Annotated in this window: 53 protein-coding genes and 1 tRNA gene (2 of these 54 running past the window's edge); 27 read left to right on the top strand and 27 right to left on the bottom strand. The window is 69.4% G+C overall.

Annotated elements, in window-relative coordinates; translation table 11 throughout:
• From OHT76_RS21550 to OHT76_RS21575, 6 genes are all read left to right on the top strand, one after another.
• Positions 1-113, top strand: partial view of a copper chaperone PCu(A)C gene (locus OHT76_RS21550; protein WP_328872481.1) — the end only. 343 nt of this gene lie to the left of the window's left edge; 113 of the gene's 456 nt are visible here — the last part of the coding sequence; its start codon lies off the left edge, out of view; it ends in the stop codon at positions 111-113.
• Between the two features lie 14 nt (positions 114-127).
• Positions 128-1,987, top strand: coding sequence for a copper resistance CopC/CopD family protein (locus OHT76_RS21555; protein ID WP_328872482.1), 1,860 nt, complete (start codon positions 128-130; stop codon positions 1,985-1,987).
• 5 nt (positions 1,988-1,992) lie between these two features.
• A complete protein-coding gene (efeB, locus tag OHT76_RS21560) occupies positions 1,993-3,276 on the top strand; it encodes an iron uptake transporter deferrochelatase/peroxidase subunit (protein ID WP_328872483.1) in 1,284 nt (427 codons plus the stop codon).
• Positions 3,277-3,345: 69 nt separating this feature from the next.
• The gene (gene pheA, locus OHT76_RS21565; protein WP_328872484.1) at positions 3,346-4,278 is read left to right on the top strand and encodes a prephenate dehydratase; all 933 of its coding nucleotides are present in this window, start codon (positions 3,346-3,348) and stop codon (positions 4,276-4,278) included.
• A gap of 532 nt (positions 4,279-4,810) precedes the next feature.
• Entirely contained in the window at positions 4,811-6,088 is a 1,278-nt protein-coding gene (gene serS / locus OHT76_RS21570) for a serine--tRNA ligase (RefSeq protein WP_328872485.1), read from the top strand.
• Complete coding sequence (locus OHT76_RS21575) at positions 6,085-6,882, top strand: HAD family hydrolase (RefSeq protein ID WP_328872486.1); 798 nt, start codon at positions 6,085-6,087, stop codon at positions 6,880-6,882. The genes serS and OHT76_RS21575 overlap by 4 nt, the downstream gene beginning before the upstream one ends.
• Positions 6,883-6,885: 3 nt before the next feature.
• On the opposite strand, the gene OHT76_RS21580 is transcribed toward OHT76_RS21575, so the two are convergent.
• The 5 genes from OHT76_RS21580 to OHT76_RS21600 all read right to left on the bottom strand — a co-directional run bounded on the left by OHT76_RS21580 (position 6,886) and on the right by OHT76_RS21600 (position 10,859).
• A tRNA-Ser gene (locus OHT76_RS21580) sits at positions 6,886-6,972 on the bottom strand.
• A gap of 397 nt (positions 6,973-7,369) precedes the next feature.
• Positions 7,370-8,089: an ABC transporter permease gene (locus OHT76_RS21585; RefSeq protein WP_328872487.1), complete on the bottom strand. Its 720-nt coding sequence runs from the start codon at positions 8,087-8,089 to the stop codon at positions 7,370-7,372.
• 10 nt (positions 8,090-8,099) lie between these two features.
• Entirely contained in the window at positions 8,100-9,011 is a 912-nt protein-coding gene (locus OHT76_RS21590; protein WP_328872488.1) for an ABC transporter ATP-binding protein, read from the bottom strand.
• A complete protein-coding gene (locus OHT76_RS21595; RefSeq protein ID WP_328872489.1) occupies positions 9,008-9,907 on the bottom strand; it encodes an ABC transporter permease in 900 nt (299 codons plus the stop codon). Before OHT76_RS21595 ends, OHT76_RS21590 begins: the two co-directional genes overlap by 4 nt.
• Complete coding sequence (locus OHT76_RS21600) at positions 9,897-10,859, bottom strand: ABC transporter ATP-binding protein (protein WP_328876590.1); 963 nt, start codon at positions 10,857-10,859, stop codon at positions 9,897-9,899. Before OHT76_RS21600 ends, OHT76_RS21595 begins: the two co-directional genes overlap by 11 nt.
• A 227-nt stretch (positions 10,860-11,086) precedes the next feature.
• Here OHT76_RS21600 and OHT76_RS21605 point away from each other — a divergent pair, with 227 nt between their 5' ends.
• The 5 genes from OHT76_RS21605 (at position 11,087) to OHT76_RS21625 (ending at position 16,332) form a co-directional block, all read left to right on the top strand.
• Positions 11,087-11,929 carry a M24 family metallopeptidase gene (locus OHT76_RS21605; protein WP_328872490.1) on the top strand — a complete coding sequence of 281 codons (843 nt, stop codon included), beginning with the start codon at positions 11,087-11,089 and terminating at the stop codon, positions 11,927-11,929.
• On the top strand, positions 11,926-13,683 hold the full coding sequence (locus OHT76_RS21610) for an SDR family oxidoreductase (RefSeq protein ID WP_328872491.1): 1,758 nt from the start codon (positions 11,926-11,928) through the stop codon (positions 13,681-13,683). Before OHT76_RS21605 ends, OHT76_RS21610 begins: the two co-directional genes overlap by 4 nt.
• Positions 13,684-13,859: 176 nt before the next feature.
• Positions 13,860-14,435, top strand: a complete 576-nt coding sequence (locus OHT76_RS21615) for an RNA 2'-phosphotransferase (protein WP_328872492.1) — start codon at positions 13,860-13,862, stop codon at positions 14,433-14,435.
• Between the two features lie 41 nt (positions 14,436-14,476).
• Positions 14,477-15,379 carry an LLM class flavin-dependent oxidoreductase gene (locus OHT76_RS21620; protein WP_328872493.1) on the top strand — a complete coding sequence of 301 codons (903 nt, stop codon included), beginning with the start codon at positions 14,477-14,479 and terminating at the stop codon, positions 15,377-15,379.
• 65 nt (positions 15,380-15,444) lie between these two features.
• Complete coding sequence (locus OHT76_RS21625) at positions 15,445-16,332, top strand: Cof-type HAD-IIB family hydrolase (RefSeq protein ID WP_328872494.1); 888 nt, start codon at positions 15,445-15,447, stop codon at positions 16,330-16,332.
• On the opposite strand, the gene OHT76_RS21630 is transcribed toward OHT76_RS21625, so the two are convergent.
• The 4 genes from OHT76_RS21630 to OHT76_RS21645 all read right to left on the bottom strand — a co-directional run bounded on the left by OHT76_RS21630 (position 16,333) and on the right by OHT76_RS21645 (position 23,574).
• Positions 16,333-17,370, bottom strand: coding sequence for a M23 family metallopeptidase (locus OHT76_RS21630; RefSeq protein WP_328872495.1), 1,038 nt, complete (start codon positions 17,368-17,370; stop codon positions 16,333-16,335). It abuts the gene before it with no gap.
• Between the two features lie 163 nt (positions 17,371-17,533).
• Entirely contained in the window at positions 17,534-21,022 is a 3,489-nt protein-coding gene (gene cydD, locus OHT76_RS21635) for a thiol reductant ABC exporter subunit CydD (RefSeq protein WP_328872496.1), read from the bottom strand.
• A 12-nt stretch (positions 21,023-21,034) separates the two neighbouring features.
• Entirely contained in the window at positions 21,035-22,045 is a 1,011-nt protein-coding gene (cydB, locus tag OHT76_RS21640) for a cytochrome d ubiquinol oxidase subunit II (protein ID WP_328872497.1), read from the bottom strand.
• A 20-nt stretch (positions 22,046-22,065) separates the two neighbouring features.
• On the bottom strand, positions 22,066-23,574 hold the full coding sequence (locus tag OHT76_RS21645; RefSeq protein WP_328872498.1) for a cytochrome ubiquinol oxidase subunit I: 1,509 nt from the start codon (positions 23,572-23,574) through the stop codon (positions 22,066-22,068).
• Between the two features lie 209 nt (positions 23,575-23,783).
• On the opposite strand from OHT76_RS21645, the gene OHT76_RS21650 reads away from it, so the two are divergent.
• On the top strand, positions 23,784-24,167 hold the full coding sequence (locus OHT76_RS21650) for a cyclophilin-like fold protein (protein ID WP_328872499.1): 384 nt from the start codon (positions 23,784-23,786) through the stop codon (positions 24,165-24,167).
• Here OHT76_RS21650 and hisC read toward each other — a convergent pair.
• Positions 24,164-25,243 (bottom strand): histidinol-phosphate transaminase, encoded by a 1,080-nt coding sequence (gene hisC / locus OHT76_RS21655; RefSeq protein ID WP_328872500.1) that lies wholly within the window; start codon positions 25,241-25,243, stop codon positions 24,164-24,166. The genes OHT76_RS21650 and hisC overlap by 4 nt on opposite strands.
• Positions 25,244-25,661: 418 nt before the next feature.
• Between hisC and OHT76_RS21660 the strand changes: the two genes are divergently transcribed.
• From OHT76_RS21660 to OHT76_RS21670, 3 genes are all read left to right on the top strand, one after another.
• Positions 25,662-26,774, top strand: a complete 1,113-nt coding sequence (locus OHT76_RS21660; RefSeq protein ID WP_328872501.1) for a LacI family DNA-binding transcriptional regulator — start codon at positions 25,662-25,664, stop codon at positions 26,772-26,774.
• Between the two features lie 201 nt (positions 26,775-26,975).
• Complete coding sequence (locus tag OHT76_RS21665; RefSeq protein WP_328872502.1) at positions 26,976-28,052, top strand: metallophosphoesterase; 1,077 nt, start codon at positions 26,976-26,978, stop codon at positions 28,050-28,052.
• A 193-nt stretch (positions 28,053-28,245) separates the two neighbouring features.
• On the top strand, positions 28,246-29,115 hold the full coding sequence (locus OHT76_RS21670) for a hypothetical protein (protein WP_328872503.1): 870 nt from the start codon (positions 28,246-28,248) through the stop codon (positions 29,113-29,115).
• Between the two features lie 68 nt (positions 29,116-29,183).
• Here OHT76_RS21670 and OHT76_RS21675 read toward each other — a convergent pair whose 3' ends face one another.
• Together OHT76_RS21675 and OHT76_RS21680 are read right to left on the bottom strand one after the other, a co-directional pair.
• The gene (locus OHT76_RS21675) at positions 29,184-30,590 is read right to left on the bottom strand and encodes a VWA domain-containing protein (RefSeq protein WP_328872504.1); all 1,407 of its coding nucleotides are present in this window, start codon (positions 30,588-30,590) and stop codon (positions 29,184-29,186) included.
• 50 nt (positions 30,591-30,640) lie between these two features.
• Positions 30,641-31,102, bottom strand: coding sequence for a winged helix-turn-helix transcriptional regulator (locus OHT76_RS21680; RefSeq protein ID WP_328872505.1), 462 nt, complete (start codon positions 31,100-31,102; stop codon positions 30,641-30,643).
• Between the two features lie 94 nt (positions 31,103-31,196).
• On the opposite strand from OHT76_RS21680, the gene OHT76_RS21685 reads away from it, so the two are divergent.
• A complete protein-coding gene (locus tag OHT76_RS21685; RefSeq protein ID WP_328872506.1) occupies positions 31,197-32,135 on the top strand; it encodes an NADP-dependent oxidoreductase in 939 nt (312 codons plus the stop codon).
• 81 nt (positions 32,136-32,216) lie between these two features.
• On the opposite strand, the gene thiC is transcribed toward OHT76_RS21685, so the two are convergent.
• Entirely contained in the window at positions 32,217-34,004 is a 1,788-nt protein-coding gene (thiC, locus tag OHT76_RS21690) for a phosphomethylpyrimidine synthase ThiC (RefSeq protein ID WP_328872507.1), read from the bottom strand.
• A 253-nt stretch (positions 34,005-34,257) separates the two neighbouring features.
• On the opposite strand from thiC, the gene OHT76_RS21695 reads away from it, so the two are divergent.
• Positions 34,258-35,652 (top strand): YibE/F family protein, encoded by a 1,395-nt coding sequence (locus OHT76_RS21695; RefSeq protein ID WP_328872508.1) that lies wholly within the window; start codon positions 34,258-34,260, stop codon positions 35,650-35,652.
• Between the two features lie 155 nt (positions 35,653-35,807).
• On the opposite strand, the gene OHT76_RS21700 is transcribed toward OHT76_RS21695, so the two are convergent.
• From OHT76_RS21700 to OHT76_RS21715, 4 genes are all read right to left on the bottom strand, one after another.
• Positions 35,808-36,245, bottom strand: coding sequence for an SsgA family sporulation/cell division regulator (locus OHT76_RS21700; protein ID WP_328872509.1), 438 nt, complete (start codon positions 36,243-36,245; stop codon positions 35,808-35,810).
• A 100-nt stretch (positions 36,246-36,345) separates the two neighbouring features.
• The gene (locus OHT76_RS21705) at positions 36,346-37,059 is read right to left on the bottom strand and encodes an IclR family transcriptional regulator (protein ID WP_328872510.1); all 714 of its coding nucleotides are present in this window, start codon (positions 37,057-37,059) and stop codon (positions 36,346-36,348) included.
• Between the two features lie 573 nt (positions 37,060-37,632).
• The gene (locus OHT76_RS21710) at positions 37,633-37,845 is read right to left on the bottom strand and encodes a DUF5326 family protein (RefSeq protein ID WP_328872511.1); all 213 of its coding nucleotides are present in this window, start codon (positions 37,843-37,845) and stop codon (positions 37,633-37,635) included.
• A 182-nt stretch (positions 37,846-38,027) separates the two neighbouring features.
• Positions 38,028-38,345, bottom strand: a complete 318-nt coding sequence (locus OHT76_RS21715; protein WP_067018163.1) for a cupin domain-containing protein — start codon at positions 38,343-38,345, stop codon at positions 38,028-38,030.
• Positions 38,346-38,405: 60 nt separating this feature from the next.
• On the opposite strand from OHT76_RS21715, the gene OHT76_RS21720 reads away from it, so the two are divergent.
• The 5 genes from OHT76_RS21720 (at position 38,406) to OHT76_RS21740 (ending at position 42,122) form a co-directional block, all read left to right on the top strand.
• Positions 38,406-38,783 (top strand): phage holin family protein, encoded by a 378-nt coding sequence (locus OHT76_RS21720; RefSeq protein WP_328872512.1) that lies wholly within the window; start codon positions 38,406-38,408, stop codon positions 38,781-38,783.
• A 6-nt stretch (positions 38,784-38,789) separates the two neighbouring features.
• Complete coding sequence (locus OHT76_RS21725; RefSeq protein WP_328872513.1) at positions 38,790-39,281, top strand: low molecular weight protein-tyrosine-phosphatase; 492 nt, start codon at positions 38,790-38,792, stop codon at positions 39,279-39,281.
• A complete protein-coding gene (locus tag OHT76_RS21730) occupies positions 39,278-40,417 on the top strand; it encodes a cystathionine gamma-lyase (protein WP_328872514.1) in 1,140 nt (379 codons plus the stop codon). The genes OHT76_RS21725 and OHT76_RS21730 overlap by 4 nt, the downstream gene beginning before the upstream one ends.
• 217 nt (positions 40,418-40,634) lie before the next feature.
• Positions 40,635-41,540, top strand: a complete 906-nt coding sequence (locus OHT76_RS21735) for a LysR family transcriptional regulator (RefSeq protein ID WP_328872515.1) — start codon at positions 40,635-40,637, stop codon at positions 41,538-41,540.
• A 99-nt stretch (positions 41,541-41,639) separates the two neighbouring features.
• On the top strand, positions 41,640-42,122 hold the full coding sequence (locus tag OHT76_RS21740; protein ID WP_328872516.1) for an NUDIX hydrolase: 483 nt from the start codon (positions 41,640-41,642) through the stop codon (positions 42,120-42,122).
• 2 nt (positions 42,123-42,124) lie between these two features.
• On the opposite strand, the gene OHT76_RS21745 is transcribed toward OHT76_RS21740, so the two are convergent.
• Together OHT76_RS21745 and OHT76_RS21750 are read right to left on the bottom strand one after the other, a co-directional pair.
• Complete coding sequence (locus tag OHT76_RS21745) at positions 42,125-43,594, bottom strand: globin domain-containing protein (RefSeq protein ID WP_328872517.1); 1,470 nt, start codon at positions 43,592-43,594, stop codon at positions 42,125-42,127.
• Positions 43,595-44,022: 428 nt separating this feature from the next.
• On the bottom strand, positions 44,023-44,655 hold the full coding sequence (locus OHT76_RS21750) for an HAD family hydrolase (protein WP_328872518.1): 633 nt from the start codon (positions 44,653-44,655) through the stop codon (positions 44,023-44,025).
• Positions 44,656-44,852: 197 nt separating this feature from the next.
• Between OHT76_RS21750 and OHT76_RS21755 the strand changes: the two genes are divergently transcribed.
• Positions 44,853-45,719: a GNAT family N-acetyltransferase gene (locus OHT76_RS21755; protein WP_328872519.1), complete on the top strand. Its 867-nt coding sequence runs from the start codon at positions 44,853-44,855 to the stop codon at positions 45,717-45,719.
• 134 nt (positions 45,720-45,853) lie between these two features.
• Here OHT76_RS21755 and OHT76_RS21760 read toward each other — a convergent pair whose 3' ends face one another.
• Positions 45,854-47,056 (bottom strand): MFS transporter, encoded by a 1,203-nt coding sequence (locus tag OHT76_RS21760; protein ID WP_328872520.1) that lies wholly within the window; start codon positions 47,054-47,056, stop codon positions 45,854-45,856.
• Positions 47,057-47,197: 141 nt separating this feature from the next.
• On the opposite strand from OHT76_RS21760, the gene OHT76_RS21765 reads away from it, so the two are divergent.
• Entirely contained in the window at positions 47,198-47,662 is a 465-nt protein-coding gene (locus OHT76_RS21765) for a MarR family winged helix-turn-helix transcriptional regulator (protein ID WP_328872521.1), read from the top strand.
• A gap of 39 nt (positions 47,663-47,701) precedes the next feature.
• Positions 47,702-48,154 carry a GNAT family N-acetyltransferase gene (locus OHT76_RS21770; protein WP_328872522.1) on the top strand — a complete coding sequence of 151 codons (453 nt, stop codon included), beginning with the start codon at positions 47,702-47,704 and terminating at the stop codon, positions 48,152-48,154.
• 53 nt (positions 48,155-48,207) lie between these two features.
• Here the strand turns inward: OHT76_RS21770 and OHT76_RS21775 are convergent, their stop codons facing one another.
• The 3 genes from OHT76_RS21775 to OHT76_RS21785 all read right to left on the bottom strand — a co-directional run bounded on the left by OHT76_RS21775 (position 48,208) and on the right by OHT76_RS21785 (position 50,804).
• On the bottom strand, positions 48,208-49,593 hold the full coding sequence (locus OHT76_RS21775) for a serine hydrolase domain-containing protein (RefSeq protein ID WP_328872523.1): 1,386 nt from the start codon (positions 49,591-49,593) through the stop codon (positions 48,208-48,210).
• A 156-nt stretch (positions 49,594-49,749) separates the two neighbouring features.
• Positions 49,750-50,196 (bottom strand): YdeI/OmpD-associated family protein, encoded by a 447-nt coding sequence (locus OHT76_RS21780; protein WP_328872524.1) that lies wholly within the window; start codon positions 50,194-50,196, stop codon positions 49,750-49,752.
• Complete coding sequence (locus tag OHT76_RS21785; protein WP_328872525.1) at positions 50,193-50,804, bottom strand: glyoxalase; 612 nt, start codon at positions 50,802-50,804, stop codon at positions 50,193-50,195. The genes OHT76_RS21780 and OHT76_RS21785 overlap by 4 nt, the downstream gene beginning before the upstream one ends.
• 205 nt (positions 50,805-51,009) lie before the next feature.
• Between OHT76_RS21785 and OHT76_RS21790 the strand changes: the two genes are divergently transcribed.
• Positions 51,010-51,573, top strand: a complete 564-nt coding sequence (locus tag OHT76_RS21790; RefSeq protein ID WP_328872526.1) for a dihydrofolate reductase family protein — start codon at positions 51,010-51,012, stop codon at positions 51,571-51,573.
• A 56-nt stretch (positions 51,574-51,629) separates the two neighbouring features.
• Here OHT76_RS21790 and dnaB read toward each other — a convergent pair whose 3' ends face one another.
• Entirely contained in the window at positions 51,630-53,108 is a 1,479-nt protein-coding gene (dnaB, locus tag OHT76_RS21795; protein ID WP_328872527.1) for a replicative DNA helicase, read from the bottom strand.
• A gap of 458 nt (positions 53,109-53,566) precedes the next feature.
• Between dnaB and OHT76_RS21800 the strand changes: the two genes are divergently transcribed.
• Positions 53,567-54,904, top strand: a complete 1,338-nt coding sequence (locus tag OHT76_RS21800) for an MATE family efflux transporter (RefSeq protein ID WP_328872528.1) — start codon at positions 53,567-53,569, stop codon at positions 54,902-54,904.
• Between the two features lie 160 nt (positions 54,905-55,064).
• Here the strand turns inward: OHT76_RS21800 and rplI are convergent, their stop codons facing one another.
• From rplI to OHT76_RS21815, 3 genes are all read right to left on the bottom strand, one after another.
• A complete protein-coding gene (gene rplI, locus OHT76_RS21805) occupies positions 55,065-55,511 on the bottom strand; it encodes a 50S ribosomal protein L9 (RefSeq protein WP_328872529.1) in 447 nt (148 codons plus the stop codon).
• An 18-nt stretch (positions 55,512-55,529) separates the two neighbouring features.
• A complete protein-coding gene (rpsR, locus tag OHT76_RS21810) occupies positions 55,530-55,766 on the bottom strand; it encodes a 30S ribosomal protein S18 (RefSeq protein ID WP_003949403.1) in 237 nt (78 codons plus the stop codon).
• Positions 55,767-55,847: 81 nt separating this feature from the next.
• Positions 55,848-56,422: the 3' portion of a single-stranded DNA-binding protein gene (locus OHT76_RS21815; RefSeq protein ID WP_328872530.1), read on the bottom strand. Its footprint extends 25 nt past the window's final position; the window shows 575 of its 600 coding nt (coding positions 26-600); its start codon lies off the right edge, out of view; it ends in the stop codon at positions 55,848-55,850.

The raw sequence follows: 56,422 nt of genomic DNA on the forward strand, positions 1-56,422 counted from the left end.
AGCCGAAGCAGGGCGACACGGTGTCCGTGGTGCTGCACTTCGCCGAGGCCGACCCCGTCACGGTCGAGATGCCGGTGAAGCCGGCCACGTACACCCCCGCGACCGGACACTGAGGGAGGGACCCCTTTTGACCCCGACCATCGCCCCTCGCCTGAGGAGCCTGGTACTGCTGCTGGTGGCAGCGGCCGGGCTGCTCCTCGCCGGTGCCGGACCGGTCTCCGCGCATGCCGCGCTGACCGGCAGCGACCCCCAGCAGGGGGCGGTGGTCGAACAGGCCCCGGACCGGGTCTCGCTCACCTTCTCCGAACAGGTCGCCATGTCCGGCGACTCCCTGCGCGTCCTCGCCCCCGACGGCAAGCGCGTCGACACCGGCAAACCGGCGGGCGTCAGCGGCACGACGTACGCCGTGCCGCTCAACAGCGGCCTGGCGGACGGCACCTACACCGTCTCCTACCAGGTCGTCTCGGCCGACAGCCATCCGGTCGCCGGTGCCTTCACCTTCTCCATCGGCGCCCCCTCGGCGACCTCCGTGTCCGTCTCCGACCAGACGGCGGGCGGCGGGGTCGTCGGCGTGCTCTACGGCTTCGGGCGCTATGTCTCCTACGCGGGCTTCGTCGTCATGGTCGGCGGCGCCGCCTTCGTGCTCGCCTGCTGGCAGCGCGGCTCCGGGGTGCGGGCCGTGCAGCGGCTCGTCGTCTCCGGCTGGCTCGCGCTCACCGCGGCGACCCTCGCGCTGCTCCTCATGCGCGGCTCCTACACCGGCTCCGGCAAGGTCGGCGACATCTTCGACCTGAACCTCCTCGGCGACGTCCTGCAGACCAAGACCGGCGCGGCCCTGGTCTCCCGGCTCCTGCTGCTCGCCGCGGCGGCCCTGTTCATCGCCGTTCTCTTCGGGGCCTACGACAAGCGCGAGGACCAGGAGAAGCGGGACCTGACCTTCGGGCTCGCGATCGGCGGGACCGTCGTCGCGGCCGGGCTCGCGGCGAGCTGGGCCATGTCCGAGCACGCCTCCACCGGCCTGCAGCCCGGCATCGCGATGCCGGTCGACGTGGTCCACCTGCTCGCCGTCGCCGCCTGGCTCGGCGGACTCACCGCCCTGCTCGTCGCCCTGTACCGCTCGCCCGAGACCCCGGTGGACGGCACGGCCGTACGCCGGTTCTCGGCGCTCGCGTTCGGCAGCGTGGTCGCGCTCGTGGTGACCGGGATCTACCAGTCCTGGCGTCAGGTCGGCTCCTGGTCGGCGTTCACCGAGACCCGCTACGGGCAGCTGCTGCTCATCAAGATCGGCCTGGTGGCGCTGCTCGTCGGCGTCGCCTGGATCTCGCGGCGGTGGACGGCACGGCTGGCGGAGACGGTGGCGGTCAAGCCCCGGAAGCAGACCGTCGCGGCGACCGCGTCCGGTGACCCCAAGCGGGCCGCCCAACTCGCCCGGCAGCAGGCCGCCATGGACACGGCCCGGCAGAAGCGGCTGCGGGACGCCGACCCGAACCGCTTCGGACTGCGCCGCTCGGTGCTCGCCGAGGCCGGGGTCGCCCTCGTACTGCTGGCGGTCACCACCGCCCTGACGTCCACCGAACCGGGCCGTACGGAACAGGACGCCGCCAAGGCCACCGCGTCCTCCTCCACGCCGTCCACCGACGCCTCCGGGGCGCTGACCCTGGACATGTCCTTCGACACCGGCGGCGAGGACGGCAAGGGCGTCGTACGGCTCGAACTCGACCCCGCGCGCGTGGGCGGCAACGAGATGCACGTCTACGCCACCCGGCCCAACGGGCGGGCCTTCGACGTCCCCGAGGTGAAGGTCGCCTTCACCCTCGAAACCCAGGACATCGGGCCGCTGCCCGTCGTCCCGGACCACATCACCACCGGACACTGGTCGGCCAACGGAGTGCAGATCCCCATGGCCGGCGACTGGAAGATCGCCGTGACCGTACGGACCTCCGACATCGACCAGACGACCGTCTCCAAGAACGCGCAGATCGGCTGAACACCATGGCTGACCAGTCCATCCCGGAGGCCCGCACTCCGCTCGCCGACGAGCCGGCCTCCTCCCCGGCGTCCCCGCAGGGCCTTTCGCGACGGAAGCTCCTCGGCACCGCCGGTGCCACCGGGCTCGTGCTCGGCGCGGCGGGCGGGGCCGTGGGTTATGCCGCCGCGCCCTCGCAGGCGACTCCGCTCACCTCGCTGGGCGCGGACGAGGTGATGTTTCACGGGAAACATCAGCCCGGCATCCTCCAGGGCCTCCAGGCCCGCGGCCATGTCCTCGCCTTCGACCTGGCGGCGGGCGCGGGCCGCAAGGAGGCCGCGGCTCTGCTGCGCCGCTGGTCGGAGACGGCACGGCGGCTGATGGCGGGCGAGGCCGCTTCTTCGGAGGACACCGATGTGGCCCGCGACGCCGGGCCCTCCTCGCTGACGATCACCTTCGGCTTCGGGCACAGCTTCTTCGCCCGTACCGGCCTGGAGAAGCAGCGCCCGGTCGCGCTGGACCCGCTGCCCGACTTCTCCTCCGACCACCTCGACAAGGCCCGCAGCAACGGCGACCTGTGGGTGCAGATCGGCGCCAATGACGCGCTGGTCGCCTTCCACGCCCTGCGCGCGATCCAGAAGGACGCCGGCAGCGCGGCCCGCGTCCGGTGGCAGATGAACGGCTTCAACCGCTCGCCGGGCGCCACCGCCCACCCCATGACGGCCCGCAATCTGATGGGCCAGCTCGACGGCACCCGCAATCCGAAGCCGGCCGAGTCCGACTTCGACCAGCGGATCTTCGTGCCGTCCTCCGGAGAGCCCGCGTGGATGGCGAACGGCTCCTACGCCGTCGTACGCCGGATCCGGATGCTTCTCGACGACTGGGAGCGGCTCTCGGGCAGGGAGCAGGAGGACGTCATCGGCCGCCGCAAGTCCGACGGGGCGCCGCTCTCCGGGGGCACCGAGACCACCGAGATGGACCTGGAGAAGACGGACGCACAGGGAAACCTGGTCGTCCCGATCGACGCCCACGCCCGGATCACCCGGCCCGACCAGAACGGCGGGGCGGCGATGCTGCGGCGGCCGTTCTCCTACCACGACGGCATCGACGCTGACGGGACTCCGGACGCGGGACTGCTGTTCATCTGCTGGCAGGCCGATCCGCTGCGCGGCTTCGTGACCGTGCAGCGCAAGCTCGACCGGGGCGATGCACTCTCGAAGTTCATCCGCCACGAGGCGAGCGGCCTGTTCGCGGTGCCGGGCGGGGCGGCCGAGGGAGAGTACGTCGGACAGGCGCTGCTGGAGGGGTGAGGCCTGGCATGTTCACCCGGTCGTGAGACACGTACGCCGGGCTTCCTCCGAGGCCATTAGGGTGAGGTCATGCCAGCGAGCTATGCGTATCTCGGTCCCGAAGGCACCTTCACCGAAGCCGCCCTGCGCACGCTTCCCGAGGCGGCCACGCGGGAGCTGGTCCCGTATGTGTCCGTGCAGTCCGCGCTCGACGCGGTACGTACCGGTGAGGCCGAGGCCGCTTTCGTGCCGATCGAGAACTCCGTCGAGGGCGGGATCACCACCACCCTCGACGAGCTGGTCGCGGGCGCCCCGCTGATGATCTACCGCGAGGTGCTGCTGTCGATCACCTTCGCGCTGCTGGTCCGGCCGGGCACCAAGCTCTCCGACATCAAGACGGTCTCCGCACACCCGGCCGCCCAGCCGCAGGTCCGCAACTGGCTGAAGAACAACCTCCCGGACGCGCACTGGGAATCGGCCGCCTCGAACGCGGACGCCGCCCGCCTGGTCCAGGAGGGGCAGTACGACGCGGCCTTCGCGGGCGAGTTCGCCGCCGCCCTGTACGGCCTCGAGGTCCTGGAGAGCGGGATCCACGACGCGGAGAACGCCCAGACCCGGTTTGTGCTGGTGGGCCGCCCGGCCCGGCCCGCGGCGCCGACCGGAGCGGACAAGACCTCCGTCGTGCTGTGGCAGCGCGACGACCACCCCGGCGGGCTGCGCGATCTGCTGGGCGAGTTCGCGACCCGGGGCATCAACCTGATGCTGCTCCAGTCCCGGCCCACCGGCGCGGGCATCGGCAACTACTGCTTCTGCATCGACGCGGAGGGTCATATCTCCGACCGGCGAGTGGCGGAGGCCCTGATGGGGCTGAAGCGGATCTGCCTGGAGGTGCGGTACCTCGGCTCGTATCCGCGCGCGGATGTGGACGCGGACGGCGTCAGCGCGCCGCGGCCCGGGACCTCCGACGAGGCGTTCATGTCGGCCTCGGACTGGGTGGCGCGGTGCCAGGACGGGCGGTTCTGAGCGCTGGTCGTACCAGCCGTTCATCGTTATCCACAGGAGTTATCCACAGGTCGGCCTCTCGACCTGGGGACAAGTCGACACCACAGCACGACTCAGTCGACAAATCGCCCTACAGCACCCTCCCTCGTCCACCGGCGCGCAGTTCACCCTTCGTCCACTCGTTTCCTGCGAGCAATCCTTTGGAGCGACGCATTTCCACTCGAACGTGGGCGTAAAGGAGGTTTGCCCTGGGAATCACGAGGGTCGGCCGAGCTATTCGGAGTGATCAATTCCGGTGTCCACAGATCTTCCACACAGCCTGTGGATAACTCTTGGAGGGGTGTGGACGGCTGTGGATGACGCGGCCCCAAGTCCCGTTCTCCACAAGGAAATCCGGTCAACACCGCGCCCGTCGCATGCCCCGTCCCAGGGAGTGAGACACCTTTTATTGACACGGGGCGCAATTCCGTCATAACGGTATGTAAGCCGCAGCTCGGGGCGCCCCGGAAAAGCGAGTCGTGAGTTGTGACTCGGCCCCGGTAGCCTTGAGCGCGTGATTGACCTTCGCCTGCTCCGTGAGGACCCCGACCGTGTGCGCGCGTCCCAGCGCGCCCGTGGAGAGGACGTCGCGCTCGTCGACGCTCTCCTGTCTGCCGACGAGCGGCGCAGGTCGTCCGGCGTCCGCTTCGACGAGCTGCGCTCCGAGCAGAAGTCGCTCGGCAAGCTGATCCCCAAGGCCACTCCGGAGGAGCGGGCCGAGCTTCTGCAGAAGGCGGAGCAGCTCAAGACGGACGTCAAGGCCGCGGAGGCCGCGCAGAACGAGGCGGACGACGAGACCAAGCGCCTCGCCCTCCAGCTCGGCAACCTCGTCCACCCGGACGTGCCGGTCGGCGGCGAGGAGGACTTCGTCGTCCTGGAGACGCACGGCACCATCCGCGACTTCGGCGCCGAGGGCTTCGAGCCCAAGGACCACCTGGAGCTCGGCGAGGCGCTGGGCGCCATCGACGTCGAGCGCGGCGCCAAGGTCTCCGGCTCGCGCTTCTACTACCTCACCGGTGTCGGCGCCCTGCTGGAGCTGGCCCTCGTCAACGCGGCGATCGCCCAGGCCACCGAGGCCGGCTTCACCCCGATGCTGACCCCGGCGCTGGTCCGCCCGCGCGCCATGGAGGGCACCGGCTTCCTCGGCCAGGCCTCGGAGAACGTGTACCACCTGGAGAAGGACGACTACTACCTGGTCGGCACCTCCGAGGTCCCGCTCGCCGCGTACCACATGGACGAGATCCTCGACGCGGACAAGCTGCCGCTGCGGTACGCCGGCTTCTCGCCGTGCTTCCGCCGCGAGGCCGGCACCTACGGCAAGGACACCCGGGGCATCTTCCGCGTGCACCAGTTCGACAAGGTCGAGATGTTCTCCTACGTCGTCCCCGAGGACGCGGAGAACGAGCACAAGCGGCTCCTGGACTGGGAGAAGCAGTGGCTCACCGGCCTGGAGCTGCCCTTCCAGGTCATCGACGTCGCCTCGGGCGACCTGGGCGCCTCCGCCTCCCGTAAGTACGACTGCGAGGCGTGGATCCCGACCCAGGGCAAGTACCGCGAGCTGACCTCGGCCTCCAACTGCGACGGCTTCCAGGCGCGCCGCCTGTCCGTCCGTATGCGCGACGGCAAGAAGGTGCAGCCGCTGGCGACCCTCAACGGCACGCTGTGCGCGGTGCCGCGCACGATCGTGGCGATCCTGGAGAACCACCAGCTGGCCGACGGTTCGGTGCGGGTGCCCGAGGTGCTGCGTCCGTACCTGGGCGGCCGGGAGCTGTTGGAGCCGGTCGCCAAGTGAGTTTCGCCTATCGGCTGATCGCGACCGATCTCGACGGGACGCTGCTGCGCTCCGACGACTCGATCTCGCAGCGCACCCGTGACGCGCTCGCCGCGGCCACCGCGGCGGGCGCCGCGCACATCGTCGTGACCGGACGTGCGGCGCCCTGGACCCGGCACATCCTCGACGACCTGGGGTACCAGGGGCTCGCGGTGTGCGCGCAGGGTGCACAGGTGTACGACGCCGGTGAGCACCGTCTGCTGACTTCGGTGACGCTCGACCGGCAACTGGCCGGGGTGGCGCTCGCGAAGATCGAGGCGGAGGTCGGTCCCCTGTTCCTGGCGGCGAGCCGGGACGGGCTGGAAGGCGAGGTGCTGGTCGGGCCGGGGTACGCGCTCACGGGCTCGCTGCCGTCGACGTCGTTCACGGATGCGTCGGATCTGTGGTCGGCCCCGCTGAACAAGATCTACATACAGCACCCTTCGCTGACGGACGACGAACTGGCGGACGCCGCGAGGCGCGCCGCGGGTGGGTTCGTGACGGTGGCGATGGCGGGCGCGGGGATTGTGGAGCTGCTTCCGCTGGGGCTGTCGAAGGCGACGGGGCTGTCCATCGCGGCCCGCCGCCTGGGCCTGAAGGCCGCCGACACGATCGCCTTCGGCGACATGCCGAACGACCTGCCGATGTTCGCCTGGTCGTCGTACGGCGTGGCGATGGCGGGGGCACACGAGGAACTCAAGGCGGTGGCGGACGAGGTCACGTCCTCCAATGACGAGGACGGGATCGCGGTCGTGCTCGAACGACTGCTGTCGTAACTGCGGAGGATGCACGGATCGAACGTGCGCGGGCTTTTCAGCCCGACCTTGGCTTAGCAAGCCAGTGCCTTACCACTCGGCCAATCCTCCGGGTGGGCGGCCTCACGCGAAGTGGGATTCGCGTGCTCGAAGCGGCCGCCCCGGGCAGCTCCCCGATGCGGTGCGGGCTCGACGGTGGGTAACTACACCGGAGCCCGCCGCGGGCTGCCCTGTGGGGAGCTCGACGGACTGTCGTGCATGGACATCGTCGCGCTCCTCCCCAGCTGGTGGCGCCGACCGGATCCGGCGTCCTGGACATCAACCATCCTGCCCGCCCCCCGAGTTGACCGCCACCGAATAAACCGCCTCAGCGCCGCCGCCACTTGCGACGGCGCCCCTTGCTGAAGAACCAGCCCGCCGGGGGCTCGTCGGAGCGCCAGCCGTACATGCCCCGTTGTGCCCCAGTCTGACCGGACAGGGATGAAGTCCCTGTCAGTAAACGGCGCGGCTACTCCTCGCCCGCCAGTGTCAGCGAGCGCAGCTTCTGGCCCGCGTACCAGGTGGCGAGGACCGTCACCGCGACCAGGAGCACCGTCGCCGTGGTGATGCCCACGTCCGAGGTGACGAGGTCCCCGCCGGTCACCTCATGAGCGACGGCCAGCGACCACTGCTGGACGCTCAGCGTGCGCGCGCCCGCCACCAGGGAGCCGAACAGGGCCTCCCAGACCAGGGCGTAGACCAGACCGAAGACCACCGCGTGCCGGGACACCGTGCCGAGGAGCAGGAAGAGTGCCGCGTAGGCGATGGAGGCGACCAGTGCCGCCACCGTGTAGGCCACGGCGATCTGCTGGCCGTTGCCGTTGAGGATGAAGCCGGAGATCAGGGTCGGTACCGCGGAGAACACCATCGTCACCGCGATGGCCACGATCAGCTTGGTGAAGATGATCGTCGGGCGCTTGATCGGCTTGGACAGCAGATACACCACCGAGCCGTCGTCGATCTCCGGTCCGATCGCTCCGGTGCCCGCGATGACGCCGATGATCGGCACCATGGTGGCCAGCGCGATCCCGCCGAGCAGGTCGGAGGCGGTCTGGTCGTCGGCGCCGGCGAGGGCACGGACGATCACCGAGATCACGATCAGCAGCAGCGGCAGGGCGCCGAGGATGAGGGCCCGGCGGCGGCCGAGCAGGGCCCGGTAGGTGAGTCGGGCGACTGTGGGGTCGTACATCTTGGGCCTCCTACGCCGCGACGAGATACGAGAAGACGGACTCGAGGGACTCGTCGGACGGCGAGACCGTGTGCAGCCGGATGCCGTGGTCGCGGGCGACCCGCGGCAGCAGGGCCGTGAAGCGGCCGAAGTCGACGGCCTGGATGCGCAACGCGCCCTCCGCCAGGTCGACTTCGATGCCGGAGGTCGACGGGTCGGCGATCAGCGCGGCCGCGAGGGCGCGGTCGTCGCTGGAGCGCACCAGGTAGCGGTGCGGGCGGTCGGTCATCAGGCGGCGGATCTTGCGGAAGTCACCGCTGGCCGCGTGCCGTCCGGCGACGACGACCTCGATGTGCCAGGCGAGTTGCTCGACCTCTTCGAGGATGTGGGAGGAGAAGAGGACCGTGCGGCCCTCGTCGCCCATCTTCCGCAGGAGGTCCATCAACTGCATGCGCTGGCGCGGGTCCATGCCGTTGAAGGGCTCGTCGAGCAGGAGCAGCGACGGGTTGTGGACCAGCGCGCTCGCCATCTTCACGCGCTGCCGCATGCCCTTGGAGTACGTCTGGATCTTGCGGTCCTGCGCGTACTCCATCTCGACCGTGGCCAGCGCCCTCTGGGCGGCCTTCGCGCCCAGGCCGTGCAACTCGGCGTTGGCGACGACGAATTCGCGGCCGGTGAGGAAGTCGTACATCGCCTCGCGCTCGGGGACGATGCCGATGTGCTTGTAGATCGACTCGTTGCGCCACACCTGCTCGCCGTCGAGCGTGACGGTGCCGTTGGAGGGGGCCAGGAAGCCGCCCATCATGTTGATGAGGGTGGACTTTCCGGCGCCGTTGGGGCCGAGCAGGCCGGTCACGCCGGGGCCGATGGTCATGGTGATGTCGTTGACGGCGACCACATTGCCGAACCAGCGCGATACGTGGTCGATGTTGAGCGTGGTCACAGTCCGACCTTTCGGTAGCGGCGCATCAGCAGGCCGTAGCAGGCGGCGATCAGGCCGAGGGTGACGAGGACGTAGACCACGCCCTCCCCGTTCGTCGGGCCGACGCCTCCGGGGAACGCCGAGGTCGCGCCGAGGAACGCGGACTGCACTCCGTCGATGAGCGTGATCGGCGAGAAGAGGCCGATCCAGGCGATGGATCCGGTGCTGTCCTGCACCTCGGCGATGGCCTGGAGGGTGGAGACGGCGCCGTAGGAGATGGTCAGTACGGCGATCACGGCGGCGATGCCGAAGCCGCGGCGCGGGGTGACCGAGGCGATGACCAGGCCGAGGCCGGCGAAGAGCAGCGAGAGCAGAGCCACCGAGACGAGTCCCTGTGCGAATCCCTTGGTCTGGTCGGTGAAGTCGAGCTTGGCCAGCAGCGCGCCCACATAGAGGACGAGCAGCGGAGCCGCGGTGAGGACGAACATCGCCGAGGCCAGCGCCGCGAACTTCGCGCGCACATAGTCCGCGGTCTCGATCGGCCGCGAGAAGTACAGCGGCACGGTCTTGAAGCGCAGGTCGCGGGAGACGGACTGGGGTGCCTGGGAGGCGACGTAGAGGCTGATGACCGCCTGCATGACGATCGCGTAGCGGGTGTAGTCGACGGGCAGGTCGTTCGCCTTGGTGGCGACGGCGACCGCGACCATGATGGCCGCCGGTACGCACATCACCACGAACAGCAGCATCGGCAGCACCTTGGACTTCACCGAGCGGCCGAGGCCGTAGGCGCCGCGCAGGGACTGCGAGTAGAGGGAGCGGGTGGCGTAGGTGCGGCCGAGGCGGGGGCCGTCGTAGTTGCGGTAGCCGATGTCGTGGATGCGGGTCTGGTCGCCCGCAACGGGCTGGTCAAGAGCCATGAACGGCCGCCTCCTTCCGCTGCTCGTCGCTGTCGGTGAAGACCTCCGCGATGTGATGCCGGCGCTGCTCCATGCGCACCAGGCCGAGGCCGAGGTCCGCGATCACGTCGCGGACCAGGTCGTACGTCGCCTCGCCCTGCGCGGTCAGCAGCAGGATGTGCCCGGCGCCCGGGAGGCCGCTGCCTTCGTCGGTGGTCACCCCGCGCGCGTGGAGCGCCTCGCGCACCGCGCGGGTGCCGTCGGGGTGTTCGTCGGTGTCGGTGACCTCGATCGCGAGGGTGGTCGTGGTCTGGGTGAAGTCGGTGGTGGAGCTGGAGCGCAGCAGCTTGCCGCCGTCGATGACGACGACGTGGTCGCAGGTCCGCTCCAGCTCGCCCAGCAGATGGGAGGTGACCAGCACCGAGATGCCGAAGTCCGTGTGGATCCGGCGGATCAGGCCGAGCATCTCGTCGCGGCCGACCGGGTCGAGGCCGTTGGTCGGCTCGTCGAGGAAGACCAGGTGCGGGTCGTGGACCAGGGCCTGGGCCAGCTTCACGCGCTGCTTCATGCCGGTGGAGTAGCCGCCGATGGGGCGGTAGCGCTCCTCGTACAGACCGACATGGCGCAGCGTGTCCGCGGTGCGCTCGCGCGCTGCGGTCGGCGGCAGCCCTGACATGCGCGCCATATGGACGACGAACTCGGTGGCCGAGACGTCCGGCGGCAGACAGTCGTGCTCCGGCATATAGCCGACGCGTTCACGGATGGCGGCGCCCTTGGTGGCGACGTCGAGGCCCAGCACCTCGGCGCGGCCCTCCGTGGCGGGGGACAGACCCAGCAGGATCTTGATCAGTGTGGACTTGCCGGCTCCATTGGCTCCGACGAGTCCGGTCACACCGGGCCCGACGTCCACGGAGAGCCGGTCAAGCGCGGTCACCCGGGGGAACCGCTTGCTCAGGCTTTCGGTCGCGATCACAGTCACGACAATGACGGTAGTGACACGGAACACGTCGGTCGTCAGACCGTAGAGCCGTCTTGGGGTCCCTCTGGAGTCGTACGGGTCCTTAGGGGTCACCCTGAGGTCGAACAACGAGAGCCTCGCGAGGGCCGTCGGCACCCGCCTATTGACGGTGGGTCTAACAAGTGCCAGATTCTCCGATGTCAAGTTACGAGCGCGTACCGCAACCGGTGGGACGGGGTGCCATGGCTACGGCAGTGACCAGTGAACGCTCGGCGGAGCTGCAAGGTTTCCGGAGAGTGCAGCGCCTTGCCTACGAGTGCGCGGAGGCGGTGGCGGCCCAGCTGCAACCGGGTGTGACCGAGCGTGAGGCGGCGCGCATGCAGCGGGAGTGGCTGCGCGAGCGCGGGGTGCGGGACTGGTTCCACCTCCCCTTCGCCTGGTTCGGCGACCGTACGGCGTTCGTGGACTTCCGTATTCCGCTGCAGTTCTTCCCGACGAACCGCCGCCTCGAGCCGGGGATGCCGTTCATCCTGGACATGGCTCCGGTGTACGAGGGTTTCACCGCCGACATCGGCTATTCGGGCTCGCTCGGTGTGAACCAGGTGCAGCACAAGCTGATGGACGACCTCCAGGCACACCGCGAGCTGATCCTCGGCGAGGTGCGCGAGCGCCGCTCGCTGCGGGAGATCTACGAGGACGTGGACCGTCTGATGGTCCGCCAGGGCTATGCCAACCGGCATCGCGCGTACCCCTTCGGCGTGATCGCCCACAAGGTGGACCGGGTACGGGAGCGGCGCTGGTCACCGCGGCTCTTCGGGTTCGGCACCCAGTCCCTCAAGGGCCTGGCCGCGGACGCGGTGCACGGCCACCGTGAGGGCTGGTCGCCGCTGTGGTCGCCGTACCGCTTCTCCGACCACCCGCCGCAGCCGGGACTGTGGGCGGTCGAACCCCACCTGGGCTTTCGGGGGACGGGCGCGAAGTTCGAGGAGATCCTGGTGGTCACGGACTCCGCGGACCCCGAGGAGAGCGCCTTCTGGCTGGACGACGATCTGCCGCATGTGCGGCGCTGGGCGGAGGAGAAGTGACAGTGCTTTCGGGCGCGCGTGAGCGCTGGGTGCGGACCGGCGGGGTCGAACTGTGCGTGGCGGAGCTGGGGGATCCTTCTCAGCCAACTGTGCTTCTGGTGCACGGTTACCCGGACAGCAAGGAGGTCTGGTCGGACGTCGCCGCGCGGCTGGCCGACGACTTCCACGTGGTGCTGTACGACGTCCGGGGCCATGGCCGCTCCACGGCCCCGCAGCCGCTGCGGGGTGGGTTCACGCTGGAGAAGCTGACGGACGACTTCCTGGCGGTCGTGGACGCGGTGAGCCCGGACCGTCCGGTGCATCTGGTGGGCCATGACTGGGGCTCGGTGCAGTCCTGGGAGTTCGTGACGGTGCAGCGCACGGAGGGCCGCATCGCGTCCTTCACGTCCATGTCCGGCCCGTCGCTCGACCACTTCGGCCACTGGATCCAGCGGCGCATGAAGCGGCCGACCCCGCGCCGGGTGGGCCAACTCCTGGGCCAGGGCGCCAAGTCCTGGTACGTATACCTGCTGCACACCCCGGTCCTGCCGGAACTGGCATGGCGGGGACCGCTGGGGAAGACCTGGCCGCGCATCCTGTCGCGGATGGAGAAGGTACCGGCGGACAACTACCCGACGTCCTCGCTCCCTTCGGACGCGGCGCACGGGGCGTGGCTGTACCGGGACAACGTACGGCCGCGTCTGCGCCGCCCGCGCGGGCACGCGTACGCGCACGCGCCGGTGCAGCTGATCACCCCGCTGGGCGACGCGTTTCTCTCGGAGAAGCTCTACGACGAACTTGAACTGTGGGCTCCGCAGTTGACGCGCCGGACGCTCCCGGCCAAGCACTGGGTGCCGCGCACCCGGCCCGACCAACTGGCGTCCTGGATCTCCGAGTTCGTGACGTCGGTGGAGGGCGGCAGGCAGCAGCCGAAGGCGATCGGCAAGTACGCCGACCGCTTCGGGGGCCAGCTGGTCCTGATCACCGGCGCGGGCAGCGGCATCGGCCGGGCCACGGCGTATGCCTTCGCCGAGGCGGGCGCGCGCGTGGTGGCGGTGGACCGGGACGCGGAAGCGGCGGCCCGTACGGCGGAGATGTCCCGCTTGGTCGGCGCCCCGGACGCCTGGGCGGAGACCGTCGACGTCTCCGACGAGCAGGCGATGGAGAAGCTGGCGGAGAAGGTCGCCACCGAGTACGGAGTGGTCGATGTCCTGGTGAACAACGCCGGGATCGGCCTGTCCGGCGACTTCCTCGACACGACGTCGGACGACTGGCGCAAGGTCCTGGACGTCAACTTGTGGGGCGTGATCCACGGTTGCCGCCTCTTCGGCCGGCAGATGGCGGACCGCGGCCAGGGTGGCCACATAGTCAATACGGCATCGGCGGCGGCCTATCAGCCGTCCAGGGCCCTGCCCGCCTACAGCACGACCAAGGCGGCGGTCCTGATGCTGACCGAGTGCCTGCGCGCGGAGTTGGCGGACCAGGGCATCGGAGTCACGGCGATCTGTCCCGGCTTTGTGAACACCAACATCACATCGACCGCACGTTTCGCGGGAGTTGACGCGGAGGAGGAGTCCCGTCGGCAGAAGAAGTCGGCCCGGCTGTACGGCTTGCGCAACTACCCACCGGAGAAGGTAGCGAGCGCGATTCTGCGTGGAATCGTCAACAACGAGGCGGTGGTTCCGGTGACTCCCGAGGCCCGTGGGGCGCATCTGCTGTCACGGTTCGCACCCGGGGTGCTGCGGAGGATCGCGCGGGTCAAGCCGCCTGTATGAAGGGGCAGTTCGTCAACTCGTGGCGGGTCAGCGAGACTTGACGAAACCTCTTGAAACGACGGCTCGTTGTCCACAGAACCGCCAATTCCCCTGTGGATAACCGCACTTGGCTGTGGATCAAACATCGTCGGCAAAATCATTCGCGTGATCCAGGTCTCTCCCGTCACGCTGAGGAGATGAAAGAAAGACCCATCGACGACCGCCGCACGGTGAAGGTGTCGAAGTACCTCTCCAAGCACCTCCGCCACCAACCCGAGCGCATCGGTCTCACCCTCGACGAGGCCGGCTGGGTGGAGATCGACACCCTCATCGCCGCGGCGGCGGCCCACGGCTTCCGGTTCACCAGGGAAGAACTGGACCACGTGGTCGCCACGAACGACAAACGCCGCTTCGCCATCGACGGCACCCGTATCCGGGCCAGCCAGGGCCACAGCATCGAGGTCGAACTGGGCCTCCCCCCGGCGACCCCACCGCCGTACCTCTACCACGGCACCGTGGCCCACTCCCTGGACGCGATCCGCGCGGAGGGCCTACGTCCCATGAACCGCCATGACGTCCATCTCTCGGCCGACCGTGAGACAGCGACCCGCGTAGGCGCCCGCCGAGGCCGCCCGGTCGTGCTCTCCGTCGACGCGGGGGCCATGCACCGGGACGGCCATGTCTTCCACGTCAGCGCGAACGGCGTCTGGCTGACCAAGGCCGTTCCACCCCAGTACCTGCGCTTTCCGGAGTCGCGGCACGGCACACAGTGACCGTTTCACGTGAAACACGTTCGGCCGCATACGCTCGAACCATGAGTCTGCGTCTGAGCACCGTGATCCTCCCGTACCGCCGCTGGCACGAGGGGAGCCGTGAGGCTTGGCAGCGGGCGGAACAGCTCGGCTTCCACACCGCCTACACCTACGACCATCTGTCCTGGCGCAGCTTCCGGGACGGCCCGTGGTTCGGTGCCGTACCGACGCTGACCGCCGCCGCGGCCGTCACCGACCAGCTGCGACTCGGCACCCTGGTCACCTCCCCGAACTTCCGGCACCCGGTGACCCTCGCCAAGGAGCTGATCTCACTCGACGACATCTCCGGCGGGCGCCTCACGCTCGGTATCGGCGCCGGCGGCACCGGCTTCGACGCCACCGCCCTCGGCCAGGAGCCCTGGACCCCGCGCGAGCGGGCCGACCGGCTCGCCGAGTTCGTCCCGCTCCTCGACCGGCTGCTCACCGAGGACGCCGTCTCCTACGAGGGCGACTTCTACTCCGCCCACGAGGCCCGCAACATCCCCGGCTGTGTCCAGCGCCCCCGTCTGCCCTTCGCCATCGCCGCGACCGGCCCGCGCGGACTGCGGCTCGCGGCCCGTCACGGCCAGGCCTGGGTGACCACCGGCGACCCGAAGCTGTACGAGAACGGCACTCCCGAACAGTCGGTTCAAGCCATTCGCGGACAGATCGAGAAGCTCGCCGACGCCTGCGCCGCGATCGGCCGGGATGCGAGCGCCATGGACAAGATCCTGCTCACCGGTTTCACCCCCGACCGCGCCCGTCCGCTGGAGTCCCTCGACGCGTTCGTGGACTTCGCGGGGCGCCATCGCGAGCTGGGATTCACCGAGATCGTGATCCACTGGCCGATCCCCGAGTCGGACTTCGCCGCGGATGTGAAGGTCTTCGAGCAGATCGCGATGGAGGCGACGGCCCAGCTGGGCTGAGCCGAAGCGCAGGTGAGGGCCCTTCCCCCTCAGATGTGCACACTCCCGCACGGCCGTGCGGGCATATGCGGGACAATGGCCCGGTGACCTCAGCGACTCGACAGCCCGAGACCCCGGCCGCCGCGCTTCCGCCCCGGTTGATCGCCACCGATCTGGACGGCACTCTGCTGCGGGACGACAAGTCGGTCTCTCCGCGCACGGTCGCGGCCCTCGCCGCCGCCGAGGAGGCGGGCATCGAGGTCTTCTTCGTGACGGGCCGCCCCGCCCGCTGGATGGACGTCGTCAGCGCCCATGTCCACGGCCACGGCCTGGCGATCTGCGGCAACGGCGCCGCGGTGGTCGACCTGCACGGCGGCCCCGGCACCCACCGGTTCGTGATGGTGCGCGAGCTGGCCCGGAAGAACGCCCTGGACGCCGTACGCCGACTGCGCGACGCGGCCCCCGGCACGGTCTACGCGGTCGAGCAGACGTACGGCTTCCACCAGGAGCCGGAGTATCCGAAGCTGCACATGGAGATCCCGGACAGCCTGGCGCCCGCCGAGCGGCTGCTGGCCGAGGATGCCCCGCATGCCGACGAGCCGGTGCTCAAGATCCTCGCCTACCACGCCGACCTCGACCCGGACGCCTTCCTCACCCTGGCCCGGCTCGCGATCGGCGACCGCGCCAATGTCACCCGCTCCAGCCCCAGCGCCCTGCTGGAGATCAGCGGCCCCGCCGTCTCCAAGGCCAGCACCCTCGCCCTGTGCTGCGCCGAGCGCGGGATCTCGCACGAGGAGGTCGTCGCCTTCGGCGACATGCCGAACGACGTCGAGATGCTCACCTGGGCGGGCCGGTCCTACGCCATGGGCAACGCCCACCCGGATGTGATCGCCGCGGCCTCCGGGCGGACGGTCGCCAACAACGACGACGGGGTGGCGGTCGTGATCGAGCAGCTGCTGGCCGAGCACCGGTAACTACCCGAGGTCGACCTCCCGCGCCGCCAGCCAGGCCGCGGGGTCCACCGCCGACCCCGACTCCGGGGTGACCCGCACCTCGAAGTGCAGATGCGGTCCGGTCGAGTTGCCGCTGGTGCCGGACTGGCCGATCCACTGCCCGACACTCACTCGCTCACCCTGGTCGACGGCCACGGCCGCGAGATGGGCGTACTGCGTGTAGTAGCCCCCGGCGTGCTCCAGCACGACCTCGATGCCGAACGGCCCCCCGCAGGACACCCGTGCCACCCGTCCCGCCCCGACCGCCCGCACCGGAGTGCCGATCGGCACCGCGAAGTCCTGCCCGGTGTGCCGCCGCGCCCAGCGCTCCCCTCCGCTGCCGTAGGACGCGGACAGCTCGTACGTCTCCAGGGGCGCCACCCAGCGGCTGCTGAAGTGGGTCTCCGGCTGGTCGAGCCGTACCGCGCCCCGGCATGAACCGGCCGCCACCGAGGCATCCGCCCGACCCTGCAACTGCCAACGGGCCTCTTCCAGTTTCCGCTCGATGTCCTTCTTCATCTCGGCGAGCTCGGCGTTGCGCTGATCCAGATCCCGCCAGGCCGCCGCGGCCTTCTCCTCGTCCGCGGCGAGCTTTGCCTCGGCCCGCAGGCTCTTCTCGATGGCGTTGGTGACGGCCAGGTTCGTCCGCGAGAAGACATGCTGACCGCGCATCAGCTCGTCCGGGCTGTTCGCGAGGATGATCTGCGCGGTGGCCGGCATATCGCCGCCGCTGCGGTACTGGGCGCGCGCGATCCGTCCGAGGTCCTCGTGCAGCACGGCGATCTCCCGCCGCTGCCGGTCGAGCAGCCCCTCCAGCCGCCGGGCCCGCGCCCGCTGCGTCTCCGCCTCCCGCCGCCCCGCCTCGTACTGCTGGGTCGCGACGGCCGCGTCCTGGTACAGCTGGGCGACCTGCGCACTGAGGCCGGACTCGCTGTCGGAGTCCGTGGGGCGGGCCGCCAGGACGGCCAGCGCGCACAGCAGCGCCGGAACGAGCAACGGATGACGGCGAGATGAGCGCATGTCAGCGATCGTCGCCCGCGCGGGGGCCTGCGGTCCTGTTCAACTCGTACGGGTGGGGGAACGGTTGGGCCGTACGAGGGCGTGTTCAGTGGGGCGCCTGCCACACCACCGTCGTACAGCCGCCGTTCTCCCCGGTTCCGGAGAGTCGACCACTCAGCGCCGCTCAGCCCACCGAAACCAACAGGTCCGCCTCCTCCTCCCGCTCAGCCATCGCCCGCAACGGCCCGTCCACTGCCGCGAGCTCCGCGTAGGAACCGCGCTGCACCACCCGTCCCTGATCGAGGACGACCACCTCGTCGACAGCCTCGAGACCGGCCAGCCGATGGGTGATGAGCAGCGTCGTACGGCCTTCGGTTGCCGCCAGCAGATCGGCGGTGAGCGCGTCGGCCGTGGGCAGGTCGAGATGCTCGGCGGGCTCGTCCAGCACGAGCACGGGGAAGTCGGCGAGCAGCGCACGCGCCAGCGCCAGCCGCTGCCGCTGACCGCCGGACAGCCGGGCCCCGTGCTCACCGACCAGCGTGTCGAGCCCGTCGGGCAGGCTGTCGGCCCAGTCCAGCAGCCGGGCGCGCTTCAGGGCGTCCCGCAGCTCGTCCTCGCCCGCGTCTTTCTTTGCGAGGAGCAGGTTCTCGCGCACCGAGCTGTCGAAGAGGTGCGCGTCCTGGGCGCAGAGCCCCACCAGCCGCCATACGTCGTCGCCGTCGAGGGCGTACGCGTCGACGCCGCCGAGCGTGTACGCACCCGCCCGCGCGTCCAGGAACCGCAGCAGCACCTGGGCCAGCGTCGTCTTGCCCGAGCCGGACGGCCCGACCACGGCGATCCGGCGGCCCTCCTCCAGGGTCAGGTCGAGCCCGGCGAGCGCGTCGCGGTCCTGCCCGGCGTGGCGGGCGGTGAGGTCCTTGAGGACGACCGGGAACGGCGACGCGGGCGCCTGCCGGGGCCGCTCCGGCTCCCGTACGGGCTCGGGCGCGTCCAGCACCTCGTAGACCCGCTCGGCGCTTCTGCGCACCCGCTGCCGGTACTGCACGGCGAGCGGCAGCCCGAGCACGGCCTCGAAGGCGGCCAGCGGAGTGAGGGTGACGACAGCCATGGCGACCCCGCTCAGCCGTCCGTCGACGACCGCCTGGGCGCCCACGAGGGCGGTGGCGGCGACGGTCAGGCCGGAGAGCAGCGCGGTGAGTCCGTCGCCGAGCGCGGTGGCGGTGGCGGCGCGCGAGGCAATCCGGGTGAGCGTCCCGTCGGCCCGCCGCGCTTCGGCGGTACGGGAGGGCAGGGCGCCGGCGACGGTCAGCTCGGCGGTTCCGGTGAGCAGATCGGTCACCCGGGTCGCCAGCACTCCTCGGGCGGGGGCCAGTCGGCGCTCGGCGCGCCGGGCCACGGCACCGGTGAGCAGCGGGACACCGGCACCGGCCGCCAGCAGTCCCACGGCGAGCACCGCACCGGCCTCCGGCAGCAGCCAGGCCGTGAAACCGACGGACACCGCCGACACGACGGCTGCCGCCCCGGCGGGCAGCAACCAGCGCAGCCAGTAGTCCTGGAGCGCGTCCACATCGGCGACGAGCCGTGACAGCAGATCGCCTCGCCGGGCCGTACGCAGTCCGGCGGGCGCCAGCCGCTCCAGGCGCCGGTACACGGCGACCCGAGTGTCGGCGAGCATCCGCAGGACGGCGTCGTGCGACACCAGCCGCTCCGCGTACCGAAACACGGCCCGCCCGATCCCGAAGGCACGCGTCGCCGTCACGGCCACCATCAGGTAGAGCACGGGCGGCTGTTGCGAGGCCCGGGAGATGAGCCACCCGGAGGTGGCCATCAGACCGACGGCACTGCCGAGGGCGAGACTCGCGAGCAGCAGGGCGAGGGCGAACCGGCCGCGGCGGGCGCCGGACATCGCACGGACGCGGGCGAGAACGCCGCCTGCGGTCTTCGCGGGCTCCGCCTCGGCGTCAGGGACTTCGGCCGCCGCTTCTTCGATGGCGTGGACCGTGGGCGCCTTGGAGACAGCAGCGGTCGCCGGAGCGGGCGCCGCGGCTTCCGTCAGCCGCACCACGCGGTCCGCGATCCCCAGCAGCGCGGGCCGGTGCACGACCAGCAGCACCGTCCGCCCCACGGCCAGCCGTCGCACCGCCGCCACGACCTCCGCCTCGGTCGCTCCGTCCAGCGCGGCCGTCGGTTCGTCGAGCAGCAGGACCGGACGGTCCGCGAGGAACGCCCGGGCGAGCGCCAGCCGTTGCCGCTGCCCGGCGGACAGCCCGGCACCGTCCTCGCCGAGCACGGTGTCGGCGCCCTGCGGCAGCGCGGCCACGAACTCCAGCGCCCCCGCGTCCTCCAACGCCCGCGCCAGGGCGGTGTCGTCGGCGTCGGGGCGGGCCAGGCGGACGTTCTCCGCAATCGTCCCCGCGAACAGGTGCGGCCGCTGCGGGACCCACGCGACCAGGGACCGCCACCGCTCCAGGTCCAGTTCCGCGAGGTCGGCACCGCCGATCCGGACCCGCCCCTCGGCAGGATGCACAAACCCCAACAGCACGTTCAGCAGCGTCGACTTGCCCGCGCCGCTCGGCCCCACGAGCGCCACGGTCTCCCCGGGTTCGACGACGAAGGACACGTCCGACACGGCGTCCCCGGACCGGCCGGGGTAGCGGACGGTCACGCCCTCGAAGGCCAGGGCGCCCGACGGGACGTCCCCGCTCCCCGACGCCGGCACCGGCGTCTCGAGCACGGCGAAGATCTCCTCGGCCGCAGCAAGCCCCTCGGACGCCGCGTGGTACTGCGCGCCCACCTGCCGCAGCGGCAGATACGCCTCGGGCGCGAGCACCAGGATGACCAGACCGATGTACAGGTCCATCTCGCCGTGGACGAGCCGCATGCCGATCGTCACGGCGACCAGTGCGACGGAGATCGTCGCCAGCAGCTCCAGCGCGAAGGAGGACAGGAAGGCAATCCGCAGGGTGCGCATCGTCGCCTGCCGGTACTCGCCGGTGATCCGCCGGATCGACTCGGCCTGCGCCTTGGCCCGGCCGAACACCTTCAGCGTCGGCAGCCCCGCGACGACATCCAGGAAGTGCCCGGACAGCCGGGACAGCAGCCGCCATTGACGGTCCATCCGGGACTGGGTCGCCCAGCCGATCAGCACCATGAAGACCGGGATGAGCGGGAGGGTCCCGACGATGATGGCCGCCGAGACCCAGTCCTCGGTGACGATCCGCGCCAGCACCGCCACCGGCACCACCACCGCGAGCCCCAACTGCGGCAGATAGCGCGAGAAATAGTCGTCGAGGGCATCGACCCCCCGGGTGGCGAGGGCGACCAGCGATCCGGTCCGCTGCCCACTGAGCCACCCGGGCCCAAGCGCGGCCGCACGCTCCAGCAGCAGCCCCCGAAGCTCCGACTTCACCGCCGCGCTCGCCCGGTGCGCGGCGAGCTCGGTGAGCCAGGCGACCAGAGCACGTCCGCACGCGACGACCGCCAACAGCAGCAGGGGAGTGCGGAGTTCACCGACCGACAGACCGTGCTGGAACGCACCGACGACGGTCTCGGCGATGAGCATCGCCTGGGCGATGACCAGCAGGGCCCCTACGACACCCAGGCCGACCACGGCCACCAGGAAGAACCGGGTGGCCCGGGCGTAGCGGAGCAGACGCGGATCGATTGGTTTCACGTGAAACACACCTCAGTGCGCGGCGACGTCGGCGGCGATGTGCTGCGTACCGATCCGCTTGCGGAACACCCAGTAGGTCCAGCCCTGATAGAGCATGACGATCGGCGTGGCGATCGCCGCGCACCACGTCATGATCTTCAAGGTGTACGGGCTCGACGAGGCGTTGGTGACCGTGAGGCTCCACTCCTCATTGAGCGAGGACGGCATGACGTTCGGGAAGAGCGACAGGAAGAGCATCGCCACGGCGGCCACGATCGTGACGCCGGAGAACGCGAACGACCATCCCTCGCGCCCGGCCTGATTGGCCACCAGCGCCGCCACCAGCGCGGCGACGGCCACGACGAGCGCGACCAGGCTCTCCCCGTCCCCGTTCTCGACCTGCGTCCACAGCAGGAAGATCAGCGCGAGCACAGCGGTGACAAGACCGACCTGAAGCGCCAGCTTCCGCGCCCGCTCCCGGATGTCCCCGACCGTCTTCAGCGCCACGAACACCGCACCGTGGAAGGTGAACAGCGTCAGCGTCACCAGACCGCCGACGACGGCGTACGGGTTGAGCAGATCCCAGAAGTTGCCGACGTACTCGAAGTCCTGGTCGATCTTCACGCCCCGCACGATGTTGCCGAAGGCCACACCCCACAGGAACGCCGGGATCAGCGAGGACCAGAAGATCGCGGTCTCCCAGTTGCGCTGCCAGTTCTCCTCGGGCCGCTTGGCCCGGTACTCGAAGGCCACGCCCCGGACGATCAGGGACACCAGGATGATCAGCAGGGGCAGATAGAAGCCGGAGAAGAGGGTGGCGTACCACTCGGGGAAGGCGGCGAAGGTCGCGCCGCCGGCGGTGAGCAGCCACACCTCGTTGCCGTCCCAGACGGGGCCGATGGTGTTGATCAGCACCCGCTTCTCGGGCCGGTTGCGGGCCAGCAGCTTGGTGAGGATGCCGACCCCGAAGTCGAAGCCCTCCAGGAAGAAGTAACCGGTCCACAGGACGGCGATCAGGACGAACCAGACGTCGTGCAGTTCCATGACTGTGCAGCTCCCTCGGCCTAGTACGAGAAGGCCATCGGCTTGTCGGCGTCACGGGAGTCGCCGCCGATCTTCGTGGGCGGGTTGAGGTCGGCCTCGGTGAGCTCGGGCGGGCCGGCCTTGACGTACTTGGCGAGCAGCTTGACCTCGATCACGGCGAGGATGGCGTAGAGCGAGGTGAAGACGATCATCGAGGTGAGCACTTCGCCCTGGGAGACACCGGGGGAGACCGCGTCGCGGGTCTGGAGTACGCCGTAGACGACCCATGGCTGGCGGCCCATCTCGGTGAAGATCCAGCCCCAGGAGTTGGCGATCAGCGGGAAGGCCAGGGTCCAGATCGCGATGCGCCAGTACCACTTGGTGAGCTTCGGGCCGAGGGCCTTCTTGCGGAACAGGACCAGGTTCGGCACTTCGTCGTCGCCGACCCTGAGGGCCCCCGGCAGCATGAACTTCTTGCGGGTCAGCCACAGTCCGATCAGGCCGATGGTGAAGGATGCCATGCCGAAGCCGATCATCCAGCGGAAGCCCCAGTAGGCGACGGGGATGTTGGGCCGGTAGTCGCCGGGCCCGAACTGCTCCTGCTCGGCCTTCTGGACGTCGTTGATGCCGGGGACGTACGAGCTGAAGTCGTCCTTGGCCAGGAAGGACAGCAGTCCCGGGATCTCTATGGCGACCTTGTTGTGGCCCTCTTCGACATCGCCGTAGGCGAAGACCGAGAAGGGCGCCGGCGCCTCGCCGTCCCACAGGGCCTCGGCGGCGGCCATCTTCATCGGCTGCTGCTCGTACATGATCTTGCCGAGGGTGTCACCGCTGATCGCGGTGAGCGCGCCGCCGATGACGACCGTGACCAGACCGAGCCGCAGCGAGGTCTTCATGTCGCTGATGTGCTTCTTGCGCAGCAGATGGAAGGCGGAGATGCCGACCATGAAGGCGCCACCGGTGAGGAAGGCGGCGGAGAGGGTGTGGAAGGCCTGGGCCAGCGCGGTGTTCTGGGTCAGGACCAGCCAGAAGTCGGTGAGTTCGGCCCGCCCCTTGGCCTCGTTGATCCTGTAGCCGACCGGGTGCTGCATCCAGGAGTTGGCCGCGAGGATGAAGTACGCCGACAGGATCGTGCCGATCGACACCATCCACATACAGGCGAGGTGGATCTTCTTCGGCAGTCTGTCCCAGCCGAAGATCCACAGGCCGATGAAGGTGGACTCGAAGAAGAACGCGATCAGTGCCTCGAAGGCGAGCGGGGCACCGAAGACATCGCCGACGAAGCGCGAGTAGTCGGACCAGTTCATGCCGAACTGGAACTCCTGCACGATGCCGGTGACGACACCCATGGCGATGTTGATCAGGAAGAGCTTGCCCCAGAACTTGGTGGCCCTGAGGTACTTCTCCTTCTCCGTGCGCACCCAGGCGGTCTGCAGGCCGGCCGTGAGGGCGGCGAGCGAGATCGTCAGGGGGACGAACAGGAAGTGGTAGACGGTGGTGATGCCGAACTGCCATCGCGCCAGAGTCTCCGGCGCCAAAGCCAGGTCCACGTCGTCAGTCTCCTTACAGCCGTGGTCACAGCGGCAGTGTGCCCCTTATGTCCTGTGCATCACGGGATCAACCTGGACACGCTTGTGAACGCGTTCACATTCACAAGCAATTATGACGTACCGATTTTCGACCGCGGAAGGGGGGTCCCCCTAGCGCCTTCGCGTCAGGGTCTTGGCAGTGAATTCAACATCTTGTTGAATTGCTCGTCATGCAGATACGGATCTCCTGGCCCGCGGGACACCTCACCGCGACTCTCGACGACACCCCGACCACCCAGGCCCTCGCCAAGGCACTGCCGCTCGTCTCCACCGCCCACACCTGGGGCGAGGAGGTCTACTTCGACACCGGAGTCTCGGTTCCACGTGAAACCGACGCCCGACAGGTCGTCGAGCCGGGCACGGTGGCCTTCTGGACCGACGGAGACGCCCTCGCCCTCCCCTACGGCCCCACACCGATCTCGCGAGGCGACGAATGCCGCCTCGCGAGCCCGTGCAATGTCCTGGGCCGCCTCGACGGCGACCCCCGTCTTCTCTCGACGGTGCGCAACGGAGAGCCCGTGCGCGTGGAACTGGCTGAACCGACGGACGTCTAGAGCTCCTTGCGGAACGCTTCCGTCACCTTCAGGAAGATGTCGTTCGCCTCGGTCTCCCCGATCGTCACCCGCACACCCTCGCCCGGGAACGGCCGGACCACCACGCCGTGCTGCTCACATGCCGCCGCGAAGTCGACCGTGCGCTCCCCCAGCCGCAGCCACACGAAGTTGGCCTGGGTCTCGGGCACCGTCCAGCCCTGGGCGCGCAGCGCGTCGACCACGCGGTTGCGCTCACAGACCAGCGAGCCGACCCGGCCGAGCAGTTCGTCCTCCGCCTGCAGCGAAGCCACCGCCGCGTCCTGCGCCAGCTGGCTCACACCGAAGGGCACCGCGGTCTTGCGCAGCGCCGCCGCGACCGGCTCATGGGCGATGGCGAAGCCGACCCGGAGCCCGGCGAGGCCGTACGCCTTGGAGAAGGTGCGCAGGACGCAGACGTTGGGCCGCTCCCGGTAGATCTCCACGCCGTCCGGCACCTCGGCGTCGCGGATGAACTCCCGGTAGGCCTCGTCCAGCACCACCAGCACATCGCCGGGCACCCGGTCCAGGAACCGCTCCAGCTCGGGCCGCTTCACGACCGTGCCGGTGGGGTTGTTGGGGTTGCAGACGAAGATCAGCCGGGTCCGCTCGGTGATGGCGTCGGCCATCGCGTCCAGGTCGTGCACATCCCCGGAGGTCAGCGGCACCCGTACCGAGGTCGCCCCGCTGATCTGCGTGATGATCGGGTACGCCTCGAAGGACCGCCAGGCGTAGATGACCTCGTCACCGGGGCCGGCGGTGGCCTGGAGCAGCTGCTGGGCGACGCCGACCGAGCCGGTGCCGGTGGCCAGGTGGGAGAGCGGGACGCCGAAGCGCTCGGAGAGCTCGTTCATCAGCCCCGTGCACGCCATGTCCGGGTAGCGGTTGAAGGCGGAGGCCGCGGCCGTCACGCTCTCCATCACCCCGGGCAGCGGCGGGTAGGGGTTCTCGTTCGAGGACAGCTTGTAGGCGACCGGGCCGCCGGCCGCTGCGGGCTTGCCCGGCTTGTAGGTGGGAATACCCTCCAGCTCGGCGCGCAGCTTGGGGCTCGTCTCGCTCACCGCAGTCCTCCTCGCGACCACCGGCGGCCCATCGTCACCACCGGCTTCCAATGCTTCTCACCTTATGAGGATTCGGCTCGGCTGCGTACAGGTGAGAGCAGACCTCCTCCGTCACACCGGCATCAGGGGCATCGCACCGCGAAGCCGTACGAATTAGGGGGCGCGTCACACATATATCTACGCGCCGGTGGCTCGCGCCGTGGCGCGCATCCCTCGTGAAGGTGAGTTGAGACCTCTTCGAAACATCGGGAACTTGGCAGGCACGCGCACGCCGACAAGTCACGTATTGCCATGGGAGCGCTCAACTCCCTTGCAATCCAAAGCTTTTGACGGTGTATGACCTTGCAGAAACGTGCCTGTCAACCGCTGCATATGCGTCCGCACTACCCCACCGCATGAGCCCTACTATCGGCTCGCCATGACAGCAGCAGGGAAGCACCAGGTGAGCCGCGCGGAGACCGCCCGCCGGGGCAACCGGCCGGGCCGAGCAGGCATCAGAGACGTCGCCGCCGCCGCCGGAGTCTCCATCACGACCGTCTCCGACGCCCTCAACGGCAAGGGCCGGCTCCCCGACGCCACCCGACGCCACGTCCGCGAGGTCGCCGACCGGCTGGGCTACCGCCCGTCGGCCGCGGCCCGAACCCTCCGTACCGGCAAGTCAGGACTCATCGGCCTGACCGTGACGACATACGGGGATGAACCTTTCACCTTCACCGAATTCGCCTACTTCGCCGAGATGGCCAGAGCCGCCACCTCAGCCGCGCTAGCCCGCGGCTACGCCCTGGTCATCCTGCCCGCGACCTCCCGCCACGACGTGTGGTCGAACGTCGCCCTGGACGGCACGGTCGTCATCGACCCGTCCGACCAGGACCCGGTGGTCAGCGAACTGGTCCGGCAGGGTTTACCGGTCGTCTCCGACGGCCGCCCCGCCGGCTCACTGCCGGTCACCGCCTGGGTCGACAACGACCACGAGGCCGCGGTCATGGGCATCCTCGACCACCTCGCGGACGCCGGCGCCCGCCGCATCGGCCTGCTGACCGGGACGACGACGGACACCTACACCCATCTGTCCACCACCGCCTACCTCCGCTGGTGCGAGCGGGTCGGCCAGGACCCGGTCTACGAGGCCTACCCGGCCCACGACCCGTGCGCGGGCGCCGTCGCCGCCGACCGGCTGCTGGCCCGCCCCGACCGCCCCGACGCCGTCTACGGCCTGTTCGACCCGAACGGCACCGATCTGCTCGCCGCCGCCCGCCGCTACGGGCTGCGGGTACCGGACGACCTGCTTCTGGTCTGTTGCAGCGAGTCCACCGTGTACGCCAACACCGAACCGCCCATCACCACGCTCTCGCTGAAGCCGCGCCGCATCGGCACCGCGGTGGTGCAACTGCTCATCGACGCGATCGAGGGGGTCGAATCGGACCAACCGGTCGAGCAGGTGATACCGACCGAGCTGATCGTGCGTACCTCGTCCCAGCGACGTCCGCCGCGTACGACCGTCAGTCCGCCGCGGTCGCCCGAGGAGCAGTAGAACCGGACCGAAAGGCAGGCGGTAGAAGCCCTGCCCAATCGGGGCGAAAGCCGTGGTGAACCGGAGCCCTGCTCTGATTCACCACCCCTGGGTCATCACATGGCGCGATCGGCATTCCTATGATGGGCCCACGACACCGCGGGCCGCTGCGACCAGGCAGTCCGGAGCGGTGCAGCTGCGGCGCGATGGTGGAGGGGTCTGATGACTCAGGGGGCCGGTCAGGGACCCGAGGTGGAGCGGACGGCGACGTTGCGCGACTTCCGGGTACCCGCGTACGTCCACGAGACCGGTCCGTACGTCCACAGCACGCATCCGGGCGACATCGCGCCGCTCATCGGGGAGACCTACCCGCAGGGGTACACCCCCACCCAGCGCGACCTGCCCGTCATCAACCGCGGTGACACGGTTCAGGTGACCGTCGAGCCGGTGACCGCGGTGGCCGCGCAGCAGGCGGACGGCCCCGGTCCGCTGTTCGTCGTGGGCGATGTGCACGGCTACCTCGACGAACTGGTGGCCGCCCTCCAGGAGAAGGGCCTGATCGACTCCGCGGGCAACTGGTGCGCGGGCACCGCCCGGCTGTGGTTCCTCGGCGACTTCACCGACCGCGGCCCGGACGGCATCGGCGTCATCGACCTCGTGATGCGGCTGTCCGCCGAGGCCGCCGCGGCCGGCGGCTACTGCAAGGCCCTGATGGGCAATCACGAACTGCTGCTGATCGGCGCCAAGCGGTTCTCCGACACCCCCGTCAACTCCGGCGCGGGCACCGCCACCTTCCAGGCGGCCTGGCTGCTCAACGGCGGCCAGAAGACCGACATGGACCGCCTCCAGGACCACCACCTCCAGTGGATGGCCCGCCTGGACGCCATGGAGGAGGTCGACGGGCATCTGCTCGTCCACTCCGACACCACCGCCTACCTGGACTACGGCCACTCCATCGAAGAGGTCAACGACACGGTCCGCGAGACCCTCACCCGCAATGACGCGGACGAGTGCTGGGACCTGTTCCGCAAGTTCACCAAGCGCTTCTCCTTCCGCGACGAGGGCGGCTCCGACGCCGTACGCTCCCTGCTCGATACGTACGGCGGCACCCGTATCGTTCACGGCCACAGCCCGATTCCCTATCTGCTGGGCGAGGTCGGCTCCGAGGACGGCGAGGACAACGGCGGCCCGGTGGTCGAGGGACCGCACATCTACGCCGACGGTCTGGCCATCGCGATGGACGGCGGAGTGACCATGGCCGGAAAGCTGCTGGTCCAGCAACTTCCCCTGGATATCTGAACGTTTGGCGGGCAGACGTCCCCCCGGGCCGGAACGACCGGAGACGACGCAGGCCAGGGCCCAATTTCTGGAAACCCCCTGTCACCGTGTGCCGTCACCGCTCTACCATCGGCTTATCCGTAGCAGGCTCCCCTCCGTTTCTGCCCGACGGCTCGTCGCCATGCGAGCCCCAAGCCCTACGGAGCATCGGGGGATGCACATGAACAGCGTTCCGCAGCACCTGCACAGTGAGGACCGCCAGGAGTACGAGCGGATCCTCGATGAGGCGCTGCGCTCCGCACCAACCCGCCCGGAACTGGCCGCTGTCGGACAGCGGCTCAACCCCGAACAGCTGCGCACCATGGCGCTCAACGCCTCCGCAATCATCACGGCGGCCGCGGCGACCGAGTACCAGCATTACGTGAAGGTCCGCGAGGAACTGCGCCGGCCGGCGCCGTCCACCCCGTCGTCCGTCCGCGAGTCCGGCTCCACCGAGTCGGGTCCGAGCGCGATGGGGCTCGCCGCCACCATGGGAGAGACCGCCGCCGAGACCGCAGGCGCGGGCATCGTCGCCGTCGCGGCCGTCCTCACCCCCGTCCTCGCCGGAATCGCCGCGGCGATCTTCCTGCTCGTCGGCTACATCCTGAAGATGCTCGAACCCGAGCCGGCGTTCGCCCAGACGATGCTCACCACCGGCTGGGTGTTCGGCGCCGTGACGGCGGCCGCGATCCTTGTCGCCGCCGTGGGACTGCTGCTCACCGCCCTGCGCAACAGGCCGGCGCTCGATACCGGCCTTTACGGGGAGTTGGGCAGCGAGGTGACCCGGGCCAGGGAAGCCTGGCGTGAAGCCCTGCTGGAGCGCGGCATCCTGCCGTTCCTGCGGGACGCGCTGGCCGACCCCGGCACCGCCGCCGCCCTGCACCGCACGGCACCCACGGCGCCCAGCCGTATCCCGAACCTCGGCTACGACCGCCCGGGCTTCTCCAGCCCCGGCGAGGGCTCTGCGTCAGGCCCACGCCCGAGCTTCACCAGCCCGGACTACACCAGCCCGGATTACGGGGGCCCGGAGCACCAGCCGGAGTGACCCCGGCCCCTCGGCTTGCGCCCCCGTCGCGGGGAGCGCAAGCCGAATGTCCGGGGGTTCAGCCGTGTTCAGAGGATGCCCGCGCTGCGTGCGGCCACCGTCCAGAGCGGGAACTCCGACAGCAGCCGGTCGTACAGCTGCGGGTCGGGGACCGTGCTGATGTCGTCCACCGCGAAGAAGCCGACGTTGTCGACGCGGCGGCCGGGCAGGGTGTCGAAGCGCTCCAGGACTCCGTAGTCCGACTTGCCGAGGCCCACGAACTGCCAGAAGATCGGCTCCTCGACCGCCTCCCGGAGCTCCTTCTCGATCTGGGCGTTGCGGTAGACGCCTCCGTCGGAGAAGAACAGCACCAGGGTGGGGACCGGGGCCGGGGTCTGGCGGACGTAGGTACGGACTTCGGCGATCACCTTCTGTTCCTCGTTCTGGATGCCGACCGTGCGCATGTCGACCTGCCTGTCATCAAGACCCTTCTTGCGCTTCTTGGCGCCGAAGAGGCTCATCTCGCCGCACCGGACATGCAGCCGCGTCCACTCCGGCAGCTCCCCGATCCGGAAGTCGGGCAGCCGGGCCGGGTTCGAGGCGAAGGTCCAGGCCTGCATCTCCCCGTCGTCGTCCAACTGCGCGGCCACGGCGGCCATCCGCTCCACGACGTCCGCGACGACTCCCCGGGAGTACAGGAACGACATGGACCCGGAGGCGTCCAGCACCAGGATGACCCGCGCGGTGATACCGGCCGCGCCGTGCTTGCTGAGACTGACCGCGACCTGCTGCTTACGGAGGTCGAGGCGCTTGCGCATGTCCACGGGCAAGCGCTCTTCGCCCTTGGTGAGGTTGGGGGAGGCGGAGGTGGGAGCGACGGTGGCTGCAGCGGGCGGGGCGGCGGCGGGCGGGGCGGCAGGCGCAGGCGCCGTCGTCGGCACCGGCGGCGGCGACGGTACGGCGGTCTCCTCCTCGTCCACCGTGATGCCGAAGTCCGTTGCCAGTCCCGCGAGTCCGGACGCGTATCCCTGCCCTACGGCCCGGAACTTCCACTTCCCTTGACGCAGATACAACTCGCCGCCGATGAACGCGGTCTCCGTGGCCGCCTCCGCGACGAACCGGGCGAGCTCGCTCCCGGTCCGGTCGTCGATCAACTTCAGTGTCAGTCCGGGCACTTGCCCGAAGGTTCCGCCGTCGGCCGATGCGCACAGCACGATCCGCTCGACGGCCGCCTCGACCGCCCCGAGGTCCACCGCCACGGTGTCGGTGACGAGGCCCCCGGTCCGCTGCTTGCCGAGGTGGCTGACGGCCTTGGAGGCGTGGTGCGGCTGGTTGTAGAAGATGAAGTCGGCGTCGTCCCGCACGCGTCCGGCCGCGGTCAGCAGCAGCGCCGAGGCGTCCACGTCGGGCACTCCGGGTCCTTCGGACCAGGAGAGCTCCACGCGAACCGCCGGGGAGTCGACAGGAAGATTGGCGCCCTTGCTCAGTGCGGTCATGGGATCAGTCTGCCCAGTGAGGCGGTGCCCCGGAAGCCCGGAACACCACCTCACCCCGGTGCGGCACCCTCACCGCTCCCCACCGGACGATGTTCCGACCCGGTGAGGCCGGAAGGCCCGCGGGCGGTGCGCTCGTCGAATTCCTCCCGTGCGGTCTGGATAGCGGCGATGTTCGCCTGCGACCAGTCGGTGATGCTCTGCACCAGCCCGCCCACCTCCTGGCCCAGTTCGGTCAGGTGGTACTCCACGCAGGGTGGCACGGTCGGATACACACGGCGTTTCAGCAGGCCCTCGCGCTCCAGCGCACGCAGGGTCTGCGTCAGAACCTTCGACGTCACGCCGTCCAACCGGCGGCGCAGTTCGGCGAACCTCATGGGTTCGCCGTCCTCAAGTGCCACCAGCACCAGCATGGTCCACTTCCCGGCAATCAGCTCAAGCACGGCACGGGTGGGACAGTCGCGTAGAAAGACGTCCACGCCACCGTGTTTCCTCAGGTCGAAGCCGGTATCCATGAGGAACCTCGATATCAGACAAGTGCCTTCTTCCGCAGGGTTCTCGCACGGGCCGACTATGGAACGCACCGTGATCCCCTGACGAGGAGTCCTGATGTCAGCCCGCATGCATGCCATCGTCCAGTCCGCGTTCGGCGGTCCTGAGGTGCTCGCCTACACCCGAACCGACGTGCCGGAACCGGGGCCCGGAGAGGTGCTGCTGAAGGTCGCCGGTGCCGGAGTCAACCCGGGCGACGCGGTTCTCCGGGCCGGGCGTGTGCCGGAGCTGGTCACCCTGCCGTGGACACCGGGCAACGACGTGGCCGGTGTCGTCGAGCGGGTCGGCAAGGGCGTGACACGCTTCGTGCCGGGTGACGCGGTGTACGGCATGCTGGCGGTCACCCGGCGCGGCGCGTACGCCGAGTACACCGCCGCGCCGGCCGACGCACTGGCCCTCGCGCCCAAGAACCTCGCCTTGGCGCACGCGGGGGCCGTGCCTCTGGTCGCGGTCACGGCGTGGCAGGCTCTGGCCGTGCTCGCGCGGGTCCGGCCCGGCGACCGGGTACTGATCCATGCGGCGGCCGGCGGCGTCGGTCACGTCGCGGTGCAGCTGGCCAAGGAGTTGGGAGCGCACGTCATCGGTACCGCGCGGGCGGCCAACCATGACCGTCTGCGCGGGCTGGGCGCCGACGAACTGATCGACTACACCACCACCGACTTCCGGACCGCGTTGGCTCCGGTGGACACGGTCCTGGACCTGGTCGGCGGTTCCTACGGGCCGCACTCCCTGGACGTGCTCCGGCCGGGGGGTCTGCTCATCGGGGCGTCAATCGACCCGGGAACGGACGAGCGGCAGGCCTCCGCCCGCGGCTTGCGGTACACGTGGGTCACGGCTGAGCCCTCCGGTGAGTTGCTGGAGCAGATCACTGAACGCATCGAGGCAGGGCGGCTACGGGTCACGGTCCAGCACACATACCCCCTGGCCGAAGCCGCCGAGTCCCACCGCACCATCGAGGCCAAGCGCACCACCGGCAAGATCGTCCTCGTTCCGTGACCGACTCGGTGACCAAGCGGGTCCGCGCTTCGTGTGCTGCCCTCGGGCCGGCTCCCAAACGCGGACCGCTCCACGTGGACCTCAGTCCGCGATCGGCAGGTACACCCGGTTCCCGCTCGCCGCGAACTCCTTGGACTTCTGGGCCATACCCTCCTCGATCTCCCCCGGTGTGCTGCCGTGCTGACGGCGGATGTCCTGCGAGATCTTCATCGAGCAGAACTTCGGACCGCACATGGAGCAGAAGTGGGCGGTCTTGGCGGGCTCCGCCGGCAGGGTCTCGTCGTGGAACTCCCGTGCCGTGTCCGGGTCGAGGGCCAGATTGAACTGGTCCTCCCACCGGAACTCGAAGCGGGCGTCGGACAGCGCGTCGTCCCACTCCTGCGCACCTGGGTGCCCCTTGGCGAGGTCGGCTGCGTGGGCGGCGATCTTGTAGGTGATGACGCCGGTCTTGACGTCGTCACGGTTGGGCAGGCCCAAGTGCTCCTTGGGCGTGACGTAGCAGAGCATGGCCGTGCCCCACCAGGCGATCATCGCGGCACCGATGCCGGAGGTGATGTGGTCGTACGCCGGCGCGACGTCCGTCGTCAGCGGGCCGAGCGTATAGAACGGAGCTTCATCACAGATCTCCTGCTGAAGGTCGATGTTCTCCTTGATCTTGTGCATCGGGACATGTCCCGGGCCCTCGATCATGGTCTGTACGTTGAAACGCTTCGCGATCCGGTTGAGTTCCCCGAGCGTCCTCAACTCGGCGAACTGCGCTTCGTCGTTGGCGTCCGCGATCGAGCCGGGCCTGAGGCCGTCGCCGAGCGAGTACGTGACGTCGTAGGCGGCGAGGATCTCGCACAGCTCCTCGAAGTTCTCGTACAGGAAGCTCTCCTTGTGGTGCGCCAGGCACCACGCGGCCATGATCGAGCCGCCGCGCGAGACGATGCCCGTCTTGCGGTTGGCGGTCAGCGGCACATACGGCAGGCGGACACCCGCGTGGACCGTCATGTAGTCCACGCCCTGCTCGGCCTGTTCGATGACCGTGTCCTTGTAGACCTCCCAGGTCAGCTCCTCGGCCCTGCCGTCGACCTTCTCCAGGGCCTGGTAGAGCGGCACCGTGCCGATGGGGACGGGGGAGTTGCGCAGCACCCATTCGCGGGTGGTGTGGATGTTGCGGCCGGTGGACAGGTCCATGACCGTGTCGGCGCCCCAGCGGGTCGCCCAGGTCATCTTCTCGACCTCCTCCTCGATGGAGGACGTCACCGCGGAGTTGCCGATGTTGGCGTTGACCTTCACCAGGAACCGCTTGCCGATGATCATCGGCTCGATCTCCGGGTGGTTGACGTTCGCCGGCAGCACGGCCCGGCCCGCTGCGATCTCCTCGCGCACAACTTCCGGAGAAACGTTCTCCCGGATAGCCACGTACTCCATCTCGGGCGTGATCTCGCCCCGGCGCGCATACGCGAGCTGGGTGACTGCCTGGCCGTCCCTGCTGCGGCGCGGCAGTCGCGGCCGGCCGGGGAACACGGCGTCGAGGTTGCGCAGATTGCCGCCGCGGGGCGAGGTGTGCTTGATCCCGTCGTCCTCGGGACGGACAGGACGGCCCGCGTACTCCTCGGTGTCGCCGCGGGCGATGATCCAGTTCTCCCGCAGCGGGGCCAGACCCCGGCGGACGTCGGTGTCGACCAGCGGATCGGTGTACGGGCCGGAGGTGTCGTACAGCGTGACGGACTGCCCGTTGGTGAGGTGCACCTGACGAACCGGCACCCGTAGATCGGGGCGCGTGCCCTCAACGTACGCCTTGTGCCAGCCGATGGACTTCCCGGCCTCCTCGGACTTCTCGTCCTGGCTGGAGGCAGGCGTGCGTGCGTCCTTGATGGTCATGAGACCTACTCCCTACGCCGGCATTACCCGGTAACAGGTTCGGCGGTCGACGCAGCGGCTTCCGTCTGCCGACGTTTCGTGGGGAAAGTCACTCGCGTGTGGTGACGTTCCACGTGAAACATCGCTGGGACGGAGGTCAGCGCCCTCTCAGCCCGGTGCTCCGAGCTCCCGCGTGTACAAAGGTGCCCCCACGCTAGCGCCAATTCGGGCGCGGTGAACAGGGGGCCCCTGTCGTTCTTGCGATGATCGGTCGGTGACCACGACGCATGAACCCCCGTTCCCGCCCGAGCCGCCCCACGGCCCCGGTTCCGGATCCACCGGCGGCGGTGACGGGCATGGGCACGGAAATGGCCATTCCCACAGCCATGCCCATGGACCGGCTGCTCCGGTCTCCAAGCATCTGCGCAAGGTCATCGCGGCGGTCATCATCCCGTTCGCCACGGCGGTGGTCGTCGGGCTCGTCGTGCTGTGGCCGGGCGGCGCGCCCGGGCACGAGCGCACCGGAGTCGGCTTCGACCGGCAGACCCAGCAGGCCACGGTCACCAAGGTCGAGGAGGTCAGCTGCTCCGCGGCGGGCGCCTCCGGAGTCCCCCCGACCGGCGACACCTCCACCGCCGAGGGCTCCTCGGCGCAGCAACAGGAGGACGGCACCTGCAAGAAGGCGACGGTCCGCGTCGACACCGGCAAGGACAAGGGCCGCACCTTCACCGAGATCGTCCAGCCCGACCAGTCGCGGCAGTTGCACGAGGGCGAGAAGGTCGTGGTGGCCTACGAGCCCTCGGCCCCCAAGGATCTTCAGTACGCGGTCACCGACGTCAACCGCCGGGTCCCGATGGCGGTGCTCGCCGGCCTCTTCGCGCTGGTCGTCGTGGTGGTGGGCCGACTGCGCGGTGTCATGGCGCTGATCGCCCTGGCCATCAGCTTCCTGGTGCTGACCCTCTTCATCCTGCCCGCCATCCTCCAGGGGTCGAACCCCCTGGTCGTGGCGGTCGTCGGGGCGAGCGCCATCATGCTGATCGCCCTCTATATGTGCCATGGCCTGTCGGCACGAACATCCGTGGCGGTGCTCGGCACGCTGATCTCGCTGCTGCTCATCGGCATCCTCGGCTCCGTCTTCATCGACTGGGCAGCCCTCACCGGCAACACGGACGACAACACCGGTCTGATCCACGGGCTGTACCCGGAGATCGACATGAGCGGTCTGCTGCTCGCCGGCATCATCATCGGTTCCCTCGGTGTCCTCGACGATGTGACGGTCACCCAGACCTCGGCCGTCTGGGAGCTGCACGAGGCCAACCCCACGATGGGCTGGCGCGGGTTGTACCGGGCCGCCATCCGGATCGGCCGCGATCACATCGCGTCCGTCGTCAACACCCTCGTCCTCGCCTACGCGGGCGCCGCGCTGCCGTTGCTGCTGCTCTTCTCGATCGCCGAGAGCAGTGTGGGCACGGTCGCCAACAGCGAGCTGGTGGCGGAGGAGATCGTGCGCACGCTGGTCGGCTCGATCGGCCTGGTCGCTTCCGTCCCCGTCACCACGGCCCTGGCCGCCCTGGTGGTCTCGGCCGACCGCCCCGAACGGGAGCCCGCGATGGCCGGCGGCCAACCGGCTCCGGCACGTGGGGGGCGGGGGAGGCGGCGGAAGCGTTGAGGGCCGGGGGCAGGGCTGAAGGTGAGGCCGGGGTTGAAGGGTGAGGCCGGGGGCCGGTCCGACCGCTTCCCCCATCAGAGAAGAAGCGTTCCTGCACAACCCCACAGCCCCTGCTGAAGCGTTACGGCTCCCGCGCGGCGCCCTGCCGTAACGCTTCAGCCCGCGCTCTGCTCCTCCGCCAGGATGCGGTCCAGGGCCTCGTCGAGGCCGGCCTCGAAGTCGGACAACGCACCCTCCTGGCCCAGCGGCACCAGCTTGTCGGTGCGGTCGAGGAACGCCACGAGCGGCGCGGCGGAGGAACGGAACAGTGCGTGATCGCCGCCGACCTGAAGCCGGATCAGCACATCACCGAGCTCGTCGGGGTCGGCCGGCGAGACACGCACATCGCCCTCACCGCACGGCCGACCCACACCGTCGATCAGCAGCTCCCGCCCGAACGCCCAGGTCACCGGCGCGTCTCCGGGCAGATGGAAGGTCAGCCGCACGGCATAGGGATCACAGGTCTCGTATCGCAATTCCACCGGAATGCGGAAGGAGAGCTCCTCGGAGACGAGAAAGCTCATCATGACCTCTGCCTGTACGGACTCGCGCATCGCCTACCCCGTCATCTGCCGTCGAATTGGCCAGGAATGATCCCCCTGACGCTGATGGCATCTTGCTGAACGTACACGACAGATCACAAGGAGTGAGTTTTCAGATACTGATAGAGATCGCCAGTGACCCAAGATGTCGTCCGATCTCGCTCTGCAACTGCCGTGCCGCGACCAGCAGACGGTCGGCCTGATGGGACGGGAGGGAGATGGCCATCGTCGCCGCCGTGGTACCGACGGTGATCGGAATCGCCGCGCACACCGTGCCCAGTGCGTACTCCTGACGCTCGATCACCAGCTCCATACGCCGCATCCGGTCCAGCCGCCGCAACAGTGTGTGATCGTCGCGGACGGTGTACGGGGTGATGGGCTGAACGGGGTAGCGCTCCAAGTGGTCGCGGCGCGCGGCTTCGTCGACCTGGGCCAGCAGACACTGCCCGATGGCATGCGCGTGCCCCGTCTCGCGGAAGTCGGCCCACTCCTCGACCGCCGGATTGCCCGGGGTGTCGGAGACACACATGACCTCGATCTCCCCCTCGCGGTACATCGCGTAGTACACGGGTACGCCGATGGAGTCCCGCCAGTGCGCGAGCGCGTCGGCGACCGCGCTGCGACGTTTCTGCTGTGCTCCGCTGCTGCTCAGCCGCTCGGCCGCCTCTCCGAGGAAGAACAGGCCCTTGTCCCGGCGGAGATAGCCCTCGTGGACGAGGGTGCGCAGCAAGTGATACGCGGTGGGCAGCGCCAGGCCGGTCTCCCGGGCCAGTTGCTTGGCGGGGGCGCCGTGCTCGTGGTCGGCGACGGACTCCAGCAGGCGCATGGCGCGCTGGACGGATCCGATGAGGGTCGCGGAGTTGGCGGTGCCGGAGGAACTCGCCGGGTGGGGAGGATTCGCGGAGCCGGAAGTACTCGCCGGATGGGGAGGGTTCGCGGAGCCGGAAGTACTCGCCGGATGGGGAGGGCTCGCGGAGCCGGGCGGACTCGCCAGGCCGGGAGGGTTCGCGGAACCGGAAGTACCCGCCGGATCGGGAGAGTTCCCGGAACCTGAGGGACTCGTCGGGCTCGCGGGGCCCGTGGAGTTCTGGGGTGTCGGCTGTGTGGGGGGCCGGACACAGGTCCCGGTGCCAGGGTAGGGGGCCCGGGCGGGTGCGCGGGCTGCGGGGGTTTCGGAAGGTGCGGTGTCTACCGTGGCCAAGGGTCACTCCCGAAGCGCGAGGGGGCAGCCCGTGCGGGGAACACGGGTGGGGGTGTACGCCGCTCGCGGGGTTGTCCCCGCGTCGATTTCCGGACTCTAATCGTCCGCCACCGCTCGCAGACGGCCTGCCCGGAAAACTTCCCTCGGCCGAGGGAACCGATGATTCTGGTTACCGCTCACCGGTTGCCACGGAGTTCCTCACCAGTCGCTCTTCGAAGAAGAACTCGATGTGAACTTCCGTACGACATAGATCAGTCCACCGACCAGAGCCACGAAGACCAGCAGCTTGAACAGCAGCCCGATGACAAAGCCGACGACGCTCGCTATCAGCCCGCCGAACACCACCAGAGCGATGACCGGCACCGCGATCCACTTCACCCACCACGGCAGTCCTGCGAAGATCTCACCCATCGCCCTCGTCCTTACCTCTCCGCCCGTCGCTGTGCCGGGTTCTGTCGGACGGCCCGCGCTGTGCCGGCGGACCCGTCTCTGATTGCCTGCCTTCGATGCTAGGCGGGTGGAGGGCTCCGGCGGGGGCCTCGCGCCCCCTGTCCTCCCCTGATCGATCCCCTAGGGAATCCGGGGGCGGACCCTCAGCTCTCGGGCGGAGAGAACACCACGAGCACCCGCAGATCCTCGCTGATGTGGTGGAACTTGTGGGCCACGCCGGCCGGGACGTACACCACGCTGCCCCGCGCCACCTGGGTGGTCTCCATGCCGACGGTGATCGCGGCACGGCCGCTCACAACGAAGTAGACCTCGTCCTGGTTGTGCGGCTTCTGTGGATCATGCTCGCCCGCATTGAGCGCGTAGAGACCGACCGACATGTTCCGCTCCCGCAGAAACTGCAGGTAGGCGCCCTCATTGGCGGCGCGCTCCGCCTCCAGTTCATCCAGCCGGAATGCCTTCATCGCTCTTGTCCGCCCTCGTCCCACTGCTGGTTTCCGATCTCGTCTGCCACGATCAGACACATGAAGAATTTCGTAGTCAAGACGATCGCCAACGCGGGTGCCCTGGCGGTCGCCGTATGGCTGCTGGACAAGATCACCCTGACCGGTGACAGCACTGGCAAGAAGATCGGCACCCTGCTCCTGGTCGCGCTGATCTTCGGCCTGGTCAACTTCCTGGTGAAGCCGGTCGTGAAGCTGCTGAGCCTGCCGCTGCTCATCCTGACGCTCGGCCTGTTCACCCTGATCGTCAACGCGCTGATGCTGCTGCTGACCTCCTGGCTCGCCGACAAGCTCGACCTGAGCTTCCACGTCGACGGCTTCTGGACCGCCGTCCTCGGCGGCCTGATCATCTCGATCGTCTCCTGGGCGCTGAACGTCGTTCTGCCCGACGGGGACTGAGCGCCCATGACCTACCGCGTCTGCTTCGTGTGCACCGGCAACATCTGCCGCTCCCCGATGGCCGAGTCCGTCTTCCGCGCGCGTGTGGCGGAGGCCGGGCTCGACGGCCTGGTCGAGGTCGACAGCGCCGGTACGGGCGGCTGGCACGAGGGCGACCCGGCCGACCCGCGCACCGTCTCCGTCCTGGAGGAGCACGGCTACGACAGCGGCCACATCGCCCGCCAGTTCCAGGCCTCCTGGTTCGCCCGCCTGGACCTGGTCGTGGCACTCGACGAGGGCCACCTCAAGGCGCTGCGCCGGCTAGCCCCCACCGAGCAGGACGCGGCAAAGGTGCGGCTGTTGCGTTCGTACGACCCCACCTCGGGCGACGACGTCGACGTACCCGACCCCTACTACGGGGGCATGGAGGGCTTCGAGGAGTGTCTTGCGCTGGTCGAGGCGGCGAGCACCGGTCTGCTCGACGCGGTGCGCGAGAAGGCGGAGGAGCGGGCGGCATGAGCGACGCCGCGCGGGGCACGGGCGACGGCACGCGCGCGGTGCGTGCCGGACTGCCCGAGCCGGTCAAGCACGAACCGACCCTGCCCGGTCCGGTGTTCGCCGCCCACTTCCATCTGCCGGGCGACCCCACCGGGCCGTACACCTACGGCCGCGACGAGAACCCGACCTGGACCCATCTGGAGCGGGCCATCGGCGAGCTGGAGGCGCCGGACGAGGACGGCGTCGAGACGCTCGTGTTCGCCTCCGGCATGGCCGCCATCTCCTCGGTCCTCTTCTCCCAGCTGCGCGCCGGAGACGCGGTCGTCCTGCCCAGCGACGGCTATCAGGCACTGCCCCTGGTGCGCGACCAGATGGAGGCGTACGGCATCGAGGTGCGCACCGCGCCTACCGGAGGCGACGCCCAGCTCGACGTCCTCGACGGCGCCCGGCTGCTGTGGCTCGAGACGCCCTCCAATCCCGGCCTGGACGTCTGCGACATCCGGCGGCTCGTCGAGGCGGCACACGCGCGTGGCGCCCTCGTCGCCGTCGACAACACGCTCGCGACCCCGCTCGGGCAGCGCCCGCTGGAGCTCGGCGCCGACTTCTCGGTGGCGAGCGGCACCAAGCAGCTCACCGGGCACGGCGACATCCTGCTCGGATACGTGTGTGGACGCGGCGGCGAGGCGATGACCGCCGTCCGGCGCTGGCGCAAGATCGTCGGCGCGATTCCCGGCCCCATGGAGGCATGGCTCGCGCACCGCTCGCTCGCCACCCTCCAGTTGCGCGTGGACCGGCAGAACGCCACCGCCCTCGCGGTCGCCGAGGCGCTGCGCGACTGGCCGGAGGAGCTCGGAGTGCGTTACCCGGGGCTGCCGGCCGACCCCTCCCACCCGACCGCCGCACGGCAGATGCGCGGCTATGGCTGCGTGGTCTCCTTCACGCTCCCCACGCGCGCGCGTGCCGACCGTTTTCTCGACGCGCTGCGGCTCGTGGACGACGCGACCAGTTTCGGCGGGGTGCGGTCCACGGCCGAGCGGCGTGGACGCTGGGGCGGGGACGCGGTGCCGGAGGGCTTCATCCGGCTCTCGGTCGGTGCCGAAGACCCCGAGGATCTTGTGGCGGATGTGCTGCGAGCGCTGGACGAGTCGGCGCACTGAGCGCCTCGATGGGGGCCGGGCTACGTACAACGGACGGTCCGAGCCTCCCCCCTCGTGGCTCGGACCGTCCTCGGTTCCGCGCGCGAAGAACCGCGCGAACAAGGCTAGTTGACTCTGTGTCAGTGTCCAATCACAGTAGCGACAGAGACCTATCGACTTATTTATAGTTGGGCGCGGCCGGGGGGCTGAGGGAGGGCTGAGAAGGGGAGGGTGCGGCATGGACTTGGCCTTGTTACGCACCTTCGTGACTGTGCACCGGGCCGGCTCCTTCACCCGCGCCGCCGCCCTGCTCGGTCTGTCCCAGCCCGCGGTGACCTCCCAGATTCGCACGCTCGAACGGCAGCTGGGGCGCCCTCTGTTCCTCCGCCAGGCCCGGGGCGTGACCCCGACGACCATCGGCGACGAACTCGCGCACAAGGCCGCGCCACACCTGGACGCCCTGGTCGAGATCACCGAGACCGGCCTCGACGACGAGTCCTCGTTACGGACCCTGCACCTTGCCGGGCCTCCCGAGTTCACCGCCGAGCGGGCCCTGCCCGCGCTCACCGAGCTGACCGGCGAGGACGGCCAGGGCTTCGCGCTGCGGGCCTCCTTCGGCAATGCCGAGGAGACACTGGAGGGGCTGGCCGCCGGACATCATGATCTGGCCATCTGCACGGCCCGCCCACGCGGCGCTCTGCTCACCGCGACTGCGCTCTGCGACGAAGAGCATGTGCTGCTGGCCGCCCCGCGCTGGGCCGAGAAGATCGGCGACGGGACACCGCGCCGCAACGGAGCACCCGCACTGGAGGACGTGCCGGTGATCGAGGTGCATGAGTCGCTGCCCTTCGTCTCCCGCTACTGGGCCTCCGTCTTCGACTCCCGCCCCGCGGTCCCCGGCACCGTCATCGTCCCCGACCTACGGGCGGCCCTGGCCTGCGCGGTCGCGGGCGCCGGCCTAGCCGTGCTGCCCCGCTATCTCTGCGCGCCCGCTCTGGACCGCGGTGACGTCGTCGCCCTGCACGAACCCGCCGTACCGCCCCTGCGGACGTACTTCCTGGTGGTCCGCACCGGCACGCTGGCGATGCCGCATATCGCGCGAGCCCATGAGTGGCTTTTGCAGGCGGCCTCCGACTGGTGCTGAGCCCAATGCGGCCTCGGGCGACGGAGACATCACCCGCTGAGCTCACCCCGTGACGTTTCGCGATGTTTCACGTGGAACCAGCCGGGCCACATTTCTCCCATGACGGTCCGACCCGTGGTCAAGCGCACCGCCCGCGCCATTCTGCTGGACGGTGACGACCTGATTCTGATCAAGCGCACCAAGCCGGGCATGGATCCCTACTGGCTGACCCCCGGCGGCGGGGTCGAGCCGACGGACACGACCGTCGTGGAGGCCCTGCACCGCGAGGTGTACGAGGAACTCGGCGCCAAGATCATCGACGTGGTGCCCTGCTTCGTCGACACCGTCGAGCACATCGGCGAGGACGGCGGCGCGACCGGAGTGAAGGTGCAGCACTTCTTCGTCTGCCGTCTGGAGTCGATGGACACGTCCCTGCGGCACGGGCCCGAGATCGACGAACCGATCGGCGAGTACGAGATCGTGCGGGTGCCGTTCACCCGCGTCGGCATCGCCTCCGTACACCTCGTTCCGCTGTCGCTGCGCCACTATCTGGACGGCAACATCGAGGGCGTACGGGCCATGCACGCACCGGACCTCGGCTGAACTCAGCTCCCCGCGGCGACCAGTTCCTCCAGCGAGTCATGGCGTATGCGCTCCGAGGGGACGCCGATGTCCCTGAGGACATCCACACCGCTGCGGATCATCCCCGGTGGGCCCGACACATAGGCGTCGTACTCGTACCAGGGCCCGAATTCCCGTATGGCGTCGGGAAGCTGGACCAGCCCGTGCCGGTCCACCACGGGGCGGACCTCCAGCCACGGGTGGGACTGCTGGAGTCTGAGCATCGTGTCGATGTCGTACAGGTCGTGGTTGCTGCGGGCGCCGTAGAACACCTCGACCGGCCGCCGCTCGCCGTGTTCGGCGACGTCCTCGACCAGCGCCTTGATGGGGGCTATCCCGGTGCCGCCGCCGAGACAGAGCAGTCCGCTGTCGGTGGTGTGGTCCACGGTCATCGAGCCGGCCGGCGGGCCGAGCCGGAGGATGTCGCCGGGCCGGGCCCGGTGCACCAGCGCGTTGGACACCCAGCCCGCGGGGACGGCCTTCACGTGGAACGACAGCAGTCCGTCGGAGCGGGGCGCCGAGGCGAAGGAGTAGTGCCGCCAGATCCGCGGCCACCAGGGCGTCTCCAGGCTGGTGTACTGCCCGGCGAGGAAGGGGTAGGGCTGGTCGGGGCGGACCGTGACGACCGCGACGTCCGGCGTCCTCAGATCGTGCGAGACGACCTCCGCGTACCACCAGGCCGGGGCGCGCAGTTCATCCGTGGCCGCCGCGTCGATCATCACCTGCGAGATCGTCGTGTACGTCCGCACCCAGGCCGCCTCCGTCTCCGCGTCCCAGATGGCGGAGGCGTACTTGCTCAGCGCGCCGATGAGGCACTCGCCCACGGCCGGGTAATGCTCGGCCCGGGTGCCGTACTTGCGGTGGCCCCGGCCGAGGTTCTGCAGATACGCGACCAGGACCTCGGTGTTGTCGATGTGCTCGGCGGCCGTGAGTAGCGCCTTGAGCAGCCGGTCCCGCTGGGTGTCCATGGCGGCCGGGAACAGTGAGCGCAGATCGGGGTGGCGGACGAAGAGCAGCGCGTAGAAGTACGAGGTCACCTTGTCGGCCACGGGGCCGACTTCAGCCATCGTCCGGCGGACGAGGACGGCGTCCGGGGAGGCCTCCTGCGCGGGGGCGGGGCGCTGGACGGGGACGCGGGGCTCGTTGGGCGGGGGCGGGGTGGGGGCTGGGGGCTGGACGGGTATGTCGGACGGCCTGCCGTGGGTGGGCTGCGCAGGTATCTCGGACGGAGCCGCCTGCGGCGCTACCGGTGGTGAAGTGTCCTGTCGTACGGCCGGATTCGCCCCGGCACCCGGCCCGGGCCTGCCCACCGGGCGCATCGCCGCCAGTCGGCTGCCCTCGGGCGTCTCCGGCTCACTGCCCTGGGTCGGCGGCGGCTGTGTGCGCGGCGTGAACCAGCCGCCCCCGCCGCCGGAAGTGCCGTTGTCGGCCGACGTGGTGGTCGGAGCGTCCATGGTGTGTGCCTCGCCTCGAACATCTCTCGGTCGGTCTGCGCACTTCCTCGCTCGGAAGGTGCCTGCTTTCCCCCGCAGACGGCTTGCTTTCCCCGTTCGGCTCCCTGGCCACTGCGGCCACATTCAACCCGTATTCACACTTCGTACGGACAAGTAAGGGGAGAGTGTGACATTGGCCGCAGTCTCGTCACCGCAGCATTCCACCGCGCGTGCATACCCCGGTCGCATAAGCGCAAATGCGGGTCTTCGATCTCTCCGTCCCGTTAGGCTGCGTTGCCCCGTTCTCGGCTCGCTCGAGTCGTGTGCGCTCATCCCGGAGCCCGTCCCGGATGCGAACCGGAGTCGACCATACCGGCCAGCGCCGCGCACACAAGTCCCCCCATCCCCCGTCACTTGTCGACCAGGGGTGAAGCTGCGACTTCGTTCAATTACCGGACGCGCTGCACCAATTCATAGGCTTCCCACAGATCCCTCCCCATGTAGGAGTGGGTCGCCAGACCGGACAGATGATTGTCCGCATTGACCGCCACGGAGATCGGTACGGCTGCGAACAGGTCCATGTCCGACATGGAGTCGCCATAGGCGATGCAGTCGGCCCGCGTGACCCCGAACTCCGCGCACAGCCGGTCGGCGATGAGCACCTTGGCGGCGGCGCTGAGAACACCGGCCGGATCGACCGGCTCGGTGAACGGCAGAGCCGGAAAGCGGGATCCGTGGGCCGCGTGAGCGCCCCACCCGGTGAGCCGCTCGACGAAGAAGGACGGCGAGAGAGACACCACCGCGCAATAGTCCCCCTGCTGTCTGATCTCCGCCCAGACCTCGCGGATACGGTCCAGCCAGGGAGCCCCCTCGAAAGCGGTCGTGACATGCGCTTCGGTGAGCGGCGCCCAGAGCGCGTGCACCCGCACCGCATACTCGGGCGGGCCGATCCTGCCCTCCGAGATCGCCCGGTCGAGGGCCACCGTCTCGGCTTCAAGCCCGAGTTGCCGTGAGATCTCCACGGGCGCGGAGGTGCCGTGCAGCAAGGTGCCGTCGAGGTCGAAGAGATGCAGACGTGCCATGATCGGTGAGGCTAGTGCGCCCTTGGCCGACCGCCCAGCGGTCGGATGACCGGACGCACGCTGTTCGTCCATGTTTCACGTGAAACAGCCTGCGTCGGTCAGCGCCCTGTGCCGTCGGCCATGACATGGCCAAAAGCTCATACGTCTCCTCGGAAACGGGTGGACGCCGAGGCCACCGGTCAGACAGCCTGACCTGCGTGCCGACTCCTTCCCCCGCCGCTCTGCCCATCCGCCGTCTGACGCCGCGCGATCTCGCCGCCTGCGCCGACCTGTCCGAGAACCGGGGATGGCCCCGGGAGGAACACAAGTGGGGCTTCCTCCTCACCGCGGGGAAGGGCTACGGCATCGACGACCCCGAGGGCGGACTCATCAGCGCCTGCGTGGTCACCCAGTACGGCCCGCACGAGCGCCCCGATCTGGCGGCCATCGGCATGGTGCTGGTCTCCGAACGGCACGCCCGCCAGGGCATCGGACGCCATCTGATGCGCCACGTCCTCTCGGCCCAGGGCACCACCCCGCTGACGCTGCACGCGACACCGAACGGCCGCCCGCTCTACGAGGAGCTCGGCTTCAAGGCCACCGGCCGCGCGGAGATGCTGGTCGGGCACTTCACGCCCGGCGGCCCGGAGCCGGATGTCAGCACGCGTGCGGCCACCGCCGAGGACCTCACCGCGATCCTCCGGCTCGACGAGGAGGTCTTCGGCTCCGACCGCACGCCTCTCATCACCCGGCTGCCCGCCTTCGCCGATCAGCTGCGGGTCGCCGAGGAGGACGGCCGGATCATCGGATACGCGGCCGTCTGGCCCAACATGGACACCCATGTCGTCGGCCCGCTGATCGCCCGCGACACCCGGACCGCACAGTCCCTGATCGCCTCCCTCGCCGCCCGCACCGACCGCCCCCTGCGCACCGACATCGACGTACGGCACGAAGAGCTGCTGACCTGGGCCAAGGAGCGCGGTCTGGCCTCCGTCGCCTTCAACGCGGTGATGACCCACGGCATCCCCGAACTGCCCGGGGACTGGCAGCGGCGGTTCGCCCCGCTCACGGTGGCGGCCGGCTGAGCCACGCGGAGACGACGACGCCGGTTCCCTAGAGGTGTTGGGAACCGGCGTTCGAGGTCGGTCAGGGGGTGCGGGAGGGCACCGGCGTTCGAGGACGCTCAGTCGGTGCGGGAGTCACCGACCTGCGAGGCCGGTCAGCGGTGCGCCAGGGCTTCGGCAGGCGCGGATCCGGCCACGACGGCGCTGGGCCTGCGGTCCCGGCGCTCCAGGGCGGCCGAGAGGAACGCCAGCAGCAGCGCGGCGGCGGCGAGCGCGGCGCCGACCCAGTTGGGGGAGGTGTACCCGAGGCCGGCCGCGATGACGAGGCCGCCGAGCCAGGCGGAGAGCGCGTTGCCGAGGTTGAAGGCGCCGATGTTGACGGCCGAGGCCAGCGTCGGAGCGCCGTGAGCCTGGTCGAGGACGCGCTTCTGCAGCGGGGGGACGGTGGCGAAGCCCAGGGCGCCGATGAGGGCGATGGTGACGGCCGCGAGGACCTTGTTGTGGGCGGTGAGGGTGAACAGCGCCAGAACGACGGCGAGGGCGCCCAGCGAGACGTAGAGCAGAGGCATCAGGGCGCGGTCGGCGAACCTGCCGCCGATGAGGTTGCCGCCGACCATGCCGAGCCCGAAGAGCACCAGCAGCCAGGTGACCGAACCGTCGGCGAAACCGGCGACGTGGGTCATCATCGGCGCGATGTAGGTGATGGCCGCGAAGACCCCGCCGAAGCCGAGCACGGTCATCGCCATGGCGAGCAGGACCTGGGTGTTCTTGAAGGCGGCCAGTTCATGGCGCAGCCGTACGCCTTCCGGCTGAGGCAGGTCGGGGACGAGCCGGGCGATGCCTGCGAGACCGATCACACCGAGGGCGGCGACGATGCCGAAGGTGACGCGCCAGCCGATGGACTGCCCGACGAAGGTGCCGAGCGGGACGCCGACGACATTGGCGACGGTGAGCCCGGTGAACATCATCGCGATGGCGCCGGCCTTCTTGTCCGGGGCGACCAGGTCGGCCGCGACGACCGAGCCAATGCCGAAGAAGGCCCCGTGGGCGAGTGAGGCGACCACGCGTCCGATCAGCATGACGGCGAAGGACGGGGCGAGCGCGGACAGCAGATTTCCGGCGATGAACAGGACCATCAGCAGCATCAGCATCCGCTTGCGGGAGACCTTGGTGCCGAGCACGGTCATCAGCGGCGCTCCGGCCACGACGCCGAGTGCGTATCCGGTCACGAGCAGACCCGCGGTGGGGATGGAGACCCCGAAGTCGCCGGCGACCTCGGGCAGCAAGCCCATGATCACGAACTCGGTCGTTCCGATTCCGAAGGCCCCGATCGCCAGGGCCAAGAGCGCGAGCGGCATGGGGTGCCACCTTCCCAAAAAGATTGCAGGAGAGCTTTACGTGCCAGAACAATACTTGCGTACGCGCTATATTTGCAAGCGATGGCAATCGCGACCCTGCCCTACTCTGGCTGCAGCCCGCTCAGGGACGAAGGAGACCTCATGACAGCGACGGACCCCGCACTCACCGCCCTCGCCCAGGGCTGGTGCGCCCTCTCCCTGCTGCACGGGCGGATCGAGGCCCATATCGAGCGTGCGCTGCAGAGTCGGCACGATCTGAGCGTGCGCGAGTACTCGCTGCTCGACGTCCTCAGCCGGCAGCACTCCGGAGAGGGCGGCCATCTGCAGATGAAGCAGGTCGCCGACGCCGTCGTCCTCAGCCAGAGCGCCACGACCCGGCTGGTCACCCGCCTCGAGGACCGCGGGCTGCTGACGCGCTATCTGTGCCGCACCGACCGGCGGGGCATCTACACCGATGTCACCGAGACGGGCTTGAAGCTCCTCGATGAGGCTCGGCCGACCAACGACACCGCCCTGCGCCATGCGCTCGACGAGGCCGCACGGAATCCCGAACTGGCCCCGCTGGTCAGGGTCGTGGAGTCCCTGCGCGTGCCCGCGCAGGCTTGAGCCGATCCAGTCCGGCACCCTCCGCATAGGGTGGGCGCCATGGGAGATCTTGAGATACGACCCGCCACCGCGGACGACGTTCCGGCGATCGTCGCGATGCTCGCCGATGACCCCCTCGGCGCCCAGCGCGAGTCACCCGACGACCTGACCCCGTATCTGTCGGCCCTGGAACGCCTGAGTCGCGATCCCAACCAGCACCTGATGGTGGCCGATCGGGAGGGACGGGTCGTCGGAACCCTCCAGCTCACGCTCATCCCCGGGCTCTCCCGCAAGGGCGCGACGCGCTCGATCATCGAGGCCGTCCGCATCCACGCCGACGAGCGGGGCAGCGGCCTGGGAACGCAGTTCATCGAGTGGGCGGTCGAGGAGTCCCGCCGCCAGGGCTGCCGGCTCGTCCAGCTGACCTCGGACGCCTCCCGCACCGACGCCCACCGCTTCTACGAGCGACTCGGGTTCGAGGCCTCACACGTGGGCTTCAAGCTCGCTCTGTGACCGGCCGGGGGCCATGTTTCACGTGAAACATGGCCCCCGCGGCTCGACAATCGCTACGGAATGCCCCGCCATCCCTCCGGATCCACGCCACCCGGCACCGGAGCCCCCTCGTCGTACGGCTGACGCGTGAACACGAACGACCCGAGGTCGAGGTGGCTCACACCCCCGTCCGGGCGCCGTACGGCCCGCAGCAGCTCTCCGGCGTAGTAGCCCTCAAGGCCGGTCCAGGTGCCGTCACCGTTCGCCCGGAACCGTGAGCGCCGGCCGTTGCCGGACAGCGGCTCCAGCGAGACGAGCCCATCGGCCGTCAGCCGCAGCGCGAAGCCGTATGTCCCCCAGTACCACTGCCCCGCCAACTCCAGTACGTCCGGATCGACTTCGGTCATCGGCCGCCAAGGGTCGGGAATCCGCGGCTCCGCCTCGGCCACGATGCGCACGAGGTCGGCGGCAACCAGCGAAAGCAGCGGGCCCGAGGTGCAGTTGGCGAGCACCACTGCCGCGACGTCGTCACTCTCGCTGAAGAAGAGGCTCGCCAGGAACCCCGGCAGCGATCCGGAGTGCCCCGCGAGCAGCCGTCCGTGCCGGTGCTGGATCTGAATCCCCAGCCCGTACGCGACTCCGTCGGCGACATCGGCGGCCTCGCCCGGCGCGGCCGGCGTCCGCATCTCCCGTACGCTCGCCGCGCTCAGCACCCGGTCGTCCCCCTTGGCCAGGAAGCTCGCGAATCGCGCCAAGTCGGCTGTGGTGGACCACAGTTGCCCGGCCGGAGCCATCCGCCCGAGGTCCTCCGAGGGCTCTGGCAGCATCACATCGGCCCATGGGTGCACCGCCCAGCCACCCGCGTGCGGCGCCTTCGGTCGCCCGCTCGTACGGCTCAGGCCCAGGGGTTCGAGCACTTCCCGCCGCAGTACGTCCTCCCAGGGCGCCGCGCGCAGCTTCTCCACCAGCGCGCCCAGCAGGGTGTAACCGGGGTTCGAGTAGTGGTGGCGGCGTCCGACGGGATGCAGGAGGGGCTGTTCTCCCAGCACATCGGAGAGTTCGGGCCGCATCGAGCCGGGCGTCCGCTCCCACCACGGGCCGGGCGACTCGGCGGCCAATCCGCCCGTGTGGGCGAGCAGTTCGGCGACCGTGGCCTCCCCCGCACCGGTCCCGGGCAGATGCTTCTCCAAGGGATCACCGAGGTCGAGCAGCCCTTCGTCGCGCAGCCGCATGACCAGAACGGCCGTGAAGGTCTTGGTGATCGAGCCGATCCGGTACTGCACGTTCTCATCCGGCCCGTGCCCCTCGACCGAGGTCCGCGACCCGTGCCACACGGCGCGCCCGTCCCGTACGACCGCCGCGACCAACGAGGGCGTCCGCCCCTCGGACTGGGCCACGGCGATCCGGTGCAGCAGCGCCCGTCGGGTCCCGGGCAGCAACTCTTCCTGAGGTGTCGTCATGCCCCCAGTCCACCCCGGGTTGCCTGCGGGAGTCGAGCGCATTACCCGGGGGCGCGGGCAGGTTCTCCCGCTCGGTGTCCTGGGGCGCAGCTCCGACCTGCGTCCTCGTCCGCTCTCTCACGCCGCTTCACCTGCGAGCGTCTCAACGCCGCCGCCTTACCGGCCCGCTTCCTCCCGGAGCGTCGCCAGGGCCTTCTCGATGCGACGCAGCCGTGTTTCGGGCTTCTTCGCGCTGTCGATGGCAAGCACATGCTGCCGCTTGCGGCCTTGGGGCAGACGGTCGTAGGCCTCGCGGGCGGCCGGGTCTGCATCCAGGGCGCGGGCGAAGTCCTCGGGCTCGACCACGAGACGGGGCTCGGTGTCGAGCTCCAGCCCGACCTCGACCTCGTCCCCGGTTTCGACGCCGGCGGCCTGCCGGTTGGCGTTACTGAGGCCGAGCAGACAGCGGCCACGCATGATGGCGACTCTGCTCTTCCACGTGTGCCCGTTGACCGTGATGGTCACGGGCGGCCGCTTGCCGCCACCGAGCGCCTCCACGACCTCCGGCGGTACCTCCAGGCCCTTCATGGGTTCCGGGGACTCGACACGGGTCCGGAACTTCATGCCGCGGGCTCCCACACGAACCCGTCCGGGTCGGTGAACGTCCCGGCGTCCCCGCCGATCGTGAGCCCGTGGGACCCGCTGCCCTCCGGCGCCACTCCGGCGACCTTGGCCAGTCCGCGACGTCCGTACAGCGACAGCTTGATGGCACTCGACGAGCCGTCGAACTCGACGTACTTGCTGCCGAAGCTCTTCGCGACCTTGAGGCCGCGGTCGACGTAGAACCGCTTGGTCGCGGCCATGTCCGAGACGCCCAGCAGCAGCACGATCTCGTCGATCTTCCGGCTGTCCGGGCCGGTGTCCTTCTTCGACGAGCTCGCGAGCTGCCAGATCGTCCCGTCCGGGGCCTGTACGACGCCGCCGTAGCCCCACAACGACTTCTTGGCGGGCTTCAGCTCGGTGGCGCCGGCGGCCAGGGCGGCGCCGAAGAAGCCGTTGACGATCGACGGCTGGGAGACCACAAGCGACACCGTGAACCCGCGGAAGCCGGACGTCGGCTCCTCCGAGGCTCTCAGACGTACTTGTCCGTCCAGGCCGAAGGCATCCGTGTAGAAACGCTCGGCGGCCGTGGGGTCGGCCACCTCGAGGGTGAGGCAATCGATGGAGGTCATGGCATTCACGCTAGCCGCGGCCCGGTAACCGGCGCTTCTCGAATCCTGACCGGTGTTGCGAGCTCTGGAGGTGTAGGGTCTCGCCGCCGATGACATGTCGATCTTCTGCGACGAGGACTACATGCGCGCTCAGATCGCGCACCGATGAGTTTCCCGCGCCGCGCCGGTCTGTACGCGTGAGACCGACTCACGGAAGGCTGGCGCCATGCGGAAATTGATCTACGGCATGAACCTGTCCCTGGACGGCTACATCGCCGCGCCCGGCGACGACATCGGCTGGAGCGTGCCGAGCGACGAGTTGTTCCAGTTTTGGTCCGACCAGCTGCAGGCGACCGACCTGACGCTGTACGGGCGCAAGCTGTGGCAGACGATGAGCTCCTACTGGCCGACGGGCGACCAGCAGCCCAACGCCACCCCGGCGCACATCGAGTTCGCGCGCCGCTGGCGGGACATGTCGAAGGTGGTGTTCTCCTCGACGATCGACAAGGTCGACTGGAACACCCGCCTGGTCACCGGCGACGCGGTCGCCGAGATCACCCGGCTCAAGGCCGAGGACGGCGGCCCGATGGACATCGGCGGCGCGACGCTCGCCGGGGCGGCCATGCGGGCCGGGCTGATTGACGAGTACGTGCTGGCCACCGCGCCGGTCCTGGTGGGCAGCGGCACGCCATTCTTCGCCGCGCTGGACAGCTGGGTGAACCTGAACCTGGTGGAGACGCGGACGTTTCCCTGCGGCGTGATCCTGACCAGGTACGAGACGAGGCGCTGAGCGCCCGTCCGGGAGGCAAACTCACAGTCACAGCCACGTCCATCACGCGGCCCGGATCAGGTCTGCGCCATGTCGACGAAGCGCGAGTAGTGGCCCTGGAAGGCCACCGTGATCGTCGCCGTCGGACCGTTACGGTGCTTGCCCACGATGATGTCGGCCTCGCCCGCGCGCGGCGACTCCTTCTCGTACGCGTCCTCGCGGTGCAGCAGGATCACCATGTCGGCGTCCTGCTCGATGGAGCCGGACTCACGCAGGTCGGACACCATCGGCTTCTTGTCGGTGCGCTGCTCGGGTCCACGGTTGAGCTGCGAGAGCGCGATCACCGGCACCTCCAGCTCCTTGGCCAGGAGCTTGAGGTTACGGGACATGTCCGAGACCTCCTGCTGACGGCTCTCGGAGCGCTTGGAACCACCGGACTGCATCAGCTGCAGATAGTCGATGATCACCAGCTTGATGTCGCTGCGCTGCTTCAGCCGACGGCACTTCGCACGGATCTCCATCATCGACAGGTTCGGGGAGTCGTCGATGTAGAGCGGCGCTGCCGAGACCTCGGGCATTCGGCGGGCCAGCCGGGTCCAGTCCTCGTCCGTCATGGTGCCGGAGCGCATGTGGTGCAGGGCCACCCGCGCCTCGGCCGACAGCAGACGCATCGCGATCTCGTTGCGCCCCATTTCCAGGGAGAAGATGACGCTCGCCAGGTTGTGCTTGATCGACGCCGCCCGCGCGAAGTCCAGCGCGAGCGTGGACTTACCCATGGCGGGACGGGCCGCGATGACGATCATCTGCCCTGGGTGCAGGCCGTTGGTGAGCGAGTCCAGGTCCGTGAAGCCGGTGGGCACACCGGTCATCTCGCCGGTGCGCGAGCCGATCGCCTCGATCTCGTCGAGCGCGCCCTCCATGATGTCGCCGAGCGGCAGATAGTCCTCGCTGGTGCGCTGCTCGGTGACCGCGTAGATCTCGGCCTGGGCGCGGTTGACGATCTCGTCGACGTCGTCGTCGGCCGCGTACCCCATCTGCGTGATGCGGGTGCCGGCCTCCACCAGACGGCGCAGCACGGCGCGCTCGTGGACGATCTCCGCGTAGTACTCGGCGTTCGCCGCCGTCGGCACCGTCTGGACGAGGGTGTGCAGATACGAGGCGCCGCCGACCTTGTTGATCTCGCCGCGCTTGGTGAGCTCGGCGGCGATGGTGATGGGGTCGGCCGGCTCGCCCTTGGCGTAGATGTCGAGGATCGCCTGGAAGATCGTCTCGTGCGCGGGCTTGTAGAAGTCATGACCCTTGAGGACCTCGACCACATCCGCGATGGCGTCCTTGGACAGGAGCATGCCGCCGAGGACCGACTGCTCGGCGTCGAGGTCCTGGGGCGGCACCCGCTCGAAGGCCGAACCGCCACCGTCCCACTCGCCGCTCTCCCGGCCGCGGTCGTGCTGCTCGTCCCGGCCCCGGCCCCCGTCACCACGGCGGCGGGAGGCAGGCAGACGATCACTGGGCCCGCTGTCGGCCCACGGGTCGTCCAAGGGCTCGGAAATACTCACCGAGCCACCTCCTCCCGTCCGCCGAGCGGACCTCGCGTGCCTCTCATTTCTACGGCACGCCACTGACAACTAAGAGGCCCAACTCCGGTTCTGGCTCGTCGGTTTTGTGTCGTTTTCTCGACCGACGGACGGAGCGGGCGCCGGACCACGGTAGGCCCGCGGGCACCGTCAGCCAATCTGGTTATCCACAGGCCATGTGGACGACGGCCCGGATGCTGTGGAGAACTCCGCAAAACCTGTGCACGACACGGTGGACAGCCCTGTGAACAAGCCGAACCCCTTTCCAAAAGACCGCCTCTGACCTGCATGTTTCCCATCCACCGGCTGTGCAGAAGAAAAACTTTCCCACTCGGCCCTAGATCACTTCGAACGGTGCGCGAGAGCACACACCCTGAGACGATGAGTAAGGGTCACTCATCCATTGCATCTCTTACCTGTGGACGATTAGATTGGTGCTCATGACACAGGCTCCCGCGACACCCAAGGCCACCCGCCGCCGGCACGATCGAGAGATCATCGCGCTGGCCGTTCCGGCCTTCGGCGCACTCGTCGCCGAGCCCCTCTTCGTCATGGCGGACAGCGCGATCGTCGGCCACCTCGGCACCGCCCAACTCGCCGGCCTCGGCGTCGCCTCCGCGCTCCTCATGACCGCCGTGAGCGTCTTCGTCTTCCTGGCCTACGCCACCACCGCGGCCGTCGCCCGACGCGTCGGCGCCGGTAATCTCCAGGCCGCCATCCGCCAGGGCATGGACGGCATCTGGCTGGCCCTCATCCTCGGTGCCGGCGTCATCGTGGTCGTCCTGCCCACAGCCCCGTTTCTCGTGGAACTCTTCGGCGCCTCGGACACGGCAGCCCCCTACGCGACCACCTACCTCCGGATCTCCGCACTCGGCATACCGGCGATGCTCGTCGTCCTCGCCGCCACCGGCGTCCTGCGCGGACTCCAGGACACCAGAACCCCTCTGTACGTCGCCATCGGGGGCTTCGTCGCCAACGCCGCCCTCAACGTCGGCCTCGTCTACGGCGCCGACCTCGGGATCGCCGGATCCGCCTGGGGCACCGTAATCGCCCAGTGCGGCATGGCAGCCGCCTATCTCGTGGTCGTCGTCCGCGGAGCCCGCAAGCACCATGCCTCCCTGCGCCCCGAAGCGGCCGGGATCAGAGCCTCCGCCCAGGCCGGTGTGCCTCTGCTGGTGCGGACGCTCTCGCTGAGGGCGATCCTGATGATCGCCACGGCGGTGGCCGCCAACCTCGGAGACGCCGACATCGCGGCCCATCAGATCATCCTGTCCCTCTGGAGCCTGCTCGCCTTCGCTCTCGACGCCATAGCCATAGCCGGACAGGCGATCATCGGGCGCTATCTCGGCGCGGACGACGCCGAGGGTGCCCGCGCCGCCTGTCGCCGCATGGTGGAGTGGGGCATCGCGGCCGGTGTCGTACTGGCCCTGCTCGTGGTGATCGCCCGCCCCCTCTTCCTGCCTCTGTTCACCAGCGACCCGGTCGTGAAGGACACCGCGCTGCCCGCCCTGCTCATGGTGGCGCTCTCCCAGCCGATCTGCGGCGTGGTCTTCGTCCTGGACGGCGTCCTGATGGGTGCGGGCGACGGCCCGTATCTGGCGTGGGCCATGGTGCTCACCCTGGCCGTGTTCACTCCGGTCGCCCTGCTCATCCCGGTTCTCGGCGGTGGACTCACCGCGGTCTGGGGAGCGATGACGCTGATGATGACGGTCCGCATGCTGACGCTCTGGCTCCGCGCCCGCTCGGGCCGATGGATCGTCACGGGCGCGACGCGCTGACTGTTTCACGTGAAACCGGCGTTTCACGTGAAACATGGCACCTGCCCTGGCGCCGAACAAGCACAGACAGGCACGAACTCACCGGGCGACAAGCATGAAGAAGGGGCCGCACCCCGCGGGTACGACCCCTTCTCTCAGCTCTTCGAGCCGAGCGCGGCGATCAGGCCGCGACGACCTCGATGTTGACCTTGGCGGCAACCTCGGGGTGCAGACGCACGGACGTCTCGTGGGCGCCCAGGGTCTTGATCGGCGCGCCGAGCTCGATGCGGCGCTTGTCGACCTCGGGGCCACCGGAAGCCTTGATCGCCGAGGCGATGTCGGCCGGGGTGACGGAACCGAAGAGACGACCGGCGTCGCCGGAGCGGACGGCCAGACGGACCTTGACGCCCTCGAGCTGGGCCTTCACAACGTTGGCCTGCTCGATGGTCTGGATCTCGTGGATCTTGCGAGCACGACGGATCTGCTCGACGTCCTTCTCGCCACCCTTGGTCCAACGGATCGCGAAGTTCCGCGGGATCAGGTAGTTGCGAGCGTAGCCGTCCTTGACGTCGACGACGTCGCCCGCGGCGCCGAGGCCGGAGACCTCGTGGGTGAGGATGATCTTCATTAGTCGGTCACCCTTCCCTTATCGCGCGGTGGAGGTGTAGGGCAGCAGCGCCATCTCACGGCTGTTCTTGACGGCCGTGGCGACGTCACGCTGGTGCTGCGTGCAGTTGCCGGTCACGCGGCGGGCACGGATCTTGCCGCGGTCGGAAATGAACTTCCGCAGCATGTTCGTGTCCTTGTAGTCCACGTACGTGACCTTGTCCTTGCAGAAAGCGCAGACCTTCTTCTTAGGCTTGCGCACAGGCGGCTTCGCCATGGTGTTTCTCCTGTGTGATCAAGAAGTTTGGGTACGACCCACCCTTTGACCCGGACCGGCCCGGTGGCCGGGCCCGAAGGCCTAGAAGGGGGGCTCGTCCGAGTAGCCGCCGCCAGCGCCGCCGCCGCCGGAGTTTCCACCCCAGCCGCCGCCACCACCGCCGCCGCCCTGCTGGCCACCGGCGGGAGCGCCGGTCGCCCACGGGTCGTCGGCGGGAGCGCCGCCGCCCTGCTGACCGCCGCCGGGGCCACCGCCCCAGCCGCCGCCACCCTGGCCGCCACCGCCGCCGAAGCCACCGCCCTGCTGGCCACCGCGGCCGGCGGTCTTGGTGACCTTGGCCGTGGCGTTGCGCAGGCTGGCGCCGACTTCCTCGACGTCCAGCTCGTAGACCGTGCGCTTGACGCCCTCACGGTCCTCGTAGGACCGCTGCTTCAACCGGCCCTGCACGATGACGCGCATGCCTCGCTGAAGCGACTCGGCGACATTCTCCGCCGCCTGACGCCAGACCGAGCAGGTCAGGAACAGGCTCTCGCCGTCCTTCCACTCATTGGTCTGACGGTCGAAGGTGCGGGGAGTGGACGCGACACGGAACTTCGCGACCGCCGCACCGGAGGGGGTGAAGCGCAGCTCGGGGTCATCGACAAGATTGCCGACGA

Origin of the sequence: Streptomyces sp. NBC_00287, from assembly GCF_036173105.1 — a bacterium.
Taxonomy (GTDB): domain Bacteria; phylum Actinomycetota; class Actinomycetes; order Streptomycetales; family Streptomycetaceae; genus Streptomyces.

Coding starts and splice junctions, on each gene's coding strand:
- efeB (WP_328872483.1), top strand. CDS start 1,993: ATGGCTGACCAGTCCATCCCGGAGGCCCGCACTCCGCTCGCCGACGAG.
- pheA (WP_328872484.1), top strand. CDS start 3,346: ATGCCAGCGAGCTATGCGTATCTCGGTCCCGAAGGCACCTTCACCGAA.
- OHT76_RS21585 (WP_328872487.1), bottom strand. CDS start 8,089: ATGTACGACCCCACAGTCGCCCGACTCACCTACCGGGCCCTGCTCGGC.
- OHT76_RS21595 (WP_328872489.1), bottom strand. CDS start 9,907: ATGGCTCTTGACCAGCCCGTTGCGGGCGACCAGACCCGCATCCACGAC.
- OHT76_RS21605 (WP_328872490.1), top strand. CDS start 11,087: ATGGCTACGGCAGTGACCAGTGAACGCTCGGCGGAGCTGCAAGGTTTC.
- OHT76_RS21615 (WP_328872492.1), top strand. CDS start 13,860: ATGAAAGAAAGACCCATCGACGACCGCCGCACGGTGAAGGTGTCGAAG.
- OHT76_RS21620 (WP_328872493.1), top strand. CDS start 14,477: ATGAGTCTGCGTCTGAGCACCGTGATCCTCCCGTACCGCCGCTGGCAC.
- OHT76_RS21625 (WP_328872494.1), top strand. CDS start 15,445: ATGCGGGACAATGGCCCGGTGACCTCAGCGACTCGACAGCCCGAGACC.
- OHT76_RS21630 (WP_328872495.1), bottom strand. CDS start 17,370: ATGCGCTCATCTCGCCGTCATCCGTTGCTCGTTCCGGCGCTGCTGTGC.
- cydB (WP_328872497.1), bottom strand. CDS start 22,045: ATGGAACTGCACGACGTCTGGTTCGTCCTGATCGCCGTCCTGTGGACC.
- OHT76_RS21650 (WP_328872499.1), top strand. CDS start 23,784: ATGCAGATACGGATCTCCTGGCCCGCGGGACACCTCACCGCGACTCTC.
- OHT76_RS21660 (WP_328872501.1), top strand. CDS start 25,662: ATGACAGCAGCAGGGAAGCACCAGGTGAGCCGCGCGGAGACCGCCCGC.
- OHT76_RS21665 (WP_328872502.1), top strand. CDS start 26,976: ATGACTCAGGGGGCCGGTCAGGGACCCGAGGTGGAGCGGACGGCGACG.
- OHT76_RS21670 (WP_328872503.1), top strand. CDS start 28,246: ATGCACATGAACAGCGTTCCGCAGCACCTGCACAGTGAGGACCGCCAG.
- OHT76_RS21675 (WP_328872504.1), bottom strand. CDS start 30,590: ATGACCGCACTGAGCAAGGGCGCCAATCTTCCTGTCGACTCCCCGGCG.
- OHT76_RS21680 (WP_328872505.1), bottom strand. CDS start 31,102: ATGGATACCGGCTTCGACCTGAGGAAACACGGTGGCGTGGACGTCTTT.
- OHT76_RS21685 (WP_328872506.1), top strand. CDS start 31,197: ATGTCAGCCCGCATGCATGCCATCGTCCAGTCCGCGTTCGGCGGTCCT.
- thiC (WP_328872507.1), bottom strand. CDS start 34,004: ATGACCATCAAGGACGCACGCACGCCTGCCTCCAGCCAGGACGAGAAG.
- OHT76_RS21700 (WP_328872509.1), bottom strand. CDS start 36,245: ATGCGCGAGTCCGTACAGGCAGAGGTCATGATGAGCTTTCTCGTCTCC.
- OHT76_RS21705 (WP_328872510.1), bottom strand. CDS start 37,059: ATGCGCCTGCTGGAGTCCGTCGCCGACCACGAGCACGGCGCCCCCGCC.
- OHT76_RS21710 (WP_328872511.1), bottom strand. CDS start 37,845: ATGGGTGAGATCTTCGCAGGACTGCCGTGGTGGGTGAAGTGGATCGCG.
- OHT76_RS21715 (WP_067018163.1), bottom strand. CDS start 38,345: ATGAAGGCATTCCGGCTGGATGAACTGGAGGCGGAGCGCGCCGCCAAT.
- OHT76_RS21720 (WP_328872512.1), top strand. CDS start 38,406: ATGAAGAATTTCGTAGTCAAGACGATCGCCAACGCGGGTGCCCTGGCG.
- OHT76_RS21725 (WP_328872513.1), top strand. CDS start 38,790: ATGACCTACCGCGTCTGCTTCGTGTGCACCGGCAACATCTGCCGCTCC.
- OHT76_RS21730 (WP_328872514.1), top strand. CDS start 39,278: ATGAGCGACGCCGCGCGGGGCACGGGCGACGGCACGCGCGCGGTGCGT.
- OHT76_RS21735 (WP_328872515.1), top strand. CDS start 40,635: ATGGACTTGGCCTTGTTACGCACCTTCGTGACTGTGCACCGGGCCGGC.
- OHT76_RS21740 (WP_328872516.1), top strand. CDS start 41,640: ATGACGGTCCGACCCGTGGTCAAGCGCACCGCCCGCGCCATTCTGCTG.
- OHT76_RS21745 (WP_328872517.1), bottom strand. CDS start 43,594: ATGGACGCTCCGACCACCACGTCGGCCGACAACGGCACTTCCGGCGGC.
- OHT76_RS21750 (WP_328872518.1), bottom strand. CDS start 44,655: ATGGCACGTCTGCATCTCTTCGACCTCGACGGCACCTTGCTGCACGGC.
- OHT76_RS21760 (WP_328872520.1), bottom strand. CDS start 47,056: ATGCCGCTCGCGCTCTTGGCCCTGGCGATCGGGGCCTTCGGAATCGGA.
- OHT76_RS21765 (WP_328872521.1), top strand. CDS start 47,198: ATGACAGCGACGGACCCCGCACTCACCGCCCTCGCCCAGGGCTGGTGC.
- OHT76_RS21770 (WP_328872522.1), top strand. CDS start 47,702: ATGGGAGATCTTGAGATACGACCCGCCACCGCGGACGACGTTCCGGCG.
- OHT76_RS21775 (WP_328872523.1), bottom strand. CDS start 49,593: ATGACGACACCTCAGGAAGAGTTGCTGCCCGGGACCCGACGGGCGCTG.
- OHT76_RS21780 (WP_328872524.1), bottom strand. CDS start 50,196: ATGAAGTTCCGGACCCGTGTCGAGTCCCCGGAACCCATGAAGGGCCTG.
- OHT76_RS21785 (WP_328872525.1), bottom strand. CDS start 50,804: ATGACCTCCATCGATTGCCTCACCCTCGAGGTGGCCGACCCCACGGCC.
- OHT76_RS21790 (WP_328872526.1), top strand. CDS start 51,010: ATGCGGAAATTGATCTACGGCATGAACCTGTCCCTGGACGGCTACATC.
- OHT76_RS21800 (WP_328872528.1), top strand. CDS start 53,567: ATGACACAGGCTCCCGCGACACCCAAGGCCACCCGCCGCCGGCACGAT.
- rplI (WP_328872529.1), bottom strand. CDS start 55,511: ATGAAGATCATCCTCACCCACGAGGTCTCCGGCCTCGGCGCCGCGGGC.
- rpsR (WP_003949403.1), bottom strand. CDS start 55,766: ATGGCGAAGCCGCCTGTGCGCAAGCCTAAGAAGAAGGTCTGCGCTTTC.